This window comes from Candidatus Tisiphia endosymbiont of Myopa tessellatipennis (assembly GCF_964031105.1).
Classification (GTDB): Bacteria; Pseudomonadota; Alphaproteobacteria; order Rickettsiales; family Rickettsiaceae; genus Tisiphia.
On record NZ_OZ035005.1, the window covers coordinates 634,386 to 692,056 of the forward strand.

The following is a 57,671-nucleotide window of genomic DNA, read 5'->3' on the forward strand; positions in this document are numbered from 1 at the left end:
ATTTGTTGGTAAATCTTTAGACTGCATAGCAATTGCTGGTAAAGTAAATGATATTAACGCTATAGCAATAGTAAGAAGACTTTTATACATAATACCTACCCCTAGAATAGTTTTGTTTTTTGAGATTATCCAAAACACTCCATCTTATTTCAAAAAATTGTATTAATAATATAACCAAAGCTAGGCATATTTTTAGCAAAATTTAACTTTTGCCCCTGATTTTGAATCCTCTCTTAATAGTGATATTTACATTGCACTATATAAATAGTGTTATCTTTAGTGGTATATACTAACCTATGCTCCTGATTTATTCTTCTTGACCAATATCCAAATAAACTAAATTTTAAAGGTTCAGGTTTGCCAATACCCGAGAAAGGTGAACGAGATATATCCTTGATTAACTGGTTAATTTTTTCTAAAATTTTTATATCATTTTTCTGAAAATAAAGATAATCCTCCCAAGCATCATTATGAAATAATACTTTCATTTATAGTGATATTTTTAAAATTAATATTTTCGTTAAGGTCATTAATTGCACGGTTGAGTCTTTCTAAATTTTTAGGACTCTTTAATAAGTAGCAAGTTTCTTCTAAAGCATTATAGTCATCAAGGGACATTATCACTACAGATTTTTGTTTTTGTCTAGTAATGATTAAAGAGTGATGATTTGTACAAACTTTATCCATAATGCTAGACAACTTATTACGTGCTTGTGTATAAGATATTGCTTCCATTATATTGACATATTTAAGTACATGTACATAATATTATTACATACTCTACGTTAGATCAATATTAAAAAGAAAAATTTTCAATAGATTTTGTCTTAACCTATTTTACTATAGTTTAACCATCGAATATGTTTATTATATAACATACTTTATTTATATAACATACTTTATAAGTATAACAAAGTTAATTGATATAATGCTCGTTTTTTTAATAACATAAATTCAAATCAAATAATATTGATGTTCTGTATCAGATATGATATTGTAAATTTACAGAAATTCTAGGTTTTGTATGCCTGCTAAACGATTATTGGTATCTTTAGATGAAGAATTTTTAATGAAATTACAAATCTTGCTAAAGTCAATAATAAATCATCATCTAATATAGCAAAAAACCTTATTATTGCTATGTTTAGAACTTCAAGAGGAAAAAATGTTTGCTAAATTAGCAGATATAAAGAATTAGTTTTTTCTTTATTATTATATTAATTTATAACTCATCAAAAAATACTTATGGTACTGCATCTTAAACACTATATACAAATAATCTTATTTTTAATTCTATTTATTTCTAATGCTAATGGCGAAGAAAATAATACTAAGGAGTACATTTCCCCTTTACAGTTAGCTATAAATGAAATGGGTCTAAATAGGAGTTTAGAATTGACAAACACTCTGATTAGTCAAAAACTATCAAGTGTTGAATCGCCTACATCTGTTATTATTACTATTGAACAGTCAGGTTTGCTGGATGACTCTATTGCGGCAATACAAACTGTATTTGTTTTTTCTTTAAATAATGATATATGGACATTAAGTAGTAAGACAACTAAACAAAGATGCCAACGAGGTAGAGGTCATAAGGGCTTCTCAACAAAACCGTGTCATTAGAGTTAAAGGATATTAGCAACATTTACGTAAAAATGTAGCATAAGGCTGTAAAGCAGTATTTTTTAATCCAAAACTGAGGTTTAAAGCAACTTTTGAAGTAGGGGGAATTATATGAAACATTATACATTATTAGAGCAAGAGTTAGAGCAAATTTTTCAAATTAATAACGTGATTAACATACTTTATTGGGATATCGCAGTAAATATTCCGCATGGATCAATTGATAGTAGAACAAACGAAATAGCACTACTATCTTCCATAGCCCACTCTAGGTTACAATCGAAAAAATTAGCTGAACTAATAGAATCTGTCTCTGAAAACGTGAACACTCTTGATGTTTGGCAGTTAGCTAATTTAAGAGAAACAAAAAGACGAATTACAGAATCTACATGTATAGATGATGATTTATGGAAAATGTATGTTACTGCTAGTGCAAAATGTGAGTTAATTTGGCGAGATGCTAGAAAAAATAATGATTATCTATCACTTAAACCTTACCTACAAACAGTATTAGATTGCGTACAAAAAATGGCTAAATCTAAAGCCAATGCACTAAACTGTTCTGTATACGATGCTTTACTTGACACATATGATCCTGAACGCACACTTGATGAAGTTAAAGTAGTGTTTAATAATCTAAAAAAAACTATACCAAAATTAATTAGTCAAATAGTAGAAAAACAAAGTAAAGAAAATGTTCTACCTATCACTAATAGTATTAGTGAAGCACAACAAAAATTAATTGCTAAAAGGCTTATGGAAATAATGGGTTTTAACCTCACTAAAGGTAGGTTAGATGAATCAACCCATCCATTTTGTAGGGGTACTCCTGATGATGTTAGGTTAACTAATAGATATAATGAGCATAATTTTATTTCAGGGATTATGGGGATTATGCATGAAACTGGTCATGGTTTATATGAACAGGGCTTGCCCAGCAAATATAAAAACCAACCAGTAGGTAAGGCGAAAGGTATGGCTGTCCATGAAAGTCAATCTTTATTTATGGAAATGCAAGTAGGTAGGTCAGAGGAATTTTGTCAATATCTATCAAAGCTACTTAAGGATGAATTTGGATTTAAAGGACTAGAATATTCTGCAGAAAATCTTTACAAATTAATGACAAGAGTCAAACTAGGTTTTATTAGAGTAGAAGCAGATGAAGTGACTTATCCAATGCATGTAATAGTTAGGTTTGAACTAGAAAGATTACTAATTAGCGGAGATTTATCTTTAGATGATCTACCACATTGTTGGAATAATAAGATGCAGGAATATTTAGGCATTACTCCACAGAACGATAAAGACGGATGCTTACAAGATATACATTGGCCAATGGGCAGTTTTGGTTATTTTCCATCCTATACTAATGGAGCAATTATTGCTTCAATGGTCATGAAAAAAGCACAGGAAGTTAATCACAATATAAAAAAGGAAATAACAAGAGGAGAATTCAATGGTGTAAACCAATTCTTAGATAATAATATTAGAAGCTATGGCTCATTAAAAAATACCAGTGAATTAATTAAAGACGCTACGGGTGAAGATCGCATTCAATCGGAAATATTTTTAAAATATCTCCAACAAAAATATTTATAACTTATTTAACCTCAAATATCTGTAACAAGTTAATATTAGGCTCAGTATTATCGCCACCCCTGCGGAAGCAGGGGTCTAAAAAAATAGCCAAGAAGACTATTCAACATTTTTAGACCCCGAATCCGTCATTCGCACCGAAGGCTCTCACTGGTCTAGGATGACATCACCGACTTAAACCGGACACCAACACACCTTCACGGGGATGACGACATTGTGAATAACTACAAATGTAGTACTAAGCTAAAGCTTTTACTTGGATAACCGTGAAAGTAATATCAATAAAAACTCTTAGGATCTATATCCACTTTCAAATGACAAAAAGAAGGGATTTTGATTAAACTTAACCATGTTTGTAAAAATTTTTGTAAATTAAATTTCTTATCCACTATGATTAGAATACGGTAGCGAAACTTTCCTGCTAATTTAAACATTAATGCACTAGATGGTCCGAGTATTCTAGCTGAACTTTTTGGTGCAATTGCAACTAGAGTTTTGGATATTTCAAGTACTTTATGCTCATTTTTCCCAGACAAAATTATTGATGCCATTTTGGTGAAAGGAGGCATATTCTCTGCTTGCCTTGTTTCAAGTTCATATTGTAAAAACTGATCTCCTCCATTTTTTATATAACTAAATATAGCATTATCTGGGTAATAAGTTTGCATTAATACTAGACCTTTTTTATCTTCTCTTCCTGCCCTACCTCCTACTTGGTGAAGTAGTTGATAATTGCGTTCACTTGACCGCAAGTCTCCACTACTAATAGCCCCAAGATCAGCATCAACAACACCTACTAAAGTAAGGTTGGGAAAGTGATAACCTTTAGTAATCATCTGAGTACCAATTAGAATATCAACCTCAGAATGCTCCATTTTATATAGTAATTCGCGGATCTTTTCAGGTTTTTGGGCATAATCTTTGCTAATTACCGCAATTTTACTATCGGGAAAAAGATGCCTAGTTTCTTCTTCAATTCTTTCAATCCCAGGACCACAAACAGTTAAAGACTCTTCTTCCCGACAATCAGGACAAAAAATGTGAATCCTACTTTGATAACCACAATGGTGACATTCAAGTTTTTTGCTAGATTTATGTACCACTAACCAAGCAGAGCAAGAATTACAAGTAAAACGATAACCACAAAGTTTACATAGCATCACAGGGGCATAACCCCTACGATTCAAAAATAATAACACCTGCTCTTTGCTTGCTAGCTTTTTACCAATTAATGCTATTAACTCCTTAGATAAATAAGAATTTTTTGATAATTTCTCCTTTTTCATATCAATTATTTGAATTTCTGGCAAAGTAGCCTCCTGATAACGATTTGACAATTCAATTAATTGATACTTATTGGTACTTACGTTATAAAGTGTTTCAATAGACGGAGTAGCCGAGCATAATACTACTTTTATTTTGGATAAGCTTCCCCGCAATACCGCCACATCGCGAGCATTATATAATATACCATCATCTTGCTTATAAGAACTATCATGCTCTTCATCAATAATAATTAATCCAAGATTACTATACGGTAGAAATAGACTACTTCTAGCACCAATTATAACTTTAATTTCATTGTTGAGCAAACCTCTTAAAATCATCTTTTTCTGAGCTTTAGTAACCGCAGAATTCCATATTACTGGCTGAAAGCCAAAGCGTGCTATAAAACGATTTATAATTTGCTGACTTAAAGCAATTTCTGGTAACATTATCAATATTTGGTTACCTTGCTTCAAATAATCAGCCAATAGATGAAAGTAAATTTCTGTTTTACCTGATCCGGTTACTCCCTTAATAATTGATGGTTTATCTGATTGACTTAATAGAGAAAGTGCTTCTTGTTGCTCTATTGAAAGAGTTGGCAAAATAAAATCTTTGTTTAATTCTTGATGCTTTATTTTTATAGGTTGCTGGGCAATATCGATCGGCAAAGCCAACTTAGCAACTGAACCAAGTGAAGTCATATAATAATTAGCAGCCCATTTAATTAAATTAAATATTTCCTGATTAAACCTAAATTCAAGTAGCACTTTCTGTTTAATAGATTTGATTTTAATAGTTCCCTTTGAAACTTCAGTATCTAATTGCCAAACTATACCCGTTAATTCTTTATTTCTAAATGGGACAACTACTAAATCTCCTATAGCTAATTTTAATTCATTTGGAATTAAATAATCCAACGGGAAAAGCTTAGCTAATGGTAATAATATTTTGGCAACTTGCATTGAAATTCATTTTCAGGTCATTTGAGTATACCATATACTATATACTAATTATCAGAAGCACTAATAGATAAACAACAACAAAATGCAAAAATATTGATCTTTTTCAAAAAAAATATAATAAATTCCTAGTAATATTCTAATTTTTAGTTTAACTTGTATAGTGATTTAAAATATTATAGTTTTTTATGGAAGATATTAACTATTGGGACAACTCAAAGTATGCACCTTGTCAATATGCTACTAGGTTACTGAACAAATTACGTAAGATAAATGAGGAAGTAAACCGGTCAATAGATATTGATGAGGTTAGAAAGGCTATTTATTACGCCAAAAAATATCACGGCAGCCAAATGAGGCAGTCTAGCGAACCCTATTACTCACATCCGATTGAAGTAGCGTATATGGTAGCGGAATATGCAGCATCAGAAATTCCAAGCTATTTCAGAACTGACATGATTGTTACCATTATACTGCATGATACTATCGAGGATACAAAACTGACAGAAAAGATGATTGAATATATTTTTGGAAGTATAGTAGCTAGTCAAGTGGAAGCTTTAACTAGGGTTAAGCCTTACGGCAAGATTAGCTCCAAAGAGATTTTAAATTTATTATATCAACAAAAAAAATATGATGTAGCATTTATTAAAATTTTCGACCGAATTCACAACTTACAAACTATAGGAATTAAATCACCTGAAAAAGCTAGGAAGATTATTGAGGAAACTATAGAAGAATTTATACGTCTAGCTATACACTTAGAAACAATTGGTTTAGAAAAAAAACTAATAGAGCTATGTTACCAATATTTACCTACTATATCATCTAAGCAATATTTGCTACAGAGTCTAGATAAGTTTTCTTTTCAGAAAGATTTCCAGCATCTTTCTCGAGTTTAATAAAATGTGATAATCCATATGCAAAACCTGCAATCGTTGGAATTATAATAATAAACAACCCCCAATGACCAAAATAATCTGTTAAATAAACAAGACTAACAGAAGTGATAGCATATATTAAAGCTCTTGATATAGCATATATCACACTAGCATAAGTAAAACGCTTAAAAACTGGAAAATATTTGAAGAATATTGCATTAGCCGGTGATGCATCACATGCAAAGAATAGTAATAAAGATTGAACTATCAGTATATCAAAGCCAGTTGTTGCTCCATTTAATAAAAATGGAGTCGCAAGTAAAGTAATAGAAGATAAAATTAATTTTATTTTTAAAATCATTAGTGGATATATTTTATTGCTTAAATATACCACTAGAGAAACATTAACCACCATCACAGCCGAAATAATGAAATTATTATTGATAATTTGCTCAGATGTGTAATTAAAAGAATATTTTAAAATATTAGCACCATGCATATAAGCCAAGTAAAACATCACTGGCCACATACAATCTACTAACAGTAAACTTATTGTTGTTTTCCAATTAATTTTTTCTTGAATATTGAGAGTATCTTGCATTACATGTTCAACGTCAATGTTAGATCCTATACCTTTCAACTGTTGGAAAGTTCTGTTTAATCGACGTTTAGCGTCGGCAAATTCAGGCGTTTCTCGCAGCGTTGCCCTAGCAATCATACCAACTAATGCCACACCTGCACCAAACCAAAAAGCCAGTCGCCAATTAACATTATAAGAAGTTACAATAAAGGCTATACCTAAAGCACCAAATGTACCTAAAGCAGCACAGAAATTCATCATAGCTACAGAAACATATCGTCTTGGTGGTTGTAGATACTCTGTTAGGTATAATTGGGCTCCTGTGATTTCCCCCATAGAAGTCATACCTTGCACAATACGACATATTGTCACCAGCCAAGCTGCAGTAATCCCTATTTGAGCAAAAGTTGGCAAATTAGCCATGACAAAACAAGATATTGCCATTAAAAAAGTTGTAATGACTACAGATGCTTTTCTTCCTACATTATCGCCTATCCAACCAAATATTAATGCACCAAATGGTCTAAGCAAGTAAGTAGAACAAAAAGCAGCGGCTGAAAGAAGAGTAGCCGTATGCGGGTCAGTTTTTGGAAAAAACAACTCATTAAGTAATACCGCCATATGCACATAAAGCATTAAGTCAAAATACTCGAGAAATGTCCCTATTGAAAGTAATCCAACAACCTCTTTTTGTTCTTTAGTTAAACTAGTCTGTTTTTGCATAATCTTATTATCTGCTTGGATAATTTTGCTCATATAGTTGTTTAAACTTCACTGTTATGTTATCTATAGTTAACTATAATAATTAACCTCATTTCGATGTAATACATTGGTTTAATAGCCTAGGGTGACATCACCCATAGGTTAATTACTTACTTCAATAATTGTTATATGCGTCACGATTAGAAATCAGTAATATAAATAATAAAGTAGAAAAATATATTAATCAAATGGTTTAACAATAACCATAACAACAGCCACTATCATCAACAGTGCTGGTACTTCATTAATGATACGATAAAATCTTTCAGAATGATTATTTTTGCCTTCAACAAAATTCTTCCTCCATCTAGCTAATAAACCATGAAAAATAGTGATACCTAGAACTGCTGTCATTTTTACGTAAAACCATGTTCCTAAAGCTACTAGCCCATATATGTAACTATTTATTATACCTAAAGTATAAGTGCTGATCATAGCCGGATTCATAATTATTCTAAGTAACCTTTTTTCCATTAATTGAAACATCTTGTCAGTTTCACTACCTACTACAACTTTAGTGTGGTAGACATATAATCTTGGTAGGTATAGTAAACCTATCATCCAAGAAATTGCTGATACAAGATGGAATGCTTTAAACCATAAATAATAACTAGCCATTAATTTTACCCCATTACTTAGTTTTTTAAATTACAAGGACACATAGTAAAATTATAAGGACATACTCTTTTATTAATTGAACTACATATCAAATTTTTTGTATCGAAACCATAATTAACTAAATTTGATACCATTTTAGTTATGCTATTGATGAACAATTTATTTATTCCAAGAGCAGGAGTCCTAATATATTCTATTTTGTACTTACCAGCAATCTTTCTATATTCAATGTCCAATTCTACCAGCGTTTCAACATGTTCTGATACAAATGCTATTGGGACTATTATAAGAGATTTATCTTCTTTGCCTGCTATCTCAATTTCATCCTCCGTATTAGGTTTAAGCCATTCCACTGGACCAACACGACTTTGATAAGTTATTTTATAATCTAAATTATCTATACTAAGCTTAGACACCAAACTTTCTACAGTCTTTTCAATCTGCCACTGATATGGATCTCCTGCTTTTATTATTTTTACAGGCAGACCATGAGCTGAAAATAATATACGAAAATTTTTTTTGTTTTTCAATTTTTTAAATGATTGCTTTATTAATGATAAATGAGCTTTAATAAATTCGTCATCGATAGGATAACAACAAATAGTTTTAATATTTTGGGAATATTCACTTTTATTTTTATAAAGAGAAGATATAAAATCTTTAATCGAAGATCCAGTAGTGGTGCTAGAAAAATGTGGGTATAATGGTAACAATATTATTTCTGAAGGGTTATACTCATTTATTTTTCTTACTGCTTCTTCGGAATCAGGATAAGAATAACGCATTGCTATAAAAATCCTAAAATCCTCTTTCAGAGTTTGTTTTAACTTCTCTGTAATAGCATCTTTTTGAGATTCTGTTTCTTGTAAAATAGGTGAATTATTACCTACTAGAGAATATATTTCCTGAGATTTTCTATTTCTAGTAATTGATATTATCTTAGCAAGAATAAACCTTAGGGGATTTGGTAGGTTAATAATTGCTTTATCATAAAATAAGTTAAATAGAAATCGTTTAACTGAGCTTAAGCTATTTGGTCCACCAAGATTAAAAAGTACGATGGCTATTTTTTTTTGAGATATTTTAGTATTTAAATTCTCTAACATAATTAACTAAAAACTCAACATTTTCAACTGGTGTATTTGGTAAAACACCATGTCCAAGATTAAATACAAAATTTTTTTCTTTAAAGTTTGCAATTATTTTACTTACTTTTTCTGCGATAATTTCTTTATTAGTAAGCAATATAAATGGGTCTAAATTACCTTGTACAACAATTTTCTCACTCCATAATTTCATGGCACTAGCTGGTACAAACTGATCTACTCCAATAGCATCCACTCCAGTATTACTAATATATTTTTCATATAAAATCCCAGAACCTCTTGGAAAACCTATAATCGGTAAATATGGAAACTGTTTTTTTAAAGCTACTACTATTTTTTTTGTTGGTTGCACTACAAACTGATCATATTCTGCTTCTTCTAATATCCCTGCCCATGAATCGAATAATTGTACTAAATCTGCCCCAGCTTTTATTTGTCCTATTAAATGAATAATAGTTTTTTCAGTAATAAAGTCTAGAAGTTCTTGTGCTAGGTTATTATTTTCATAAATAAATTTTTTACTTGTTTCAAAACTTTGTTTGCCTCTTCCTTCAAGCATATAAGTCATTACCGTCCATGGACTACCGGCAAAACCTATCAATGCAGTATCAACTGGCAAATTTTCTTTAGTTTTATCGATTATTTCATAAATTACATTTAGTTTTCCATTAGAATTTCCTTCAAGATATTTAAAATCTTCTTTTGATTGAAATTTACGTAATATTGGTCCTATATTTTCTTCAAATTTTACATCCCAGCCAAGTGCATCAGGTAAAACCAAAATGTCAGAAAAAATTATAGCAGCATCAAAGCCATACCTCCTTATTGGTTGTAAAGTCACCTCTACAGCCTTATCAACATTATAGCATATATCTAAGAAACCACTAACAGTTTTTCTTATTTTTTGATATTCAGGTAAATATCTACCAGCTTGACGCATTAACCAAATAGGTACAAGATTATTTTTTTTCTTAAAAGTTTGTAAAAGCTGATTCATGAAATAATCCATAATAATCTATATTATATATAATATTTTTTTAGTTGATATAAACATTGTTAATATGTAGATTAATTATATATACACATAATTATACACATTTTTTTATTGCTAAATTACTAGTAAGGTTTATTGATTATAATTATTACTCACATTATTCATAGGATTATTTTTTTAGTGGATAATTCATAGTGGTTTATGTGTGTAGAATGAGAAAACGTGAAGGACATTAGATATCTAGCATTTTACACACAAAATTATCCACAAAATTATTCTTTAAATTATAGAGGTTATTAACCTCTATATACGGGATATATATGAGTAGTTATTGATTACTTTTAATATAGAGATTAAAATATGAATAAAAAATTATCCACAAAGACTAATAAACTATGAGTAAGCTGATTATTCACTTAGTTTCAGATTCTTCAGTGCAAACAGTTAAACATGCAGCTAATAGTGCTTTGTCACAATTTAGCAAAATTGAGTCAAAATTGTATCATTGGCCAATGTTAAGAAATGCAGAATCATTAAATGAGGTTTTGAAAAAGATCAAGATGAAACCAAGCATTGTATTATACACTATCTTAAATTATGAACTAAGAAGAAATTTAACTAAATTTTGTTATGATTTAAAAATTCCTTGTATCTCTGTTGTAGGTAGAATTGTAAAAGAAATTTCAGTTTTTTTAGGTGTGGAAACAGAAGAAAGTTTAGTTTATGATTATAAATTTGATGAAGGTTATTTTGATAAGATTCATGCTATTGATTATACTCTTAGACATGATGATGGTCAGATGACTAGTGAATTAGACGAAGCTGATATTATTCTGATTGGTCCTTCTAGGACATCAAAAACTCCAACTTCCGTATATCTAGCATATAATGGATTTAAAACAGCAAATGTGCCTTATATTCATGGTTATCCGTTTTTAGACTTGTTAGGTAGCATTACAAAACAGCTTGTAATTGGTTTGATTATTAACCCAACTCGGCTAATTGAAATAAGAAAAACTAGAATGCATTCACTACAGATGAGCGATAATACTAATTATACAGATTTTAAAATAGTCCAAGAAGAATGTATGCAAGTAAAACAAATTTGCGAGCAACAAGGATGGTCAATAATTGATGTTTCAAGAAGATCTGTAGAAGAAACCGCTGCTGTAGCTATGAAACTTTATTATGATCGTAAGAAATATGTTCTTAACAATTTTAGATACTAACATTTTTAAGTAAACTTAAAGCAGTCATTTACAATAAGAATTTTACTTAGTATGATTATATAGTTAACCCGAGAAGGTTTTGGCTAAAAACGATGTCCATAACTGTTGAAAGTTAAAAAAACCGTCTATTAGCGAAGTGCTGTTGTAAGGGTTAAACCGTCATTGCGAGGAGGCTGTAAAGCCGACGAAGCAATCCAGTAACATCATTTATCTATAGATTGTTTCCTAGATTGCTTCGCTTACGCTCGCAATGACGGTTTAACCCTTACAACAAACTCAGGTTAATTGTTAAAACAAGATTAAAAATAAGAGATTATGGCAAGCAATATAACAGATGATTCTTTTAACAAAGAAGTTTTAGAGTCCACCACACCTGTATTAGTTGATTTTTGGGCTGGATGGTGCGGACCATGTAAAATGTTAACACCTATTATTGAAGAATTAAGTAAGGAATTAGTGGGCAAAATAAAAATCGTTAAAATGGACATAGATCAAAATCCCAATATACCTTCAAGTTTAGGTATTCGTAGTATACCTACAATGATTTTGTTTAAAGATGGGAAACAACTAGCTACTAAGACTGGAGTATTCCCCAAAAATATTATTGAAGAATGGATTAACTCTTCAGTAAAAATATAACTCATATTTTTAATGTATGACGTCTAAACTAGTATTTATAGAGATATCTGATGGTTGTGTAGAAGGAATCAATAACCAACAAAGAGTAGAAAGTTTAAGACACTTTTTTATTAAAGGAGGTAAACTTTTTCCTTCGTCAATTCCTATCTTAAATAATATAAATCTTTCCTGTCAAAGAGGCGAAAAAATTGCCTTTATTGGTAGCAATGGTTCAGGTAAGAGTTCTTTGCTTAAAGTAATTGCTGGAATTTACCCATTAAAGTTTGGAAAAATTAAAGTTCATGGTAACTTTGCCGCCATTATTGAGATGGGAGTAGGTTTTGAATTAGAGCAAACTGGCAGAGAAAATATCAAAATGCTTATGATTTACAATAATATGTTAGGTAAGTACAGTAAAGAACTGGAACAAGAAATTATAGATTTTTCTGAGCTAGGGAGTAAAATAGATTTGCCAGTAAAAAATTATAGCTCTGGTATGTTATCAAGATTAGCTTTTTCTGTATCGGCTTTTCAAGATTCAGATATTCTTTTGTTAGATGAGGTGTTTGCTGCTGGTGATAGTCATTTTATTGAGAAGTCGACTAATTTTATGAAAAATAAGTTACAAAATATACCTATTTTAATATTAGTAAGTCATCAAGAAAATATTATTAAGGAGAATTGTAATAGATGTGTATTATTAAAAGAAGGTAGTATTATCGCAGACGGCAATCCAAATGAAATACTAAAAATTTATAATAGTGGGAATTATTAATGATAAAGTATTTTTTTTCCAAGAAATACTGGTTGTCAGTGGTATTATTAACCCAAGCTTCTATATCTCGTCAAAATAAAGATTCTTTTTTAGGTTCGTTATGGGGTTTAGTTCAGCCTTTTGTGCATATAATGATCATTTCATATTTTTTTGGATTTTTACTTAAGCTACCAAGAGAAGCAATGATTATGAACCTAGTCGGTGGTTTACCGTTATGGACATTTATTGTTAGCAGCTTAAATATGTCATCAAATTCATTAATTAATCGTAGTGGTATTATAAAAAAGGTAGTAATTTCTAGAACTATCTTTCCTATATCGGATAGTTTAACACAAGTTTATACCCTAATTTATTCGTTTACAGCTATGTATATAGCTTTTATCATTTTATACCCCGAAAGATTTAGTATATATATACTTTTTGTACCAATTCTTGTATTACCGTTGGTTATTTCTGTGATTAGTAGTTCTATCGCATTTGCATTTTTAACTCCTTATATACGTGATGTTCCACAGCTATTAAATTTGATTTTGAATGTTGCATATTGGACTATACCAATAGTGTACCCATATTCTATGGTACCAGAATCAAAGAAAATATTTTTTGAAATTAACCCCATTTTTCTTGTCATAAGACCAGTTCAATTCTTAGTAATAGAAGGAGTGTTGCCAGATGTATTTATGATTATAAAATCTTTTATTGTAGCCGTTATTGTTTCATTTTTCAGTTATCTTGGCTACAGATTTTTTTCTAAAAATGTCATATATTATATATAGCTAATCTAAAGAAGGTTTTAGCTATATGACACTTGCTTTTGGTTTAGATTTTATAGATTTAAATAAATTAGAAGGCTTAAAAAAATTAGATGAAATTTTTCTAAATTTTCTGCGTAGCCATAGTTATTCTCTTTATGAAATTATTTTATTGTTAAGGGTCAATCCCGATCAAGTTGATCAAAAATATTACTCAGATTTTTTATTAGAAATTTCGCCTGTTTTTGATGATTTTCTAGCTAAGTTATTTGGTATTGAACAAGAAATAGCCAATCTAAGATTTAGTCATAAAGAGTTTGATGTAATTTATGAGTGTAAGAGAAAATTCATCCAGCGTATTGCAGTAAAAAAATATCCTCCTGAAAAACTAAAAGAGATTGATTTTGATAGTGTATCAATTTTTTTAGAAAAACTTTTAGGAGAGGAGTTTACCCAAGACAAGTTTGCTCGTCAAGTAATAAAATGGCAATTAGATGATGAAAAATATGCTTTTGAGTTAGATATAGCAGCAAAATATGCTGCCTTTATGGTTTATAATAGACCTCTTGCAGGAGTAGATTTTCAAAGGAGATTTAATGAATCTGAAAATATATTATTTTCTTTACCAAATAAAATAGATAAAAATAATTTAATAGATTTTAATAAGGTAGCTAAATATAAAAAACATGTAAGAGTAGGGTTTGATGGTTTAAATCCGATATCTAATCTAGATACAGTCTTAAATGCTACTCACTATTGTATCTACTGTCATAAACAGGGAAAAGACTCGTGTTCTAAAGGGTTATACTCGAATGATTCTGCAAATATACTACCGATTACGCCATCAAAGTCGGGCTGTCCGCTGAAGCAGAAAATCTCTGAGATGAATTATGTAAAGTCCAAGGGATTTAATTTAGCTGCTCTTGCTATTATTGTCATTGATAATCCAATGGTAGCTGCTACCGGTCATAGGATTTGTAATGATTGTTCCAATGCTTGCATTTATCAAAAGCAAGAACCTGTAGATATTCCTCTTGTTGAATCTAATATTTTGGAAACTACTTTGCTTCTACCTTACGGGGTGGAAATATATTTATTACTTACCAATTGGAATCCACTTAACATTTTTGCTCTGATGCCGAAGCCTCCAACTAATTACAAAGTTTTAGTAGTGGGTCAAGGACCAGCTGGGTTTAGTTTAAGCCATTATTTATTACGAGACGGACATACTGTAGTAGCTATAGATGGCTTAAAAATCATCCCATTACCTTTTGATATTAACAAGCCTATTAAATATTGGTCTGATTATAAAAAAAACTTATCAGAAAAAATACCTGAAGGTTTTGGAGGAGTAGCCGAGTATGGTATTACTGCAAGGTGGGATAAAAATAATTTAACTATATTACGTCTGATACTGGAGAGAAACAGTCATTTTAAGCTTTTTGGTGGTGTAAGTTTAGATAGTAATATAACTATGGAGCAGGTATTTCATTTAGGATTTGACCATGTTGCCTTGTGTGTTGGAGCTGGTAAGCCTAAAATCGCCCAAATGAAAAATTTTCTTGCAAAAGGTGTAAAAACAGCCTCCGACTTTCTAATGACCTTACAATCAGGAGGAGCTTTTTTAGAACAATCTAATACTAATTTGCTTATTAGGATGCCTATTATTATCATTGGTGGGGGACTGACCTCTATTGATGCAGCAACTGAGAGTTTAAATTATTATAAGTTACAAGTAGAAAAATTTCTAAAAAAGTATGAATTGTCAGTTGAAGAGAATGGGAAAAATCATACAGAACAAAATTGGACAGATGAGGACAGATTAATAGCCGAAGAATTTATCTTGCATGCAAAATTATTTAGGCAAGCACAAAATAAAGAATCTATAAAGAAAATCTTAGATGAACTAGGTGGAGTAACAATTTGTTATAGAGGAAAATTAAAGGATTCTCCTGCCTACAAGTTAAATCCTGAGGAAGTTATGTATGCTATGGCTGCAGGTGTAAATTTTGCTGAAGATATGATACCTTTAGGCATTGATGTTGATCAGTATACTTACGCTGAATCAATAGAATTTGATAATTTAGGTATAAGGAAAAAATTTAAGGTAAGGACTGTACTTATGGCAATAGGTACGCATAAATATAATAGTTATTTGGAAAATCATTCGAGTATAACAGACTTCCTAGATAAGTCAAAAATAGTTGAGGAATTTTCAGGAGAAACGAAGCCGAGCACCGTAGCGTACACAGGCGTACGTGAGGAGCACAGGCGAGTTTCGACTACAAAATTACCAACTAGATTGACTTATGCAGGAAGTCTAACATATTTTGGTGATTGTAATCCTCAGTACTCTGGAAGTGTGGTTAAAGCCTTAGCAAGTAGTAAAGAGGGGTACAAGTTTATTGGAAAAAAACTTATCAAAAATAAACCAAGTTTTTTTGGTAATAATCTAGATTTCTTCGCTAAACTAGATTATTTGCTAACTAGCCGTATCAAACGGATTGATATTTTATCTTATAAGATAGTAGAGCTGGTAATACATTCTCCTCTCGCTGCTCAAAATTTTCAACCGGGACAATTTTTCCGTTTACAAAATTATTCTAGTGATATTTCAAAAATTATCGAACCATTGGCTGTCACTGGAGGTTATGTTGATTCAGAAAAAGGGTTAATTCATTTGATAATTTGGCAAAATGGTAAATCAAGTAAATTATGTAGATATTTATCGCAAAATGAACTAGTAGTACTAATGGGACCTAGTGGTAAGCCAACTGAGATATTAAAGGATAGCAATGTAGTGCTTGTTGGTGGAGGAGTTGGAAATACAGTTTTATGCTCAATAGCTAAGGCTCTTAAAAATAATAATTGTAAAATTATATATTTTGCTGGTTATAAAAATTTACAAGATAGGTTCTATCAAGAAAGAATAGAAGAAGCAGCAGATATAGTAGTTTGGTGTTGTGAAGAAGGTATTTTATCAAAAAATAGGGCGGAAGATATTAGTGTTAAGGGCGATTTGGTGTATGCTATAATGGGGCATTGTTACCTTTGGAAAAATTTTAGCATAGATAGGATAATAGCTGCGGGTAGTACAGAAATGATGGAAGCTATAAGCGATATAAAAGATAATTCTTTTGGTAACAAAACTCAACTAATAGTAAGTCTTAATTCTCCTATGCAGTGTATGATGAAAGGTATTTGCGGACAATGCATTCAGAAAGTTACAGATGAAAGGAAATATATTTTTACTTGTTCCTGCCAAGATCAAGATGCAAAAATAGTTGACTTCACAGGGTGTAAAAGTCGTTTAGAACAAAACTCTCTCCAAGAAAAAAATTAAAATGACAAAAATATATAGATATATAGACTTACCAATTGCTCTAATATACTCAAATGATTTGAATATATTATTGGTATCAGACGGGGATTTTTTAACAGGTTTATATTTTGTAGGGCAAAAACATATGCCAATTTTAGATAGTAGCTATCATGAACAGCAAAATTGCAGTATATTCGATCAAACTTACCAAGAGCTAACAGAATACATAAATGGTACTAGAAAAGAATTTACCGTACCTTACCGTTTCACGGGGACTAATTTTCAGGAGAAAGTATGGTCTACCATCTCTGCCATCCCATATGCTAGAGTGATGAGTTACAAAGATATTGCAAATTTAATATTTGCTCCTAAATCTGTACGTGTAGTAGCAAACACTGTGGCACGCAACACTTTGTCAATTATAGTGCCATGTCATAGGGTTATAGGTACTGATGGTAGACTAACTGGTTACGCTGGAGGGCTTGAACTCAAGAAAAAACTTTTAGAATTAGAAGAAGGCTATAAGGATATGTACATTATACTTTGACCTTTATCGATAAAAATGATAAAATAGACCTAGGTATGAATAACCAGCTTAAACAAATATACAAAAGAATTATTTTAGATAAGTGATAATAATATGAAAATTTCAGCAAATGCTATTAGGGCTGGTAACATTATAGTGTATAATAATGATTTATGGGTTGTGAGCAAAACACCTGAACATACCAAACCTGGTAAAGGTGGGGCTTATGTGCAAGTAGAGATGAAAAATTTAAAAACTGGTACAAAACTTAATGAGCGTTTTAATTCATCCGATTACGTTGAAAAAGCACAGCTTGAGAATAAGGATTTACAATTCCTATATTTTGAAGATGATAATCTCGTGTTAATGGATAATGAGACATTTGAGCAGATTTTAATTAATAAGGCAATTCTTGGCGAATGTTTGCCATTTCTTGAGGATAATATGGTACTCAAGGTACAGTTTTATGAAGAAAAAGCTTTAAATGCTGAATTACCGCAAACCGTTATTGCTGAAATTATGCAAACTGATCCTGTAATTAAAGGCTCTACGGTAACGTCTTCTTATAAACCAGCGATTTTAACCAATGGAGTAAAGGTAATGGTACCGCCTTATTTAGTTACCGGGGAGAAAATAGTTGTAAAAATTGAAGATATAAGCTTTGTTGAGAGAGCAAAGTAATATCTTATGCAACAACCTATAACTAACTTACTTATTACTGCATCATGTAAAGCTGTTAAGTTTTTGAAGAGAGATTTTTTAGAGCTGGAAATGCTTCAAAGATCTAATAAGGGAAACTATGATTTCTGCAATAAATCTTATATTAAAACACAAGATTTATTACGTAATGAGTTGCAAAAATATACAAGTTCTTTATTTTTTCCAGAGGATAAGTTTGAATTAGATAACGCTTCTGAGATGGTTTTCTTAATAAATCCGCTTGATAGTTTGAGTAATTTAGAAAAAAGTATACCATTTTTTGCTGTATCTATAACGTGTTTAAAAAAGATTAATAAAATTTTAACCACGGTTTGTACTGTGATAAACTTTCCAGCTCTTGATGAGATTTATTATGTTGAGAAGGGAAAAGGAGTATGGGTAGGAAATAATACCACTAATAATAGTGGTAGATTAAGGGTTTCTGCTTGTTCTAGTTTTGATAATTTTCTAATTTCTACTGACGATCTTAACATAAACCCAGTTTTTTTGAAAAATGCTAGGGTTCTTGGTTCTCATTGTTATGGAATGCTATTACTTGCAGCTGGTAAGATTGATGCTGTTTATTTTTCATCATTAAATTACACTTTAAAAGCTAGCTTTGATTTAATTGTCCGAGAATCAGGTGGAGCAATAATAAATAATGACAAAATGTTTGTTGCTACTAATTATGAACTTTCCGAGAAATTTAAACATCTATTACTTGAAAAAACGTCATTGAGTAGTTAATTTTTGTTGCCAAAATTTTTTACTTTTATTTTTTTGTTGTATCATATACAATTTTATTAGGGATAAGTTTTTTAGGATTAAATCTTGAAATCCCTAATATTATTCTAATAATTTAATGTTATGTTATGAAAAAGTTTAGTGTTAATTGTGATTTTGGTGGACAAATGGCACCGTTTACCATATATGTAGGGCAACCTGAGTCGGGGCATCATCCCCTGCATTTTCAGGATGACTGGTTATCAAAGCAACGTGGTGGGAAAATACCAGCTGAGGTCATGGATGCGATAACTAAACTGCAAGAACTGGCTAATAAGAATAATGTTCTGCTGGAAGAATTGTGTGTGTATGCTCTTGGTTCTGCGCAAGAAGAGGATGATAAATCTGAAAAAAGTGAAGAATCGGAAAGTGATAATGACGACCAAGATAGTAATAATGATGTTAACGGTGAGACTGCTAGTTAACCTGAGTTCGATGTAATACCATTTCCGAAAACTAATCATCACGTCGTCGTACTTCATGATCTCCGCTGCTCACGTACTAATGTACGCTACGCCGCTCAACTTTGCTACTGCCTAGCTCTTCTTGAAGTTATACTATCGTCTACCAACTCTCCATTTACGAGCAGTATATAACTTGTTATATCGAACTTCATAATTGGCACACAATAATAATTTTGATCAGGTGGTTGTGTCTATATCAGAAGATATTACATTAATAAAATTCAGTAATGTATCTAAACAATTTGGCAAAAAGTCACCTCTTAATAATATTAATTTTACCGTTAAAAAAGGTGAGGTTACGACTTTAATCGGTCCAAATGGTGCTGGAAAAACAACAATAGCTAGATTAATCTTGGGATTAGACAGTGCCTCATCTGGTAATATAACAATTCACCCCCATCTAAAAATTGGCTATGTACCGCAGAGACTAGATTTTGCTTCAGACTTACCAATTACAGCTGAAAATTTTTTGTATTTATTAGCCTCAAATGCTACTCGCAATGATTGGCAAGAATGGAGTAATTTTATTGATTTTGATAATTATAAACATCATGATATTTCAGAACTTTCTGGTGGTCAATTTCAGAAGCTAATTCTAACTGCTACCTTACTCAACAATCCTGATCTAATTATTTTAGATGAACCAACTCAATCATTAGATGTTACTAGTCAGCAAGAATTTTATCGGATTATTAATCAAATAAAAAAACGTCTAAATATTACAATTTTTATGATATCACATGACTTATTTACTGTGATGAAAAATTCTGACCAAGTTATATGTTTGAATGGACATATATGTTGTAGCGGTAAGCCTAACGATTTAGCACAGAACCAAGACTTTCTAAACACCTTGTCATCAATTGGCTTTTATATCCATCATCATGACCATAAACATTAGATGCTCGATGAAAATCAAGAATTGCGTTGTCGTCTTCAGGACACAACTGTTGAAAGTTTCAATAAACGTCATTGCGAGGAGACCGTAGGTCGACGAAGCAATCCATATGACAAGCTTCATGGATTGCCGCGCTCACGTATGTTCGCTCGCAACTCATCTTCGAGACGAAAAAGTGCTTGAAACGTCTAAAGAATCAGGTTCGCAGTGGTTTTGGCATGAAGTTTGTAGTCATGTAAACATCACTTTTCTACTTGACATACTAAAAATTAGTCAACATAATGCTTCTTATGTGTATTACCATTGTTTTGTTTCAAATAAAAACTCTTGTCATTAAAGTACACTTTTATCAGTATTTCTTTATTATAAAATTCCACAGGTGAAAAAATGTAGTCAGTAACGAGAATTTAATTCTACACTCCACTCGTCGCATAATACTCACGTTCTATAGCATAATTTCTGCTCATATTTATCTCGAAGATGAGTCGCAATGACGGTTTAGGGCTAACAACGCTCATCACAATGACGATTTTTTAACTTTTAACAGTTGTGGAGTATATACCTCATGACATGTTATACCCACCATTAATTGACAACGTTTCCCCAGTAATAAAACCAGCTTGCTCATCTGCTAGATAATCTACGGCTCTAGCAATTTCTTCCGGTCTACCCAACCTTTTCATTGGCACAGCTGCTATTATTTGCTCTAGTACATTAGCTGGTATCTTTTCAACCATTGCTGTTTTAATATACCCAGGAGCTATACAATTTACCGTTATATTTTTAGAAGCTGATTCCCTAGCTAACGCCTTAGTAAATCCTATAATTCCAGCTTTAGCAGCAGAATAATTAGTTTGCCCTATTTGTCCTGCCTGAGCATTAATCGAACTAATATTAATAATTCGTCCGTAATTTTGATTTCGCATTTGGTTAATTACTGCACGGCACATATTAAAGCATGAGCTAAGATTAACGTTAATCACTTCTTGCCACTCTTCCTCGATCATTTTATGCATCATCGCATCCCTAGTAATACCAGCATTATTTACCAAAACACTTACCGAACAACCAAATTCATTTTCAAGCTCCTCTATTGACCTAAAACATTCAGCATAATTTGCTGTATTCCATTGCTTAGTTTTAATAGAATAATTTTCATTAAAATCTTTAGCAGCTTGGTAATCACTATAGAAATTTGCTACAACGGTAAAGCCTCTATCCTTTAATGCTATAGCAATAGCCTTGCCTATCCCCCTTGTTCCCCCTGTAACTACTGCTAACCTTGACATAATATCTATAACTCATCTACAGCTTCAACAGATTCTACCTCGGGGATAAAATGTTTAAGCATTGATTCAATACCATTTTTTAAAGTAATAGCCGAACTAGGACAACCTTGGCAAGCTCCACGAAGTTCTAATTTTACCACTCCATTTTCAAATCCTCGATATATTATATCACCTCCATCCATGGCGACCGAAGGACGTACACGTGTTTCAATAATTTCTACAATCTGTTGTTCGATTTCAGACATCTCGTCAGAATTATTTATGGCAGATTGACCATTTTCCCCATCAAAGACAGTAAAACCAGCAGTAAAATGATCCATAATAACCATCAAAATTTCAGGTTTTAAAACTAGCCAATCACTTTCTTCTTCTTTAGTAATAGTAATAAAATCACTACCAAAAAATACAGATTTTACGTTATTTATACTAAATAATTGAACTACTAGCCTGCTTTTACCTTTTGCCTCATCAAGATTACTAAAATGAACCGGCTCGTTAGGGCTAACAGGTATGTTAGGGAAAAATTTTATCGCATTAGGATTAGGAGTAATTTCAGTTTGAATAAACATATACTTTTTCCTCGATAAAAAGAATGGTCTTGATAAAAATGAATGGTACCCGCGGCCAGACTTGAACTGGCAAGGGTTTGCACCCCACGGATTTTAAGTCCGTTATGTCTACCATTCCATCACGCGGGCAAGGTCAGGTTATTTTAGACTCTATGAAGATTGCACAGACTAATAAAAAAAACGTTAAAAAGCAAGTATTTTTACTATAAAAACTTCATTTCTTCTTGATTTTTATCGAGTATACATTGAATTAAGGTGAATATTAAACCTTAACTGGCATAATCACAAAAACATCTTTAGGATTCTGAAGAGTTTTCAATAACATTGGTGATGATGCATTTAAAAAGTGTAGCTCAACTTGGTTTGCTTTAGTAGCACTTAACACAGCACTTAGTGCATCAGTAAGATATTTAGGATTAAAACCTATAGACAGAGTATCTTCATGATCAAAAATGCATAAATTACTTTCATCTAGAGAACATGGTATGCATTCTTTAGCCACGCCTCTTGCTTCTCCAGAAGCGGTAATTTCAAGCAAGTCTTTTGATAAAATCAATTTTATTGCTTGAAATTTGTCTATAGTTATTGTCGCTACTCTATCTATAGCATCAGCTAGCAACTTGGTATTAATAGTAAGTTTATAGTTGTTCTCTGCTGGGATAAAAGCTTGATAATCCGGAAAAGTTCCATCAATTAGTTTTGATACCATTATAATATCATTACAAACAAATTTAATCCTATTAACACTTAGAAAAATTTCAGTTTCCAGTTGAATATTCTTAGGGTCTTTCAATATCTTAACAATTTCCTCAAGAGTCTTTTTAGGTAAAATAACTCCAAACTCGCTAGCATTATTGGCTATTTTTACTACTGACACTGATAATCTATGCCCATCGGTGCTAGCCATATAACATTCTTCATCTTTTACACAGAAATAAACACCATTAAGATTATAACGAGTTTCATCAACGGATACCGAAAACAAAGTACCGTCGATCATTTTAACAAAATCACTACAAGGTATTTTTAAAGTAGCTTCAACATTAATATCATCTAATGCAGGGAACTGGTTAGCATGTAGGGTTAGTAGGTTAAAAGCACAATTCTTTCCTAGAATTTCAAGTTGATCTGTTTCATTTGAGACACTGAGCGTTACATCATTATCAGATATCTTTCTTATTATGTCATTTAATGTTTTAGTAGATACCATTATTTCGCCTTCACTTATTACTTGAGCTGCTACTTTTTGGCTTAAATATATTTCCATGTTAGTAGTTATTAGCTCTAGCTTACCATCCTTAGATGATAATTTAACATGACTAAGCTCAGCAATTACGTTACGTTTTTCTACCACAGAATTGGCAAAAGCCAAAGCATGAGTTAATGTTTTTGTCTCAACTATTATTTTTAAGTTATTATTATTCATATTTATTTAGTATTTATCCTTTAATTACAATGGTGGATAATATGGTACGGTTATATAATTCTCCAGTATGGCAGGAACGTCGATAACTTGGATATTTCTCAGGGTTAGTATATGTATCTTCTAGCATCTTTGTTATATCTTTAATACCAGCTTCTTGCAGTTGAAGTTCTACATAAGCTGGTAAATCGAACATATAATGCTTTGTTCTCAAGGAGGCACTAAAAAACTTTGAGTTCTCAGCCCGCTGCTTTATAAAATTATCGTAAAATTCTTGGTCTACCTCATAAGAATATTGTTGAATACTAGGGCAAATAATAGCTTTAATATTTTTTGCTCCTTTCTCATGCATTAGTTTTACCAAATTATTAGTGATACCAGATTTAGCAGCACGCCAACCACAATGAGCTGCCCCTATAACCTTACCATCTTCGCTACTAAGTAGAATAGGAACGCAATCAGCAGTTTGTACTGTTAGTACTAGATTTTTTTTGGTAGTAACTGCTCCATCACCTTCGGGATCAGTCTTAACATCACTATCAGCATCAATAACTTTGTTACCATGCACTTGCTGTAGGATAACAATATTCTCGGCATCATAATATTTAACTACTGTTAGCCAATTATTCTCGACACTTTCTAAGATACTAGAATCACCCAACTTATTTTTTTTACTATAAATATGACTAGATTGCTTGAAGCTTCCATCAAAAATTTTATAATAAACTTTATTCTTTATAAACTCATCCACATGACCACCCTACAGCAATTTATCCATACACTATCAGATCATTTGCAAAAGAACAATGCTTTACAAAAAATCATTAAGAAATTTCAAACAGACTACTCGCTAATAGCTTGCATCGGAGTAGAAATAGAATTTTATTTAAGCAAAAATATTGATCCTCTCGAATTTCAGACTCTACTTGGAATAGCAGTTAAGAAAGAAAAAGGAGCTAATCAATTTGAGGTAGATTTGCCGCCTTCCACTAACATAATTGAGTATATAGAAAAAATTAGTAGCACTAAGTCTAAAATACAAATTATTGCAGAAAAATTACGGGGTAATGTAAATTTTTCTGCCAAACCATTTGCAAGCGATTATGGTAGTAGTATGCATTTTCATGTAAATTTTATATCCCCAAATGATTTGGAGAAGAGTATACTTAATATTGATCTAATAGGTCAAAGTATCTGTCATTATATGCTTGACACTTTCTTGATATTCATGCCAAATGAAGATGATTACCTTCGTTTGGATAAGAATTTTATGGCACCAACTAATGTATCTTTTGGTAATAATAATAGAACTGTTGCACTGCGTATCCCTGACCTCTTTCCTAAAAGACTAGAACATAGAATAGCAAATCCACTAACTGATCCTTATTTAGCAATTTTTACTATTTTAAACTCTATATTTCTAGGTTTAAAATTTCCTGATAAAATAAATAATATCAACAAAATATATGGCAATGCTTTTGATCAACAATATAATTTAGTGTCATTCCCCAAATCATTAACAGAAGCATTAAAGCTATTTAATTTGGAGTTTTTTATATACCTAAATGATAATAGACAAAGAGAACTAGCTACTCTAGAATCACTACTAGAAATAATGAAGAAATTATAGTGTTACAAACTTTAAAAAAAAGTACTTTAAAAATCGGTAAGTGCCAAGTTCAATTATTACCTTTATTACTTACTATATTAGCATTTGTAATTCTCTTATCACTTGGGTTTTGGCAAATTGCTAGATTACAGGAAAAAGAACTGTTTTTAAGTTCAATGAAAAATAATCTTAATAATCCGCCAATTGATATAAAAACACTTAGTGGAAATAAATTATATGCTAAAATAAGGGCGAACGGCTATTTTCTAGTGGGTAAGAATTTACATCTTTATGGACGCAGATCAATGTCCACTGAAAAAGATGGTTATTATTTAGTTACCCCATTTCAAACTGATGATAACAAGATAATCTTGGTTGTACTAGGGTGGTTTGCTGGGAGGCATAAAAAAAATATTGATAATATAATAGATAACTCTATGGAAATTACAGGTGTAATTCTTCCCGGTGAAAAAACAAAGCTGTTTGTACTGGATAATGATGTTAAAAACAATGTTTGGTTTACCTTGGATTTAACTCAAGCCTCTGATGTTCTTGGCTTAAAATTAGAAGATTTTTATTTAGTTATGGAGGGTAATAACAATCGATCTGATATTCTTAAAAGTTTGTCGATTGAAAATTTGTTGAATGTCAGAAATAATCATTTAGAATATGCTATAACTTGGTTTGCATTAGCGATTTCGTTAGCAGTAATTTTTATGATTTGTAATTTGTCTAAAAGAAATTAGTTAATAAAATAAATATAAAGGAGTAGTTATGACATTAAAAATAGGCGATATTGCACCAAATTTTACTATGCCAATAGGTGATAATAGTAAAATCAATTTGTCAGATTTAACAGGAAAGGTTGTTGTATTATATTTTTATCCTAAAGATGATACACCAGGTTGTACTATCGAGGCCGGTGACTTTAATAAATTAAAACTAGAATTTGAAAAAATGAATGCTGTCATTATTGGTGTATCAAAGGACGACTTAAATTCTCACGATAAATTCAAGAAAAAATATTGTTTGGATTTTGATCTTGCATCAGATTCTAATTCTGATATTTGTGAAAAATATGGAGTTTGGGTAGAAAAATCAATGTTTGGTAAAAAATATATGGGAGTTGATAGAGCTACTTTCTTAATAGATAAAAAAGGCAAGATAGCTTACATTTGGTCAAAAGTACAAGTAGCTGGACATGCTGAAGACGTATTAAATCAGGTAAAGAAAATAATATAAACATATCTATATTTTAACAGTCTATCTTCCAAGAGCATATACAAAAGTGAACAAAAACAACCATACTACATCGACAAAATGCCAGTACCAAGCTGCAAATTCAAAACCCAAATGACCATTACCTTTCACAAAGTCACCTCGCCGCACTCTATAATAACAAACACTTAGAAATATAGTGCCAATTATTACGTGAACTCCGTGAAAACCTGTTGCTAAGTAAAAATTAGAAGGATAGATTCCATCTTTAAAACCAAAAGCTGCATGATGATATTCATAAGCTTGCATTAAACTAAAAAATACACCAAGTATTATGGTAAAGCTAAGAGCGGTCATACAATCCTTTTGGTTATTTTCCTCAAGAGCATAATGTGCCCAAGTTACTGTTGTACCGGACAACAAAAGAATCAATGTGTTAATAAAAGGAATGTCAAAAGGATCAAATGTTTGAATACCAGCAGGAGGCCATACACCAGGCTTTACCACCCATACACCATCTAGCAGTCCTACAGGGAAAAGGTTTGCTTTAAAAAATGATCCAAAAAATACAGCAAAAAACATTATTTCTGACAAAATAAATAGTGCCATACCTATCCTTAAGCCGATTCTTACTGGCTGCGTATGATGTTTTCCAATTAATCCCTCTTTAATTACATCACTCCACCATGAATATAAACAAAAAATCACTGAAAGAATACCAGCTCCAAAAACATATTCACCAAATCTATATGCATGCATAAACATTATGCTACCGCTAGCTAAAAGCAATAAGGCAAATGAAGTCAGGATTGGCCAAGGACTCGGATCAACGAGATGAAATAGATGTTGTTTTTCTTCTAAAGAAACAACATCCTTGTTTTTAATAGATATATGTAACATAACAAACTCATAAGCAATTCACTGCTTGGTTATTTTATGCTATCTTCTGTAAATATCAAGGATATACTCAACAGACGCGAATTCGGGATAAGAATTAGTTAATTCTTATCCTGAATTGGGGTAATTACAATTAATACACTTCAGGAGGAGCGTGTGAAAAATCTGAGCCTCTTCCATCACACGGTACTTCTTGAGCTAAAGCTTCTTGACCACAAGTATTCGAAAGCGAAGCATAATCATTATCAGGTATAAACATCTTACTAAAAGAGCTAAGAAGCATATTTTGAGAATTAGTTAACTCAGGTATCTCATCTGTATGATTACCGTTGATGATTGAGCTAATCCGACCGGATAGAGCTTCAATTTGTGTATTATCTAATACTTGTAAGAACATTTCCAAAAGCTGAGATTCCCTAGGAGTTAAAGTACTCAAGCCTTTTTGTAGAGTTTCATATTGACTATCATTTAAATCTTTAATCAATAATTGTTGTTTATCACATTCATTCGATATTACACGATTACTAACAGTACTGGAAGCATTATTATCTTGTCCTTCATCATCAGTATTATCACTCGCTACTAACACACTAGAAACATTAGATTCGTCAATGTTTGCTGCTTTTAAGCTCTCTTCTCTATTGACACTCTCAACCAATGTTTTATAGAGATTCTCAAGTAATTCTTTGTTATTTTCTACATATTGCCTACCAATTTCTTTTAATTTAGCTATATTATCTGGCTCAACATTATCCAATTTCTTACATTCTTTTGGTATAGGAATTAATATCTCTGTAAATTGACCAGCTTTTGGTAAATCTTTTTTAACTTCATTTGTAGCACTACTTTCGGTAGCTTTAGTAATTTTGCTTACTATGTTGCCTTTAGTTCCCCAACCTATGCAACCATCCAATTTTTTTGATGGTATCTCCATTTCTTTATTAGTTTGTTCAAAATTGATAGCACAAATCGTCGTATGTTTTAACATTTCTACTTGTTTTTCAATAGTTAGCCCTTCTTTCAGTACTCCTAGAGCTGATGCTGCCGGACGATTAGCACTTAAGCCTCCATCGACAAAAGCATAAGGTACTCCAGCATCATAGCCAAAACCACCTACACCCTCTTTACTAACAACAGGTTTAAAATAAGTAGGAGCTGCCGTAGTAGCAAGAACTACCTCTTTTTTTAGTGGGCTGTTAGGGGCATGACTATCAAAAACTTTATTAGGATCATTTTTGCCACCTACGTCAAAAACAGGTATAATAACGCGACTTATAGCCTCATCCAATGTACTATTATCCAAATATTTTTCTAACATTGCTTTAAGAGGTTTTTGACTATATTTATGGCTGAATATCCTACCGATTGGTCCATTAAAATACCATTTTTGTGGAAAAATATCAGCAGCAGTATTTTCACATAGCTCTAAAGCTTGTTTTGCTGAAAAAAGCGGTTCTGTTGATCCCTCTTCTTTAGGGATGGTCAATAAAGTTGCAATTAATCCCCCAACGCTAGTGCCAGCAATAATATTGAATAATTTAGATATAGGTTTGCCTGTATATTCCTCAATCGCTGCAAGTACAACCAACTCAGCAACCCCCTTAATTCCACCACCTGAGATAGAGAGAATCCTATTTTCTTGTATTTTATCTATTTTACCTAATTTTGTTCCACCTATGTCGCCCATAATTATAACTCATTAAAGTTAATAAAAAATATTTATACAACATACATAGTGGAAGAGCTTGTCAAAAAGATCAAGCTATAGATGATATAAACTACTAATTATTATCTACCTGTATTGTATAATAATCACTATATATTAAATAATAATTAACTTTCCTGTAATATATATAGCTTGTTGCAAAAAATAAAATTATTTTACACTTTATAAGTTGGTTAAGTAGTCTATAATCCGATTTAATTAAATTTGATTGATAAGATATAGATGAGCAAACCTAAATCCGTTTTTTTATCAGCAATTTCAGGCAATATACTGGAATATTACGATTTCACAGTATATTCAGTATTTTCATTAGTAATTGGTCATACATTTTTTCCTTCAAGCTCAAAATTTTTACAAATATTGTTGGCTCTCGGGGTATTTGCACTAGGATTCATTACTAGACCAATTGGTGGTATATTTTTTGGTTATGTTGGCGATAAATATGGAAGGCGTATAGCCTTAATTATTTCCATGCTTGGTATGACTATACCAACATTTACTATGGGACTAATTCCTTCTTATCATGACATAGGAGTTTATGCACCGATAATATTAATCATAATGCGTCTTTTTCAAGGCTTATGTATTAGTGGTGAAGGGGCTGGAGCTGCTATTTTTATTCTAGAACATCATCAAAATTTACGACCAGGTTTTACTGCTGGTTTAGTACATGGCTCAAATATGGCTGGTACGTTAATAGCCACCCTTGTAGGAATTATTATTGAACAATATTTTTATCATTTTGATTTTGCTTGGCGTTTTGCATTTTTACTAGGTGGAGCTATGGGGCTTGTCGGTTTCTATTTGCGTCTTCGTGTATCAGAGACTCCAATTTTCAAAATGTTAGCTGAACAAAAGAAAACTTTAAAAGCACCTTTTATCAACGTAGTTAAGACAGCTTGGAAAGCGATGTTTTTAACCTTTTGTACAGGTGCAGTTGCTAGTAGCGTCGTCTATTTAGTAAAAACCTATATCATTGTGTATTACCATGATGTTATGCACCTTGATAATACAATTGCTCTTACTTATATGTTATATGCAAATTTTATATCGATGGTATCTATGCCATTATTTGGTGGATTAACTGATATTATTGGAAAATTTAAGACTTTAGCTTTAGTAAGCTTAGCAATCTTGATATTAGCTTTACCTATTTTGTTATCTATGTCATTACTGTTCATGTGGCAACAAATTCTAGCACTAACTATCTTAGGTATTCTTAGTGGGGCAATAGCTGGGGCAGCCTATAGCTTTATTATATCTTTATTTACTCCTGAACAAAAATTTTCAGGGGTATCCTTTAGTTATAATTTGGGTATTACTATATTTGGTGGTACTTCTCCTCTTATTTCTCGTTGGCTTGTTGAAAAAACAGGCTTGTTTTATGCCCCTGCCTTTTATATTATGACTACTTCTAGTATATTTTTAGTTATCATTTATTTTATGAGAAATGAAATAAGATGTTTACTTAGCAGGAATTCTTTCAAAACTAGAAAGAGATAATAAGTTGTTTTAACACTCCCACTATAGTGATGGTATAAATTACTATGACCAGCAACAAAGAAAAAGCAATAACATGGTTTACAAATTTACGTGATCAAGTATGTACTGAATTCGAGAAAATTGAACTTGAATATAGTAAGGCGAAAGGTTTAGCTCCTACGAGATTCATACGATCACCATGGGACAGAAAAAATGGTGGTGGTGGCGTAATGTCTGTAATGCGTGGTAACTTATTTGAAAAAGTTGGTGTTAATATTTCTACAGTTTTTGGGGAATTATCTCTAGAATTTAGTAAAAATATACCGGGTACGGAAAATAGTAGGCAATTCTTTGCTACTGGTATTTCTATCGTGGCTCACCTTACTTCTCCATTGATACCAGCGGTACATTTCAACACCCGCTATATTGAAACTGCTAATCATTGGTTTGGCGGTGGTGGAGACCTAACGCCATTTTACCCTAATGAAAATGAGACAACAAAATTTCATAATGCTTTTAAACATGCTTGTGATAAACATGATCCAAATTATTATCCTAAATTTACAAAACAATGTGATGAGTATTTTTACTTAAAACATAGAAATGAGCCAAGGGGAGTAGGCGGTATATTTTATGATTATTTAAATACTGGAAATTTTAATAATGATTTTTCTTTTACTAAGGACGTAGGACAAGCATTTTTAACAGTATATCCTGAAATTGTTAGAACAAAGATGCTACTGCCTTGGACTAATGAACAAAAGGATTATCAATTGGTGCGTCGTGGTAGATATGTTGAATTTAACTTATTATATGATCGTGGGACAATGTTTGGCTTAATGACAGATGGCAACGTTGAAGCAATATTAATGTCTCTGCCCCCAGAAGTACGCTGGTAGCCTTGTAATCCCTAGATTTTAAGTAATTGGTGCATTCGATTGGATTCGAACCAACGACCTCTGCCTTCGGAGGGCAACGCTCTATCCAGCTGAGCTACGAATGCTTAATTTATTGCTGCTTCTCAAACATGAAAATACAATAGATCTTTTTCGCTAATAGCAACTACTGATCGTGACTTTTAAATTACCCTATGGCTTTATCTGAGAGAAGAATTTTTAACCTAACGAATATGGGGCGAATGACGGGACTTGAACCCGCGACCCTCAGATCCACAATCTGATGCTCTAACCAACTGAGCTACATCCGCCATGTAACCTGCGTTAAAGTAAATTATTATTACCCGTAAGTCAAGTATATTCGAGCCAAATTACCATGACTTAATACATTTATTTTTAGAATTTTTGCTGTCATAATTATATGATATTATTTTACTAATTCATCTAACTTACCTTCTTCTTCAAGTTTATGAAGAGCGTCACAGCCACCAATATGCTTATCATTAATAAATATTTGTGGTAATGTACGTTGTCCATTAGCTTTAGCTTGCAACTCTAATCTTTGCTTGTCATTATAATTGTCTACGATTATTTCTTTGTAAGATATATTTTTTCGATTAAGTAGTTTTTTTGCCTTAGTGCAATAAGGACAATATGTTAATGTATAAATTATGACAGTGTATAGAATCATTTTGTGCATAATTGTTATCCTATTTTTATAGTTATAAGACTATTATCCACATATAATAAACTTTTAGCAAGTTACAAGTTAATGATAAATAAGTTTTCAATAGTATCTAAATATAGTCCAGCTGGCGATCAGCCAAAAGCAATTAATGAAATCGTTAAAGGTCTTGAATCTAGAATGCGTTCACAAATACTCTTTGGTATTACTGGTTCTGGTAAAACCTTCACTATGGCAAATATTATTGAGAGAACCGGTAGACCATCACTTATTATGGTACATAATAAAACATTAGCTGCCCAAATTTATTCAGAAATGAAGGCAATTTTTCCCAATAATGCCGTTGAATATTTTGTATCATATTATGATTATTTCCAACCTGAAGCATATATTGCAAGAACCGATACTTATATAGAAAAAGATTCTTCGATAAATGAACAAATAGATTTATTAAGACACTCTGCCACTAGGTCACTGCTGGAACGTCGGGATGTAATTGTTGTATCCTCAGTTTCTTGTATTTATGGTCTTGGTTCACCAAATCTTTATTATCAGATGACAATAAGCCTTAAGTCTAGGGAAATTTATGCTAGAGATAAATTGCTTAATGACTTAGTAAATTTACAATATGAGCGTAATGATGTGGGGTTTGAACGTGGTACGTTTAGGGTAAAAGGTGATAATATTGACATATTTCCAGTACATTATAACGATAAAGCTTGGCGATTGTCATTTTTTGGCAATGAACTTGAATATATAAGCGAATTTGATCCGCTTACAGGTGAAAAATTAGCTAAATTGGATCAAGCTGTGATTTATGCTAAGTCCCACTTTGTAACACCTAAAGAAGTAGTACAAAATGCTATATCGCAAATTGAGGAAGAATTACAACGACGCTTAGAATTTCTTAAAGCACATGATAAATTAGTAGAGGCTCAAAGATTAAATCAGCGTACCCAATATGATATGGAAATGATGATAGAAACTGGCAGCTGTAAAGGCATTGAGAATTACTCTCGATTCCTAACTGGTAAAGCAAATGGGCAGCCTCCGCCAACCTTATTTGAATATTTGCCCAAAGATGCTTTACTATTTGTCGATGAAAGTCACGTATCTGTCCCGCAAATTAGAGCAATGTATAATGGCGATAGGGCAAGGAAAGAAGTATTAGTAGAACACGGGTTTCGCCTTCCATCAGCCTTAGATAACAGACCATTAAAATTTGAAGAATGGCAAGATTTTAGACCTCAGACGGTTTTTGTCTCAGCAACACCTGGGTCTTTTGAATTGGAAGAAACAGCAGGGATTATGGTCGAGCAAATTATCAGACCAACGGGACTACTAGACCCAGAATGTATTATAAAACCAGCGACTAACCAAGTTGAAGATTTGATAAGCGAGATTCAATATACGATAAATAAAGGATTCCGCGTTTTAGTGACAACATTAACTAAAAAAATGTCAGAAGATTTAACAAATTATCTACAAGAATTAGGGTATAAAGTATCATATTTGCACTCTAATGTTCATACTCTTGAACGTATGGAAATCATAAGAGATTTACGCCAAGGTACTATAGATATTATTGTTGGTATTAATTTATTGCGGGAAGGTTTAGATATTCCAGAATGTGGACTTGTTGCAATACTCGATGCTGATAAAGAAGGTTTTTTGCGTTCTGAAGTCTCATTAATTCAAACTATCGGCAGGGCTGCAAGGAATAGTCAAGGAAGGGTAATACTCTATGCAGATCGCAACACCAAGTCTATTGATAAGGCAGTAAGTGAGACATATAGGAGAAGGAAAATTCAGGAGGAATATAATGAGCAACATGGTATAGTACCGCAGACAATTAATCACCATATCCATGCACTAATCGAATTAGACAAATTGGATAGTAAGTTAGATAATAAAAAACAAACTCATATATTATTAGACAATCCAGTGAAATTGAAAGCTCATATCGATAGATTAAAGAAGGAAATGTATGAAAAGGCTAGTAATTTAGAATTTGAACAGGCGGCAAAAATACGAGATCAAATTAATGTACTAGAAGAAGCAGCCTTAGAGCTAACTTAATTTAAAGTACTTTCTGTTCCAATTAACCATTAGTTTGGGATAAGAATAAGCCTTTTAAAGAATGAGTAATAGTAATGTACTGGTTAGGGGATGAAAAAAATAAGCAATACCGCAAAAATAATGAAAACAGCTATTAGTGGATCATAAAAATCTGTTATATTTATAGATATAACCGAATTTGGAATAACTTGTTATACCGCATTCAGGTTATTTATTACCGTGTATCATCACAACACTCGCAAAAATACGTTGATGAGTTCTGTTTTAGATATAATAACAGAGATAATTACGATATGTTTAATTTGTTGGTAAAACAAGCTGTTTTGTAAAATTGGAATATTCTATATGTATACTAAAAGATTAGAAGCATCTGTAATGCATGATATCTTAGTCCAACTTGATAATCTTGGTTGGATTGTCGATGAGAAAGACCCAAAATGTAACGTCTTTCAGCAAAGAGTGAAACTTACAAAGCAAAAAGAATTACTTAACGGTAAAATACCTGACTTTGTACTATACAAGGAAGGAAGTAACGAACCAATAATAATAATTGAGGCAAAAAAACCGAATGAAAGTATACAATTAGCAATGAACCAAGCATTGAATTTGTATGCTAAACCACTAAATACGCCACTTATATTTGCTTATAATGGTAGTTATATTGAAACACAATATTTGTATAATGGACGTAATCTTAAAATTGATGGGGAAGATGTAAGGCAATTTATAAATCACCATACGGCACTCAGATTTGTTAATGAGGGTTCTGAAATACTATCTGCGGTAAACTTTATTCAGCATTCAAGAGACGAACTTATTAAGGTATTTAAAAGTGCAGCTAATTTACTAAGAGAGGATGGATTACAAGCTGGTCTTGATAGATTTGGGGCATTTTCTGATATTTTGTTTTTAAAAATTCTTGATGAAATTTCTGTTCTAAAGATGTGTGGAAGTGAAGAGAATACATTAGATGAGTATCTTAGATGGAGTTCATTTACTAAGAGAAAAGGAAAAGAATTGTATCAATATGTAAAAGATGTTGTTTGGATTAAGATTAACAAGAAATATGGTGATATTTTTAACGAAGCATTTCCTATTAGTTCACCTGATATTTTTGAAGAAATTATTTGTGAGCTTTCAAAACTTAACCTTACAGCTTCAAATAGTGATGTGAATGGTGATGCTTTTGAGTATTTTTTAAAAAATGCTTACCAAGGCATCAAAATTAAAGATTTAGGCGAATATTTTACACCTAGAAACATTGTAAGAACAATGATAAGTATGGTTAATCCTAAAATTGGCGAAACCATTTATGACCCTTTTTGTGGTACAGGAGGGTTTTTAATTGAAGCGTTTAGATATTTAAAAATCAGAACTTCGTTTAACGATGAGATGCAAAATATTCTAAGAAAAAAAACAATTTATGGTTCTGAGATTACTGTAAATGCAAGAATTGCAAAAATGAATATGATTTTGTTCGGAGACGGACATAGTAATATCAAAAAACAAGACACCATTTCTGATTATGTAAATCAAAAATATGATATTGTAATTACAAATCCACCATATTCGCAACAAACAAGGTTTGGGTATTTGTATCCCATTCAATCAAATAATGGGGACGCTATTTGTGCTTTGCATTGCTTTGAAGCTTTAAAACTAGGTGGTAGAGGTTGTTTACTTGTAAAAGAAAATTTTCTTTCAGATGGGGGCGATGTTGGAAAGGTAAGAGAGTATATTTTTAATAACTCATCAAATGTTTCTATTGTTTCATTGCCAAGAAAGCTTTTTGAACCTTACACACCAACAAAAACAAGCATTGTATATTTCGAGAAAAACAGAAAGATATCAAACACATTCTTTTTTGCAGTTAATGCGGTCGGTCATGAACTTGGTTCAAGAAAGAAGCCAATTAAGGACAATGATTTGCCAGCTGCACTTGATGCTTTCAATAATAAAAAGACTGTTTCGGAAATTGAGTCTGCTATAATAGCATCAACTGAAATCGCCAAAAATGGTTATAGTTTATGGATTTATGATTATTTTGATATTTTTGCTAATTTAAAAGGCGAGATTATAAAACTTGGTAATTATATTGAGGAGATAACAGAAAAAACAGAGCCGTCTTTACAGCCAATTACAGATTTTAGAATTTTAGGTGTAAGTAATAGTATTGGTGTTTTTGACAATGAAATTTTAAAAGGTGAGGACATAAACCAAAAATACAAGCAGGTTCAAGCTGGAGATTTGGTATATAATCCGCATAGGATTAATGTTGGTTCTTTAGGTTTAGTCTTTGAGGATTTAAGCGGTGGTTATGTAAGTGGTATTTATATTGTCTTTAGAGTTTTAAAAAAATTCCAAGATACTCTACCATCCGAATATTTATTACATATTTTAAAGTCAAAATATTATTTAGCCATTATTGGCAAATACGATACAAAATATGGAGCTGTTAGAGCAAACTTAACTTATGAACAGCTTTGTAATATACACATACCATTACTTAAAAAAAATGAAATGAAAGAATTTTTAGAAAAAATAAGTAAACTAAATAATATCACGGAAGAATTTCAGAAAATTAAAAATAATCTTAAAGAATCTATACATAAAATTTTACCTCATTTATGAATTAAATATAATTTTATGTTAGTCAGGGAATGATGGCGAAAAGTTTTAAGTGTAAAAAGACAAATATACTATTTGAAGAATATAAGTATGATAAGAAATTCTTTGAAATATCCCAAAAAGCTCTTATTAAGTTTGCAATGATTGATGCAGCAAATATCTTAGACGATTTGATTATACCCACTGCAAATAGATTAGAGAAATTGCAAGGTGACAAGGCTAATAAATATAAATGATAAATGGAGAATATGCTTTGCTTGGAACAATGGTGATGCTTACGAAGTAGAAATAATTGATTATCATAAATAAAATGTAACTTACATGCATAAGATTAATCCTATACATTCTAGGGAAATACTTAAGACTGAATTCTTAGAACCTTTCGGTATTGCAGCTTATAGATTAGCTAAAGATATTGAAGTACCCATTAATAGAATAACAGATATCCTCAATAAACAAAGAAATATTAGCACTGAAACCGCTCTATTACTAGCAAAATATTTTGGTTTATCAGATAGTTTTTGGATTAGAGTGCAAGCAAGATATGATGAGGCAATAACTAATACCATTTCTCAAAACTAAATTGCTACTCGGAGTACGAGTGTCGAGTATCGGAGCGTACAACTAATCACACTACTGGACAAAAGAGATGGGGTGGTTGCAAGAGCTAGTAAATAGAGTATTTTAGATTGAACACAAAAAAATCTGTGGTACTCTATGTTACTAGCCGAATTACTATATAATCATTTTGAGATGAAAGATTCAAGACTAAATACGTTCAAGAGATGGGATATCGAAGCTGCCTTTAAAGGGTGCAAAAGTAATGGTTTTAGAATGGAAGATGCGCATATAAAGAGTAAAGTGCGATTAGAGAATTTTATAAAATGTTTATTTATAGCATATGCAATGGCAATAAAAATAGGAGCAATTGGAGAGCAAGAGCAACCGATAAAAATGAAGAAAACGCTAGGATGTAGGAGTTATTCTGTACTACAGTTAGGTATAAGATCAATTAAACAAGCTTATAGTCGTTCTAAGCAATTTTTTGATTCCTTAATCATAAAATTGTTTAAGTTACACTTTGTGCAACCAACCTAACCTTTTTGTCCAGTAGTGTGACAACTAATACGTGAGGAGCGGAGATTATGAAGTACGACGACGTGATGATTAGTTTTCAGAAATGGTATAAGGAGAGAATATTTGACCACCTTGCTTCTATTCATCCTTTAGCTGCCATGGGGAAAAGACATAATGTTAATAATAATAAAGATTCAGATTATTTGACATAAAGTAACACTCGATAATCAAGTTTTTTAAAATTGTTAAAAAAATTATATTTTGCAGAGGAAAAAACCTATACTTTAGTGCTGTTAATACTACTTATAAAATAAATTTTATAACCTTATTAACCTAAGAGTTTCAGTATTATAAAAACTAACACAAAAATTTGCCTTGCAATAAGCCAATTGTTATGACTTAGAAAAAACTTGATTATCGAGTAACAAATTACATACTATACCGCAACTAAATATGTCTTTGGAGAAAACATGCAATCAAATCGGTTATATTTATTTAGAGATACGCGTTTTTTGCCTATCTTCATAGTACAATGTTGTGGTTGTCTAAATGACAGTCTACTAAAAAATGCGTTAATTATATTAATTACCTATAAACTATCTAGTCAATTGGTAGAATCAACCCAATTGCTTGTGCTAGCGGCTAATACCGTTTTTGTATTACCTTTTGTAATATTTGCAAGTATTGCAGGGCAAGTGGCTGATAGGTACGAGCGATCAACTTTAGTTAAAATCATTAAATTATTTGAACTATCCATAGTGCTTTTTGCTACTTATGGATTTTTTGATAATAGTTTAGTAATACTTTTTTTATCTATATTTCTTATGGGTATACATTCGACATTTTTTGGACCAATCAAGTATAGTGTTCTACCAGACCATTTATACCGAAATGAGTTATTGGGAGCTAATGGATTCGTTGAGGCAGGAACATTTATTTCTATTTTAGTTGGTACTATTATTGGAGGATACTACACCATAAGTGGCAATTTAATAATCACTATTCTGATAATAATTGCTATAGTTGGCGTTATTGCTAGTTATTTTATGCCAAAATCGAATAACTCTAACTGTGAAATTAAAATAAATTTAAATTTATTTCGTGAAAGTATAGAAATGATTAAATATGCCCAAGCTAAAAAGCAAGTATATTTGGCAATTCTCGGTATATCTTGGTTTTGGTTTATCAGTGCAGCAATACTTGCTCAAATTCCATCTCTTGCTAAAAATACTTTTGGAGCAGATGAAAATGTTGCTAATTTATTCCTTGCAACATTTTCAATTGGAGTAGGGGTTGGCTCTTTTTGGTGTAGTAAGATTTTTGGCAATGAGATTACCACGAAATATGTTTTTGTCTCAGCGATTGGTATCAGTATATTTGGGATTGATTTATTTTTTGCCAGTCGAATTAGTGCAGTGCATTATGAACCGGAACAATTAAAGAGTATATTTGTCTTTTTATCTAAAAAGCATAATTGGCGGATTATTATAGACTTATTTTTTATATCTGCCATTGCGGGGTTATATATTGTTCCACTTTTTGCAGTATTACAATATTTTAGCTCCTCAGCTCATCGCAGTAGAATAATTGCTATAAATAATTTTGTTAATGCTTTATTTATGGCTGGGTCTACTGTAATACTTTCTTTATTATTCTATTGGGAATATTCGATACCATCCGTTATACTATTTATTAGCCTGCTTAACATAGTGGTAGCTTATTATATTTATCAATTAATTCCTGAAGTAAAAATAGTACCTTTTGCTGTTAACCGAGCTATTTTAAAATTTCTTTTTGATTGTATGTACAGAGTGGAAGTTAAAGGCATTGAAAATTTTTATAAAGCTGGCAAAAGATCAGTAATTATAGCTAATCATATTTCATATATTGATCCTGCCTTACTTGCAACTTATCTACCTGAAGAAATGACTTTTGCCATTAATACAACTATAGCTAAAGCATTGTGGGTAAGACCATTTCTAAAAATGGCAAAAACACTGCCGGTTGATCCCACTAATGCAATGGCTATAAAAACTTTGATTAGAGAGGTGCAAAAAGATAAAAAAATTGCTATATTTCCCGAAGGAAGAATAAGTATTACTGGTTCCTTAATGAAGATATATGAAGGACCTAGCATGATTGCTGAGAAATCTGATGCGACAATTCTACCTGTAAGAATAGATGGTACACAATTTACTCATTTTTCCAAACTTAAAAATATACTAAAAACACGGATATTTCCTAAGATTACTATCACTATTCTACCACCAGTAAAATTTCCTTCTAAGCCAAATATAGATAATAGGGAAAAGCGTAAATATATAGGTCAGGCTCTTTATGATATCATGGCTGATATGATGTTTGAAAGCTCTGATTATCAAAATACTATATTTCAGTCTCTAATTGAGACAGCAAAAGCTTACGGTTTTAACAAAAAAATAATACAAGATATTGATGATAAATCTGTTACCTATCGCCAATTAATATTGGGATCTTTTACTTTAGCAAATTTAATAAAACAGGATACGGAAGTGGCTGACTATGTAGGTCTTATGCTACCTAATATGGTTGAAACTATGGTTACTTTTTATGCTATGCAAGCCTGCTGCCGTCGACCAGTTATGATTGACTATATGAGTGAGGTGAGCAATATAGTGGCTTCATGTAAAACAACGTCAGTTAAAATGGTATATACTTCAAAACAGTTTGTTGAAAAAGCTGGATTACAGGAAGTGGTGGCAAAAATCTTAGTAGACAATATAAAAATTATTTACCTTGAAGATTTAACACAAAGAATTGGTTTATATTTAAAAATTAAGGCTATTATTGCCAGCTTCTTCCCACAAAGTTATTACAACAACATATGTAGCAGTTATGATGATAATGATCCATCAGTTGTAGTATTTACTTCGGGTATTTCAGCAACAGCTAAAGCTGTAGTATTATCACATAGGAACTTGCAGGCTAATAGATGCCAACTTCTAGCTAAGGTACATTTTAGTCCTGATGATTTTGCCTTTATGGCTTTACCGCTTTTTCACTGTTTTGGTTTATCTGGAACAATAATGATGACACTCAATGCTATACCAGTGTTTCTTTACTCGTCTTCTCTGCATTATAGGAGTATTCCTGAGGTAATATACGATATCGGAGCGACAATTATGTTTGGTACGGATATATTTTTGTATGGTTATGCTGTCTATGCTCATCCTTACGATTTTTATTCTATAAGATACGTATTTGCCAGTAGTGAGAAACTGAGAAAAGACACAAGGGAATTATGGCTTGATAAGTTTGGTATAAGAATTTTTGAAGGATATGGTACGTCAGAAACATCTCCAATAATATCTTGTAATACCTCAATGCATTATCGTGCTGGAAGTGTAGGGCGTTTGATGCCTAAAATAGAATATTATATTAGACCAATTCACAATAGACCTATTGCAGAATTTGCTTTTGCTGAGGAATTTAAAGAAACCACGGAGCTTCGAGCCGTAGCGTACTCAAATGTATTTGAAGAGCAGAGTACCGATAGTACGGATAAATTACCAGCAGAAGTAGAGTTTCAAAAGAGATCTAATAGGTCTATTGGAATAGAGGGGATAGGACAACTATTCATCAAAGGACCAAATATTATGCTTGGCTATATGCACTCTAATAATCCTGGAATTATCCACCCTACATCATCAGAGGATTTGGGTTTGGGATGGTATGATACTGGAGATATAGTAAAAATTGATGAAGATGGATATCTTACCTTATTAGGTCATATTCAGCAATTTGTTACAATAGAAGAAGTAATGTCACTGATATTAATAGAGGATTTAGCTAATATGATCGATGTTGATAGTAAGCATGTTGCTATTTGCCCTGATGATGATAATAAAGACAAACAGATTTTTCTATTGACCACAAGTCAGACCATAAATAGTGAAAAATTCATAGAAATAATGCATAAAAATTCAATAGACTCAAACCAAAAGAATATACCAGTTATTATCCCTGTTAAAGAAATACCAATTCTACCAATAGGTAAAGTAAATTATCGGCAAATAACTAAAATGCTTGAAAATTATAGAAAAGTAACTAAAATGCTGAAATAAGGTACATGAGTGTCATATATGGACGCCAATATAGTAGACTTCCTGCATAATTCTACTTTTGCTGGTAATTTGTGCGTCGATCCGGTACTCGAATCCTCACGTACATTTGAGTACGCTGCGGGTCGAGGTTCCGTGTCTCCTACAAATTCCTCAGCAAAAGCGAATTCTGCAGGAAGTCTACTATATAACTTGGACTAATAAACCATTTATAACAAACTAATCTATTTAATAGAAAAATATTATGCATAATGTTGTTGGTAAAGTATTATTAATTATTGTTGTTGTTCTTCTAGCATTATTTGCTTATAAAACTATGAAGACTCCTAGTGCTTCTACTACGGTTTCGATTAACACTCTTGATCAGCAAGTGTTAGACAAAAAAGAAGAAGTGGAAAAAACTGAACAAATTATAAAAGAATATTTGTTAAATAATCCCGAAATAATCATTCAGGCAATAGAAGGTCTTCAGCAGCGTAAAATGCAAGAAATGGAAATAAAAACTGGCGAATATATAAAAGATAATAAATCTGAAATAGAAGATTCTCTTACATCTCCTGTACTTGGTAACCCGAATGGAGATGTAGTCATCGCTACTTTTTATGATTATAACTGTAGTTATTGTAGAAAAGGTCATAACTTTATTAACCAGTTAATCAAATTAGATACGGGGGTTAAAGTCGTTTTAAAACCATTCCCGATTCTTGGTGATGCATCTAATTATGCTGCAACTATTGCTTTAGCTGTTTATAAAACCACTCCGAGTAAGTTTCAAGATATTCATGATGGTTTAATGGACTTAAAATCTATTACCAAAGAATCTGTAGAAAAATTGTTACTAGTAAATGATCTAAATCCTGAAGTAATTGCGGAAGAAATCAATAAAGATGAAATAAAAAATCTCATCGACAAAAATGTTAAGTTAGCAAAGGGTTTAAAAATACAGGGAGTACCTGCTTATATTATTAATGGTAAATTAATAGCAGGAATGGTAGATCTAGACCAATTGCAGACGATAGTTGCTGATATACGAAGTCAAAATAAGTAGTTTCGTTGTTATCCGAGCTACGGTGCATGGAGACTTTGCCTAAAAATGCCAATGTAAGTAATGGTACTACAAGACCAAAAACGATGTTGACAACGCAATTCTTCAAAGTAGTACCAAACAAAATGCTAAGCATTATGTAAAAACAAACTATTAGAAGCAGTTTGTTAGGAGCTGACACTTGATATAGTGCTATCAAGTTCATAATGGAAGAAGCAAAAATGCTCGAAAATCAATATGTTAGATAGTTATTTCTTAGAAACCGTTTGGCAGTTCATATTTAGGTTGATAACCGCATAATATAAAGTTATAATGTTCATTACAACATTCACACAAATTAAAGAAAATTTATGTCTAGATTAAGCTTAGATGTTTCGGATGAATTCCACCTTAAGCTAAAGATGCTTACCACTTGGAAGGGCATTAGTATAAAGGATTTTGTAATACAAACATTAAACAAACAAATTGAATTAGAGTATAAGCCTTATGTATCCAAAAATGTATTGAATGATGAAACAATAAAAACTATAGAAGAATCACATCAAGGTATTAATTTAAACTCTTATGATTCGAAGGAAGAATTTTTTGGACATCTTGATAGATTACAAGAAGAAGTAGAACAAGAGGTAGCTAAAGAGAATAAGAAGGCAAATAGTGACCTTTAGAATACTTTCTACCAATAAGTTTGACAAAGAATTTAAGTTAATGCTTAAACGGGGTAAAGATAGAAAAAAATTAGATAAGTTTATTGATTTAATAGAGAAAGGGCTTAATCAAGATGTTGAATATCATCTATTGTTGCCAAATAAATACCGTTTGCATAAGTTATCTAACAATTATTCAGCCCTTTGGGAATGTCATTTAGAGCCTGATTGGCTATTAGTTTTTGAGTTAAATAATAAAACCTTAATATTAGAAAATACAGGTAGTCATAGCGATTTATTTAAGAGCTAACACTTAATATCAAACGATCAAGTTCATAATGGAAGAAACAAAAAAGTAAAAATGCTTGAAAATCAATATGTTAGCTAGTTGTTTCCTAGAAGAGTATATACCTAATAACTCAAAATCAACATATCTCGATCTATTCTGAAACCTTTGAAACGCTCTAATAACGACATGCCGAGTAACGATACGTCAAGACCGCCAGTACCTATGTGAGCTTCAACATTTCTAAAAAAAGCTCCTCTACCAATCTCAACACTATTTAATCTCACTGGAGCAGCCCTACTCGTACCATTAGCTGTAGAGTAAGTTCTAGTGTAATTTAGTTTTGATAAGTCAAATCCTAGCATTTTAGCATCACTAATAGTAAGAGCAACATCACTTCTCATCTTCGAGATAAATATGAGCAGAAATTATGCTATAGAACGTGAGTATTATGCGACGAGTGGAGTGTAGAATTAAATTCTCGTTACTGACTACATTTTTTCACCTGTGGAATTTTATAATAAAGAAATACTGATAAAAGTGTACTTTAATGACAAGAGTTTTTATTTGAAACAAAACAATGGTAATACACATAAGAAGCATTATGTTGACTAATTTTTAGTATGTCAAGTAGAAAAGTGATGTTTACATGACTACAAACTTCATGCCAAAACCACTGCGAACCTGATTCTTTAGACGTTTCAAGCACTTTTTCGTCTCGAAGATGAGTCACTTGCTCCGGTATCAATCATAAATTTAATTTTTATTCCGTTTACCACGGCGTTAACGTAGAAATGCCCATCGTTACTACGACTAATTACTAATTCTCCTTGTTTATTGACCCAATTATATGATGGTATTAGTACGGATATGACTCTTTGAGCGGCGTAATTTAACTCAAACTTGAAAGCATAACCAGTAATTATAATTAAGAAAATTCCACCCCAAGTTAATAATTGAATAGAGAGTATCCTTATACCTTTTTGACTAAAGGAATTATAAACTATACTGATAATCACCAAAATCATTATAAAACAAGTTATACTTTTTTGGTTATCCCAAGAAAAAGCAGCAAATTGTGCAGCTACTAGTTTACGTACACAGAAAGTAATGACAATACTAATGCAGAGAATAATTATTAACTTTATAAGACTTTTATTACTCACATTAAATCACCTATATTCTCTAAAAATAATCTTGCTCTATGAGATTTGGGTTTTTTAAAAAACTCTACTGCCGGCTGATCAGCTAAAACTTGTCCGTGATCCATAAAAATTATCCTATCGGCTATGGCTTTGGCAAATTTAATATGATGAGTAACTACAATCATGGTTATTTGACTTTTAAATAAAGATATAATTTCAATAATATCTTTAATATTTTCAGGATCTAAAGCTGAAGTAGGCTCGTCAAATAACATTATTTCTGGATTCATCATCAAGGCTCGGCAAATCGCCACTCTTTGTTTTTGTCCCCCAGATAAATTGACAGGAAAGGCGGTAATTCTTTGTCTTAAACCAAATTGTTCTAATAATTTCTCTGCCTTAGCAATGGCAGCCATTTGCTTCATTCCTAAAATATTAACAGGAGCATATATTAAATTATCTTGGACATTTAAGTGCGGGAAAAGATTAAAAGCTTGAAAAACCATGCCAATTTTAAGACAAAGCTTCCTTTTATTTTTTTGCGTCAATTTTTTGTCATCGATTAACACATGCCCACTGGTAGGAACTTCTAAAGCATTAATAATTCGCAATAAAGTAGATTTACCACTACCAGAAGATCCTATAATCGCTATAGTTTCTTTTTTCTTGAATTCAAGACTAATATCTTTAATAGCATAGGTTTTGCCATAGTTTCTTGAAACCTTATCGAGTATTATCATATACTCCTAATAATTTGAAAAGTTGATAGACCTACGTGAATTCGGGATAAGAATTATCCCGAATTGGGGTAACTCAGGTTTGCTAAACTATAAATTTGTAACCATCATATAGAGGTTTTATATTACTTGGCAATATTTTTGATATCTCATGGTAATCAATAAAATGATTCATATTCGTTAATAATATTTGTTGGGGTTTATATTCATCGTTCCACTGTAAAATTTTATCTAATCCTGCATGGCAATCATTAGATTCATACGCCATACAGTCTAATATCCAAACATTGATATTTTTCAAGAATGGTTTAGATTCTGCCGGAAAAGCTAGCACATCACTAGAATATACAAAATCATCCATTCTAATACCTAAACTATCTATGGAACCATGATGTTGTCTGAAAAATTGTACATCTATGGTATTAATTTTAAATTTTGCAAAAAAATCTACCGGTCTTGCAATCAGTTTGTCTAGAGCAAATAAATGTTGGTGACGATTCTCAGTTTTCAATGCTGTGCTACTGTCAGAAAAAATTTCTAGTGGTGTCTTTTGGAAAAATGGAAATATACGTAAATCATCAATACCGTTAACATGATCTGCATGATAATGGGTTAATATAGCACCGTCCAATTTTTTAATCTTTTCTCGCATTAGTTGATTTTTGATGTCAAAACCAAAATCAACAAGAATTTGACTATTACCATCATCGATGTATATTGATGATCTAGTTCTTTTATTGTAACTTGAAGTAGAAGTGCATATATTGCAATCACAATTAATTATCGGCATACCAAGTGATGAGCCACATCCTAGCACTGTTATTTGTAGCATATACTAAACCAAACAAAATTGAAATTGAAAATGTTTGAACTTTTATATAATTTCCATGGTCTTAATCAAGAGATATTCTTGTGGATCAATAGAATTACTAACCATTTTAGCATAATAGCTTATATTCTACAAATTATCTCTTATTGTTTTAATATTACCAACTTTGCTATCGTTTATTTTATATATTGTGGATATTTCTATATCCAGTTAAAAAAGATTCAAGATTTTAATCAGCGTCAGATCAAATTTTGGTCTATATATAATAAAATGGTAATGATTGGTATAATTTATGCTATATTTGGTTGTACTTATGCTCTATTTAAGTTTTCAGTTAATATACCTAGACCATTTTGCTCATTGCCTCTTAATAGTTTTGTAACAATTGCTAATGTTGAAGTTGAAAGATGTTTATCCAGCTTTCCAAGCAGTCACTTCGGATTAGCATTAATGGTATCCTACTGTATTTGGCCATATATAACAATGGGGCAAAAAATTATAGCCTTTTTGATTGTTTTATTAGTGGCAGTCTCACGTATTACTCTTGCTATGCATTACCCAGCTGATATTATTTATAGTTTCTTTATCACCATAGTGATTATAATAGTTAGTAAAATGATTTTTAAAATTTTTACCAACAATTTAATAAAATGGTTTGGTGAAAGGATTCTTTCTCTATTATATCATTATTTTCTAGACCACTAATATAATTAATGATTTTTATTTTGAATAAATTTCACTTATGTTTTATAGTAGTAAGATACTAAAAAAACTCTTATTATAGCTTCAAATTTATGCAAAATATGGAAATTATTGAGACTATCTCTACATCCGTATCATGTTTTGGCAAAGAACCACCTTTTGATCATCCGAGAATTTATTTGGAGATTGATTCAACCAAAGGATCTATTGTGTGTCCTTATTGTAGTAAAACATTTGTGTTAGTAAGTAATGAAGATAAAACTCCTGTCAGATAGTACTATAAACCGCATCGCTGCTGGGGAAGTAATTGAACGACCAGCTTCGGTGGTAAAAGAACTAGTTGAGAATGCTATTGATGCAGCTAGCACTAAGATAGATATAAGCTTACAGCAAGCAGGGAAAAATCTTATTATTATTTCTGATGACGGAATAGGCATGTCTGAGGAAGATCTAAAAATTGCCGTAGAACGTCATACTACTTCTAAACTTGATGAGTCAGATTTACAAAATATTCACACTTTTGGCTTTCGCGGAGAGGCATTACCTTCAATATGTTCTGTAAGTAAGATGTTGATTACTTCAAAGGCACGTGGGGCTGATAGGGCTTATCATATACAATCTAGTGGTGGGCATAATAAAGAGATTAAACCTACCATTCATAACGAGGGTACTAAGATTGAAATACGTGATTTATTCTTTGCCACCCCTGCAAGACTAAAGTTCTTAAGATCTGATAAAACTGAATTGGCAGCTTCGGTTGATGTAATCAAGAAAATTGCATTAGCTCATCCTAAAATCAGTATTAATTTATCTCATGATGGCAAAAATATCATAAAAGTAAAAGGTCAAGATGGAAATTTTGATGATCTGTTAAAGCAAAGAATAATTGATATATTGGGTTATGATTTTATTGAAAATTCTGTCCATATTAATCTACAAAGACCAGAAATATCAGTATATGGCTTTACCAGCCTTCCTACCTTTAATAGAGCTTCTGCTGAGGATCAGTTTTTATTTGTTAATAATAGACCCGTTAAGGATAAATTACTACAAATCGCTCTAAGACTAGCTTATCAGGATTATTTAGCTCGGGATAGACATCCAGTTTCAGTTTTGTTTCTACAGATAGATCCCCACATGGTTGACGTTAATGTACATCCTGCCAAAACAGAAGTAAGGTTTCATGATCCAAGTACCATACGGGGATTACTGATAAGCTCTATCAAAGATGCCCTTGCTACTAGAAGTCATATGGTGTCAACAAATATTGCCACAACTGCCTTAGGTCTTTTTCGAAATACTACTACTAATAATAATTTTGTTAAAACAAATAAGGCATTTCAAAAGAACCCTACCTCTTCTTCTAACAAAGTATACTCAAATGATTTGGAGAATTGGAACGTAAAACAAGGGGTGAGCGAACGGAGCGTACATGAAGTACGTGAGTACGCGAATACCCCGCAGTTTTGCGAAACCAATTCTCCAAATCATTTGAGTATATATCCAAATAGTTTGAGTATATCTGATAATATCAGTACTTATAAGTCTCAAAATTTAACCATTCCTAGGCACAATGATAGTTCTAATGTTCAGCAACAATTAATAAAGACAGACCCACATGCTAAAGTAGAAGTGTTAGAGGATGATATCCTAGACCTAGATTGTAATAATAAACCTCTTGCAAAATTCACTTCTACTAGGGAATCTGCAGGAGGATTGAAACCTCACCCTTCAAGCAGTACGGCAAATTTCGTTACGGATTCGAGTCTAGCACCATTGCCTAAATTACCAGCAGAAGTAGAGTTATGCAAAAAGTCTAATGTTGCACTCGGAGCAGCAAAAGCTCAAATGCACGGCACTTATATAATATCACAAACAGCAGATAGTATTATTATCGTAGATCAACATGCAGCACATGAGCGTTTGGGATACGAGAAAATTAAGCAAATGATAAGTAACAATGGCTTAATTAAGCAAAGATTACTCATGCCTGAGATAGTAGAATTACCAGATGTCAAAAGAGCTGATTTATTGTATAATAAAAAGGATGATCTTTCTAAATTAGGTTTAAGCCTAGAAAAATTTGGCGAGCGGTCCATCATTGTATCAGAGACTCCAAGCTTACTTGGAAATACCGATATAAACCAGCTTACCCAAGACTTGGCAGATAATTTATCTGATCTTGGTGAAAATATTTCCTTGATTCAATTGATTGAACATGTTACAGAAACCTATGCATGTCATTATGCTATCAGAGCAGGTCGTAAATTATCTTCTGAAGAAATGAATGAATTATTAAGACAAATGGAAAAAACCCCATTTTCTGGTCAGTGTAATCATGGTAGACCAACTTACATCGAACTCAAACTCAAAGATATTGAGCGATTATTTGGACGTAGGTAACCTGAGGTTACGCGAATTTGGGATAAGAATTTGTCAATTCTTATCCCAAATTCGCGTAGGTTAGGTAACTTGAATTCGGTGTAACAAGTTACATCGAATTCAGTATTATATATAGAAACAATCAGGTTTGAAGCGGCTGCCCACCTGATTGTTAAAATATAATACTCCATTCAATATGTGATTTTAATAATTAAAATCACATATTGAATGATGAAAAAAGTTAAAATGCACCCGCGTCAGCCGCTTCAAGAGTGCATTTTTCCTTATAGCAAAGCAAGTATCGATATAAGAATTAATAATTCTTATATCGAACTGAGGTTAGGTAAGTTTTAAACTGTATAAAAAAATAATGTAATGTCTAACTATAATAATATATTCGATCACCATATAACTAGAATTAAACAAGAAGGAAGATATCGTGAATTTGTTCCTGTTCAAAGACAGGCAAATAACTTTCCATCTGCTTGGTATGGTAATAAAGAAATTGTAATGTGGTGTATTAATGATTATCTTGGTATGAGTAAGCATCCAGATGTTACCAAAGCTGCGTTAGATGCTATATCCAAATATGGAATTGGTTCTGGTGGTACAAGAAATATAGGTGGCAATAATAGCAGCATAATAGAATTAGAGAAGGAACTAGCAATCCTACATAATAAAGAATTAGCTCTAGTTTTCACTTCCGGTTATGTTGCCAATGATACTAGCCTTGCAACACTGGCAAAAATAATGCCTAATATAGTTTTTTTCTCAGATGAGTTAAATCACGCTTCTATTATTTCTGGTATCTGTAATTCAAAAGCTGAAAAACATATTTATCGGCACATTGATGTTCAGCATCTTGAAGAATTACTCAAAACAGTGGATATTAATAGACCAAAAATTATTGTTTTTGAATCAGCTTATTCTATGGACGGATTATTTCCACCAATAGAAAAAATAGTGAATTTAGCTAAAAAATATAATGCTTTAACCTTTATTGATGAAGTACATACAGTTGGTCTGTACGGCAAACATGGTGCTGGCGTTGCCGATCTTCAGGGTTGTGCTGATAAAATTGATATGATTCAAGGAACGCTTGGTAAGGCTTATGGCACTATTGGTGGTTATGTTGTAGCCAATCGTCAAATTATCGATTCTATAAGGCTTACTGCACCAGGTTTTATATTCACCACCTCTCTACCTCCAGTTATTGCTTCAGCAGCAACTGCCAGTATTCGTCATTTAAAAAATTCTAATATGGAGAGGGAAACTTACCAAAAGGTAATAGCCAAGGTAAAAAAATCTTTTGATAAAGCTAAAGTAAATTATTTAAAAAATGATAGTCATATTATACCAATAATTATTGGTGATCCAATTAAAGCCAAACAAGCCTCTGAAATGTTGTTGGATAAATATAATATTTATGTTCAGCATATTAACTTCCCAACAGTACCACGTGGCACAGAACGTTTAAGAATCATCCCAACACCTAACCATACCGACCAAATGATTCATGACCTCACCACAGCCCTTGTTGAAATTCTTAGTACCCTCGATATATCACCATCAATCAATTCTTACTCTATAATAAAATTACCTTTACACCCTGCAGCGTAGCATAATTGCAATCAGTAGTTAATGTACATAGTAGCATTAACTACCAAAGATGCCATCACTATGTCATCAACTATGATTTTAATAGCAGGTGTAGCAATAATAATTCTTCTTACTAATACATTTTCTTCAATCGATTTCTAGGTTGTGTGAACATTTCTATCTAATGGTCAATTTCGTCGTTATTTTCGTTCTCGCCTCATCTTCGAGACGAAAAAGTGCTTGAAACGTCTAAAGAATCAGGTTCGCAGTGGTTTTGGCATGAAGTTTGTAGTCATGTAAACATCACTTTTCTACTTGACATACTAAAAATTAGTCAACATAATGCTTCTTATGTGTATTACCATTGTTTTGTTTCAAATAAAAACTCTTGTCATTAAAGTACACTTTTATCAGTATTTCTTTATTATAAAATTCCACAGGTGAAAAAATGTAGTCAGTAACGAGAATTTAATTCTACACTCCACTCGTCGCATAATACTCACGTTCTATAGCATAATTTCTGCTCATATTTATCTCGAAGATGAGTCTCGAATCCTCACGTACATTTAGTACGCTGCGGTTCTGCGAGCGAAAATGCCTATAAATTTACTCATTACATAGAAATGTTCACACAACCTAAAGAAAATAATGTATAATGAAAATTATTAAGAAATGAACTAACATGACCACATTTACTAGTATAAAGACTCCTCGCTGGCTATATCGTTTTGATACTTTTAAACGTGCTTTTGCTCTGCTACGTGAGGCTATGTACATAATGCGAGAACGCAAGATAAGTCAGTTAGAGATGGAAGGAGTAGTACAGCGTTTTGAATATACGTGGGAATTGACATGGAACGTACTTAAAGACTATCTAGAATATAAGGGGGTGATACTATCAACCATTACCCCAGCTACCGTACTTAAGGCAGCTATTGCCGCTAATTTAATTAAGAATGGTGAAGTATGGATGAATGCTTTAGATTCCCGTAATAAGATGTCACATACCTACGATTTCAAACAGTTTGAACAGATTATTATAAATATTGAAAAGGATTATTATCCTGAATTGGAGATCATGTATTTTAAGATGTATTTGGTGATGCTGAAATTTACAGAAGAAGAGATGGTAGATGAAAGTAAATATATCTAATCATGGATTAAGTAAGGAACAGTTAAACATACTGCGTAATATTTTGTTTCCCTTCTCAAAACAAATTGAGAGTGTTGGTTTGTTTGGTTCGCGTGCTACTGGTTCTTATCGTCCTAATTCTGATATTGATATAGTTATTTATGGTTCGCTTGATGAAAAAAACCTTGATCGTATATTTACTTTACTTAATGACAGTAACTTACCGGTTAAAGTAGATGTACAATCTTATGATCTGATCACCTATCCACCTCTCAAAGAACATATCGATGCTAACATGCTACTATTGTTTACGCATGACCAATTTGAAGAGGTCTAATAAAGGGGTTGGAAGTAGTGATATAGTCAATTCAGGAGGATTGGGTAGCAGGAGCGATGGAGCGACGCCTATATGTAATAGGCGAGCGAACGAAGGCGACGCTACCGACTTCTCATCAATTGACTGTAGTAAAAGATGAGCTTAAGTAATAGACTTCTTTCGAAACTCTACTTCTGCTGGTGATTTGTACGTCGATGCGGTACTCGAATCCTCACGTACATTAGAGTACGCTGCGGTTCTGCGTTCCGCGTCTCCTTCAAATCCCTCAGCATAAGCGAGTTTCGAAAGAAGTCTAATGTTCAAATAAGCATAAACATGAAAAATCCTTTATCGATATATATACACTGGCCGTTTTGCTTGTCAAAATGTCCATATTGTGATTTTAATTCTCATGTTGTAGATAAAGTAGATCATGATACATGGTTGAAATGTTATGAACTAGAGCTTGATCATTTCAAGGATATTATAGGTCATAAATATATAAAATCTATTTTCTTTGGAGGTGGAACTCCATCTTTAATGAAGCCATTTGTTGTTGAAGGAATAATTAAAAAAATAGCAAATTTAGCAATAATAGATGAGCAAACAGAAATTACTTTAGAAGCAAATCCCACTTCATTTGAGACTGAAAAATTTAGGGACTTTAGATCAGCTGGAATAAACCGCGTGTCAATTGGCGTCCAGTCTCTAGTGGAAGATGACTTAAAGAGTTTAGGACGACAACATGATGTAGGGCAAGCAATCAAAGCTATTGAAACAGCTCGCCATCTTTTCCCTAGAATATCTTTTGACCTAATTTATGCAAGAAGTAACCAAACTCTAGAAAGTTGGCAAGATGAACTTACCAATGCCATGAAACTTGCCTCAGGTCATATCTCACTGTATCAACTGGTAATCGAAAAGGGCACGTTATTTTATAAATTGTTTAACGAGGGAAATCTGACTATACCAAACTCAGATCAAGCAGCTGACCATTATGAGTGGACTAACTGCTATTTAAAGTCTCAAGGATATCTTAGATATGAAATATCAAATTATGCTATATTAGGTCATGAATGTAAGCATAACTTGACATATTGGCAATATGACAATTATTTAGGTATAGGTCCGGGTAGCCACAGCAGAGTTAACATGTGTGATAGTAATTTTACATCTAATCTCTATAGTATCATGATGTGGCATAAACCAGAAAAATGGTTACAAGCTGTAGATAGTTTAGGATGTGGTATTCAGCAGATTAATAAACTTTCTATGCAAGAAATAATTGAAGAAATGTTGATGATGGGACTACGTCTTGAAAAGGGTATAACTATTGATAGTATACAGAAAAGAACTGGTAAACAATTATTTGAGATTTTAGATATGGGAAAGGCAACATACTATAAAGAGCTAGGTTTACTTAGGTGGGATGAGGGATTAGGTGATAAAGGTCATATTAATCTTACAAACAAAGGTCTAATGTTACATAGCTATATAGTACCAAGGTTATTTAAAACCTCAGTTTTGGATTAAAATTTTTAATTTTAATCCAAAACTGGCTAGAATAATTTAAGTTCTTCAGAAAAATGCATTCTTGAATCGATTCTACGAATGCATTTTAATCTATTATCGCTAATAATCTTATTTTTATACCAATAAAAATAAGATTATTAGCAAATGAAATATTTAACAATCAGGCGTGATAGCCGCTTTAAGCCTGATTGTTTATTTTCTCATTCCAATTTCGGATTAATGAAATTAATCCGAAATTGAGGTTTAAATAGACTTCTTTGTATTAATGTATATGTTGGAACAAAAAGAGTTAGATAAGATACAGAAAAGGATTAAGACACTTAAAGCAAATAATCAAACAAATAATCATTTTCACCCTAAACTTAATCCAAAAAAAGAAATTGATGCGTTGGCTATAGCGTTAGATTTGTTTTCTAGTGTGATGCTGGGGTTTATTGTTGGTTTTACATTAGATAAATTGTTTAATTCTAAACCATTTTGTATTATAATATTTTTGTTGATAGGTATGCTTGCAGGTTTTAAAATAATTTGGCAAAAACTAAATAAGAAATAATGTCCCATAGTCCCTTAGATCAATTTGCAATAAAGAAACTAGTAGAAATTAATTTATTTGGTTTCGATATTAGTTTTACTAACTCTAGTTTGTTTATGTTACTTGCTGGAGTTGTAAGCCTCTCCTATTTTTATTTAGCCTTAAAAGGTAAAAAAATTATACCATCTAGATTACAGCTTAGTGCTGAAATAATTTATGATATAATTACAGTGATGCTCAATCAAAATGTTGGAGAAAAGGGGCGTAAGTTTATACCGTTCATTTTCACTTTGTTTATGTTTATTTTGTTATGTAACTTGCTCGGCATGCTTCCTTACGGATTCACTGTTACTAGCCATATTATAGTAACATTTGCCTTAGCAATTATGATATTTTTTATGGTTACAATTATCGGTTTTATTAATCACGGTATACATTTTTTATCAATATTTTTGCCTAAAGGTACGCCATCTTGGCTAGCTCCGCTTATGATTTTGATAGAATTATTTGCCTATCTAGCAAGACCTATAAGCTTATCTTTAAGGTTAGCTGCTAATATGGTAGCAGGACATATATTACTAAAGGTGATGGCAGGATTTATAGTTTCATTAATGATTTTCTTTAAATTTTTGCCAATTCCACTAATTGTGATCCTTATTGGATTTGAAATTTTTATAGCAATACTTCAAGCTTATATATTTACAATTCTTTCTTGTGTATACTTGAATGATGCTGTAAATTCACATTAGGTTTTGCGAAGGCTTCATTTTTATGGTCTTATAGATAAAAATGAAGTCATACGCAAGAACCTAGAATTTTTTATATTTAGGAGCTTATATATGGACGGAACATCTCTAAAATTTATTGGTGTAGGATTAATGGCTATTGGTATGTCAGGTGCTGCTATTGGCGTAGGTAGTATATTCAGTGCATTGCTGTCTTCAATTGCCCGTAACCCTTCAGCTACTGATCAATTACAAAGAATGGCATTCATTGGAGCTGGACTTACGGAAGCTATGGGCTTATTCTCGTTCGTAATTGCAATTTTATTAATATTTTCTTAAATAACTATGCCTCAATTTGATGTTACCTTTTATTGTTCACAAATCTTTTGGCTGGGGGTTGTTTTTAGTACCTTATACCTTCTAGTTCATAAGTTCATTGCACCACTAACTGAAAAGATTCTTGAGAACAGGCAAGCTTATATAGATAGCAATATTGCTAGTGCAGAAAGTCTTGGGGAAAAAGCTGATAGCTTGCACAAGCAATATACAAGTACGCTAGCAGAGATATCAAATATAGTGGAAAATATTAAAAAAGAAGCTAGGGATGCAATGGAAGCATCTCTGCTATCAAAAAAAATTCAACTCCATAATGAGTTGAAAGCACAAATTGCCAATAATCGTCATGATATAGAAACAACTAATAAATTATTTTGGATTGATGAAAATGACTCATGCATCGATTTAGCAAAATTGTTAATTCAAAAAATTACTAATCAAGAAGTTGATTTAGAATTACTAAAAGAATCTTACAAAAAGATAAAATAATGCAATTGTTTGACGAAAAATTTTGGCTAGCCATCTGTTTCCTAATTTTTGTGTATTTAGTCTATAGACCGATAAAAAATATAATTTTAAAATTGTTAGATGACAAAATTACAGCTATCAAAGACCAAGTCTTAGAAGCCCAAAAACTTAACAAAGATATGACGTTGTTATTTGAAAATGCTGCAGTCCAAATACAACAGATTGAAGTTTTAAGAGAAAAAATGATCAAAGATGGCAAAGAAACTACCAATAATATAATTAAGCAGCAAAACGAAGAATTTGATAAGTTTCTAGAAAGCAAAAAACTTGAGACTATAGATTTAATGAATAGGCAAAAGCTAGAAGCTTCTCAAATGCTACAATCTGAGTTTTGTGATAAAATGCTAGAATTAGTAGCTATATATATGCAATCTACAAAAAACGATTCCATATCAGATAGTGAGATAGCTAAGAGACTCATGGAAAATCCAGTATCTAAAAAATTTATATAATGTACCTAAATTCGATGTAAGACATCTGTTTAATAGTCCATCCTTGCCTTCGAATGTCACACCTGTGCGTAGGCAGAGGTCTAAAAAATAGCATAAAAGGTATGTTATATGGTTTTATATCCCAGCTTTCGTTTGGATGACATAATGGCGAGTAGGAGTGACATAATGACAAAGGTGCCCCCTAATGGCGATGATTACTTAAGCCTACTATTAATTTATTACATTGATACTTGAGGTTAAGTAGACTCCAATTCTTTAAAGTAGCAGAATATATAAGCTCATTTTAACATTAAAGGAGAAAAATAAATGATAAAGTATCCGCATGAACAGAGAAGTCTAACTAGAGAACAGAAAGAAGCAGTGGGCTTACTTTCAATTGGTACATTTTTAGAATATTTTGACTTGATGTTATATGTTCATATGGCAGCATTTCTTAATGAGTTGTTTTTTGAACCTGCTGATTCTCACTTCACTTCTTTAATGATGTCTTTTGCCTTTTGTACTACCTTTGTTTTTCGGCCGGTTGGTGCCTTAATATTTGGTTGGTTGGGTGATAATATAGGACGCAAATCTACTGTTATAATTACAACTTTTATGATGGCTGTATCATGTTTTG

Annotated in this window: 63 protein-coding genes, 3 tRNA genes and 1 pseudogene (2 of these 67 cut by a window edge); 43 read left to right on the forward strand and 24 right to left on the reverse strand. The window is 31.9% G+C overall.

The genetic code is table 11. From position 1 onward, the window contains the following. The 3 genes from AAHN03_RS03215 to AAHN03_RS03225 form a co-directional block, all read right to left on the reverse strand. Window positions 1-90 carry the 5' portion of a hypothetical protein gene (locus AAHN03_RS03215; protein ID WP_342279078.1) on the reverse strand. It extends 114 nt beyond the left edge of the window, so only the first 90 of its 204 coding nucleotides appear in the window; it begins with the start codon at window positions 88-90; its stop codon lies beyond the left edge, outside the window. 143 nt (window positions 91-233) lie between these two features. Beyond that, on the reverse strand, window positions 234-488 hold the full coding sequence (locus AAHN03_RS03220) for a Txe/YoeB family addiction module toxin (RefSeq protein WP_341761710.1): 255 nt from the start codon (window positions 486-488) through the stop codon (window positions 234-236). Beyond that, complete coding sequence (locus AAHN03_RS03225) at window positions 469-735, reverse strand: type II toxin-antitoxin system prevent-host-death family antitoxin (RefSeq protein ID WP_342279079.1); 267 nt, start codon at window positions 733-735, stop codon at window positions 469-471. The genes AAHN03_RS03220 and AAHN03_RS03225 overlap by 20 nt, the downstream gene beginning before the upstream one ends. Before the next feature lie 510 nt (window positions 736-1,245). On the opposite strand from AAHN03_RS03225, the gene AAHN03_RS03230 reads away from it, so the two are divergent. Together AAHN03_RS03230 and AAHN03_RS03235 are read left to right on the forward strand one after the other, a co-directional pair. Further along, on the forward strand, window positions 1,246-1,623 hold the full coding sequence (locus AAHN03_RS03230) for a hypothetical protein (RefSeq protein WP_341761712.1): 378 nt from the start codon (window positions 1,246-1,248) through the stop codon (window positions 1,621-1,623). Between the two features lie 111 nt (window positions 1,624-1,734). Continuing rightward, a complete protein-coding gene (locus AAHN03_RS03235; protein ID WP_342279080.1) occupies window positions 1,735-3,222 on the forward strand; it encodes a carboxypeptidase M32 in 1,488 nt (495 codons plus the stop codon). A gap of 275 nt (window positions 3,223-3,497) precedes the next feature. Here the strand turns inward: AAHN03_RS03235 and AAHN03_RS03240 are convergent, their stop codons facing one another. Continuing rightward, a complete protein-coding gene (locus tag AAHN03_RS03240; RefSeq protein ID WP_342279081.1) occupies window positions 3,498-5,450 on the reverse strand; it encodes a primosomal protein N' in 1,953 nt (650 codons plus the stop codon). A gap of 185 nt (window positions 5,451-5,635) precedes the next feature. Between AAHN03_RS03240 and AAHN03_RS03245 the strand changes: the two genes are divergently transcribed. Then, entirely contained in the window at window positions 5,636-6,349 is a 714-nt protein-coding gene (locus AAHN03_RS03245) for an HD domain-containing protein (protein WP_342279082.1), read from the forward strand. Here AAHN03_RS03245 and AAHN03_RS03250 read toward each other — a convergent pair. From AAHN03_RS03250 to hemE, 4 genes are all read right to left on the reverse strand, one after another. Continuing rightward, a complete protein-coding gene (locus AAHN03_RS03250) occupies window positions 6,276-7,664 on the reverse strand; it encodes an MFS transporter (RefSeq protein WP_342279083.1) in 1,389 nt (462 codons plus the stop codon). The two genes, AAHN03_RS03245 and AAHN03_RS03250, sit on opposite strands and share 74 nt — an antisense overlap. A 186-nt stretch (window positions 7,665-7,850) precedes the next feature. Beyond that, on the reverse strand, window positions 7,851-8,288 hold the full coding sequence (gene hemJ / locus AAHN03_RS03255) for a protoporphyrinogen oxidase HemJ (protein ID WP_341761717.1): 438 nt from the start codon (window positions 8,286-8,288) through the stop codon (window positions 7,851-7,853). Between the two features lie 17 nt (window positions 8,289-8,305). Continuing rightward, on the reverse strand, window positions 8,306-9,394 hold the full coding sequence (hemH, locus tag AAHN03_RS03260; protein ID WP_342279084.1) for a ferrochelatase: 1,089 nt from the start codon (window positions 9,392-9,394) through the stop codon (window positions 8,306-8,308). After that, window positions 9,372-10,391 (reverse strand): uroporphyrinogen decarboxylase, encoded by a 1,020-nt coding sequence (hemE, locus tag AAHN03_RS03265; protein WP_342279085.1) that lies wholly within the window; start codon window positions 10,389-10,391, stop codon window positions 9,372-9,374. Before hemE ends, hemH begins: the two co-directional genes overlap by 23 nt. A 392-nt stretch (window positions 10,392-10,783) precedes the next feature. Between hemE and AAHN03_RS03270 the strand changes: the two genes are divergently transcribed. From AAHN03_RS03270 to AAHN03_RS03320, 11 genes are all read left to right on the forward strand, one after another. Continuing rightward, window positions 10,784-11,617 (forward strand): pyruvate, water dikinase regulatory protein, encoded by an 834-nt coding sequence (locus AAHN03_RS03270; RefSeq protein WP_342279086.1) that lies wholly within the window; start codon window positions 10,784-10,786, stop codon window positions 11,615-11,617. Window positions 11,618-11,932: 315 nt separating this feature from the next. After that, window positions 11,933-12,256 (forward strand): thioredoxin, encoded by a 324-nt coding sequence (trxA, locus tag AAHN03_RS03275; protein ID WP_342279087.1) that lies wholly within the window; start codon window positions 11,933-11,935, stop codon window positions 12,254-12,256. 16 nt (window positions 12,257-12,272) lie between these two features. Then, window positions 12,273-13,010 (forward strand): ABC transporter ATP-binding protein, encoded by a 738-nt coding sequence (locus AAHN03_RS03280; protein ID WP_342279088.1) that lies wholly within the window; start codon window positions 12,273-12,275, stop codon window positions 13,008-13,010. Beyond that, window positions 13,010-13,786, forward strand: coding sequence for an ABC transporter permease (locus tag AAHN03_RS03285; RefSeq protein WP_342279089.1), 777 nt, complete (start codon window positions 13,010-13,012; stop codon window positions 13,784-13,786). Before AAHN03_RS03280 ends, AAHN03_RS03285 begins: the two co-directional genes overlap by 1 nt. Window positions 13,787-13,811: 25 nt before the next feature. Next, entirely contained in the window at window positions 13,812-17,105 is a 3,294-nt protein-coding gene (locus tag AAHN03_RS03290) for an FAD-dependent oxidoreductase (RefSeq protein WP_410521348.1), read from the forward strand. A 1-nt stretch (window position 17,106) separates the two neighbouring features. Next, window positions 17,107-17,631, forward strand: a complete 525-nt coding sequence (locus AAHN03_RS03295; RefSeq protein ID WP_342279090.1) for a methylated-DNA--[protein]-cysteine S-methyltransferase — start codon at window positions 17,107-17,109, stop codon at window positions 17,629-17,631. A 93-nt stretch (window positions 17,632-17,724) separates the two neighbouring features. Then, window positions 17,725-18,291 (forward strand): elongation factor P, encoded by a 567-nt coding sequence (gene efp / locus AAHN03_RS03300; RefSeq protein WP_341761725.1) that lies wholly within the window; start codon window positions 17,725-17,727, stop codon window positions 18,289-18,291. A gap of 6 nt (window positions 18,292-18,297) precedes the next feature. Then, entirely contained in the window at window positions 18,298-19,056 is a 759-nt protein-coding gene (locus AAHN03_RS03305) for an inositol monophosphatase family protein (RefSeq protein ID WP_342279091.1), read from the forward strand. A 125-nt stretch (window positions 19,057-19,181) separates the two neighbouring features. Beyond that, a complete protein-coding gene (locus AAHN03_RS03310; protein WP_342279092.1) occupies window positions 19,182-19,517 on the forward strand; it encodes a DUF2610 domain-containing protein in 336 nt (111 codons plus the stop codon). A 244-nt stretch (window positions 19,518-19,761) separates the two neighbouring features. Further along, entirely contained in the window at window positions 19,762-20,457 is a 696-nt protein-coding gene (locus AAHN03_RS03315) for a metal ABC transporter ATP-binding protein (RefSeq protein ID WP_342279168.1), read from the forward strand. Window positions 20,458-20,629: 172 nt separating this feature from the next. Continuing rightward, window positions 20,630-20,791 (forward strand): hypothetical protein, encoded by a 162-nt coding sequence (locus tag AAHN03_RS03320; protein ID WP_341761540.1) that lies wholly within the window; start codon window positions 20,630-20,632, stop codon window positions 20,789-20,791. Between the two features lie 226 nt (window positions 20,792-21,017). Here the strand turns inward: AAHN03_RS03320 and AAHN03_RS03325 are convergent, their stop codons facing one another. The 5 genes from AAHN03_RS03325 to pgeF form a co-directional block, all read right to left on the reverse strand. Continuing rightward, window positions 21,018-21,743: an SDR family oxidoreductase gene (locus tag AAHN03_RS03325; RefSeq protein ID WP_342279093.1), complete on the reverse strand. Its 726-nt coding sequence runs from the start codon at window positions 21,741-21,743 to the stop codon at window positions 21,018-21,020. A gap of 5 nt (window positions 21,744-21,748) precedes the next feature. Further along, on the reverse strand, window positions 21,749-22,312 hold the full coding sequence (locus tag AAHN03_RS03330; RefSeq protein ID WP_342279094.1) for a NifU family protein: 564 nt from the start codon (window positions 22,310-22,312) through the stop codon (window positions 21,749-21,751). Between the two features lie 43 nt (window positions 22,313-22,355). Next, window positions 22,356-22,441 (reverse strand) — tRNA-Leu (locus AAHN03_RS03335). A gap of 133 nt (window positions 22,442-22,574) precedes the next feature. Continuing rightward, window positions 22,575-23,738, reverse strand: coding sequence for a DNA polymerase III subunit beta (dnaN, locus tag AAHN03_RS03340; protein ID WP_341762782.1), 1,164 nt, complete (start codon window positions 23,736-23,738; stop codon window positions 22,575-22,577). 13 nt (window positions 23,739-23,751) lie between these two features. Continuing rightward, the gene (gene pgeF, locus AAHN03_RS03345) at window positions 23,752-24,486 is read right to left on the reverse strand and encodes a peptidoglycan editing factor PgeF (RefSeq protein WP_342279095.1); all 735 of its coding nucleotides are present in this window, start codon (window positions 24,484-24,486) and stop codon (window positions 23,752-23,754) included. Here pgeF and AAHN03_RS03350 point away from each other — a divergent pair, their 5' ends adjacent. Genes AAHN03_RS03350 through bcp form a run of 3 tightly spaced genes read left to right on the forward strand, consistent with a single transcriptional unit; the run spans window position 24,487 to window position 26,586 of the window. Beyond that, window positions 24,487-25,365, forward strand: a complete 879-nt coding sequence (locus AAHN03_RS03350; protein ID WP_342279096.1) for a glutamine synthetase — start codon at window positions 24,487-24,489, stop codon at window positions 25,363-25,365. Continuing rightward, window positions 25,365-26,090, forward strand: a complete 726-nt coding sequence (locus AAHN03_RS03355) for an SURF1 family protein (RefSeq protein ID WP_342279097.1) — start codon at window positions 25,365-25,367, stop codon at window positions 26,088-26,090. The genes AAHN03_RS03350 and AAHN03_RS03355 overlap by 1 nt, the downstream gene beginning before the upstream one ends. A gap of 28 nt (window positions 26,091-26,118) precedes the next feature. Next, complete coding sequence (bcp, locus tag AAHN03_RS03360; protein WP_342279098.1) at window positions 26,119-26,586, forward strand: thioredoxin-dependent thiol peroxidase; 468 nt, start codon at window positions 26,119-26,121, stop codon at window positions 26,584-26,586. Window positions 26,587-26,607: 21 nt separating this feature from the next. Here bcp and AAHN03_RS03365 read toward each other — a convergent pair whose 3' ends face one another. Continuing rightward, the gene (locus AAHN03_RS03365) at window positions 26,608-27,462 is read right to left on the reverse strand and encodes a cytochrome c oxidase subunit 3 (RefSeq protein WP_342279099.1); all 855 of its coding nucleotides are present in this window, start codon (window positions 27,460-27,462) and stop codon (window positions 26,608-26,610) included. 130 nt (window positions 27,463-27,592) lie between these two features. Continuing rightward, window positions 27,593-29,146 (reverse strand): patatin-like phospholipase family protein, encoded by a 1,554-nt coding sequence (locus tag AAHN03_RS03370; RefSeq protein ID WP_342279100.1) that lies wholly within the window; start codon window positions 29,144-29,146, stop codon window positions 27,593-27,595. A gap of 261 nt (window positions 29,147-29,407) precedes the next feature. Here AAHN03_RS03370 and AAHN03_RS03375 point away from each other — a divergent pair, with 261 nt between their 5' ends. Then, window positions 29,408-30,688, forward strand: coding sequence for an MFS transporter (locus AAHN03_RS03375; RefSeq protein ID WP_342279101.1), 1,281 nt, complete (start codon window positions 29,408-29,410; stop codon window positions 30,686-30,688). A 44-nt stretch (window positions 30,689-30,732) separates the two neighbouring features. Next, window positions 30,733-31,566, forward strand: a complete 834-nt coding sequence (hemF, locus tag AAHN03_RS03380) for an oxygen-dependent coproporphyrinogen oxidase (RefSeq protein WP_342279102.1) — start codon at window positions 30,733-30,735, stop codon at window positions 31,564-31,566. Window positions 31,567-31,593: 27 nt separating this feature from the next. On the opposite strand, the gene AAHN03_RS03385 is transcribed toward hemF, so the two are convergent. The 3 genes from AAHN03_RS03385 to grxC form a co-directional block, all read right to left on the reverse strand. After that, window positions 31,594-31,670: transfer RNA gene (locus tag AAHN03_RS03385), tRNA-Arg, on the reverse strand. Window positions 31,671-31,797: 127 nt separating this feature from the next. After that, window positions 31,798-31,874: transfer RNA gene (locus AAHN03_RS03390), tRNA-His, on the reverse strand. A gap of 116 nt (window positions 31,875-31,990) precedes the next feature. Beyond that, the gene (gene grxC, locus AAHN03_RS03395) at window positions 31,991-32,263 is read right to left on the reverse strand and encodes a glutaredoxin 3 (protein ID WP_341762791.1); all 273 of its coding nucleotides are present in this window, start codon (window positions 32,261-32,263) and stop codon (window positions 31,991-31,993) included. Window positions 32,264-32,338: 75 nt separating this feature from the next. On the opposite strand from grxC, the gene uvrB reads away from it, so the two are divergent. The 10 genes from uvrB (at window position 32,339) to AAHN03_RS03445 (ending at window position 44,131) form a co-directional block, all read left to right on the forward strand. Then, window positions 32,339-34,327 (forward strand): excinuclease ABC subunit UvrB, encoded by a 1,989-nt coding sequence (gene uvrB / locus AAHN03_RS03400; protein WP_342279169.1) that lies wholly within the window; start codon window positions 32,339-32,341, stop codon window positions 34,325-34,327. Between the two features lie 345 nt (window positions 34,328-34,672). Beyond that, the gene (locus AAHN03_RS03405) at window positions 34,673-36,958 is read left to right on the forward strand and encodes an N-6 DNA methylase (RefSeq protein ID WP_342279103.1); all 2,286 of its coding nucleotides are present in this window, start codon (window positions 34,673-34,675) and stop codon (window positions 36,956-36,958) included. A 32-nt stretch (window positions 36,959-36,990) separates the two neighbouring features. Beyond that, window positions 36,991-37,191, forward strand: a complete 201-nt coding sequence (locus AAHN03_RS03410) for a hypothetical protein (RefSeq protein ID WP_342279104.1) — start codon at window positions 36,991-36,993, stop codon at window positions 37,189-37,191. 85 nt (window positions 37,192-37,276) lie between these two features. Further along, complete coding sequence (locus AAHN03_RS03415; RefSeq protein WP_342279105.1) at window positions 37,277-37,537, forward strand: HigA family addiction module antitoxin; 261 nt, start codon at window positions 37,277-37,279, stop codon at window positions 37,535-37,537. A 324-nt stretch (window positions 37,538-37,861) separates the two neighbouring features. Further along, on the forward strand, window positions 37,862-38,053 hold the full coding sequence (locus tag AAHN03_RS03420) for a hypothetical protein (protein WP_342267438.1): 192 nt from the start codon (window positions 37,862-37,864) through the stop codon (window positions 38,051-38,053). Between the two features lie 47 nt (window positions 38,054-38,100). Continuing rightward, the gene (locus tag AAHN03_RS03425) at window positions 38,101-38,244 is read left to right on the forward strand and encodes a hypothetical protein (protein WP_342279106.1); all 144 of its coding nucleotides are present in this window, start codon (window positions 38,101-38,103) and stop codon (window positions 38,242-38,244) included. Between the two features lie 258 nt (window positions 38,245-38,502). After that, window positions 38,503-42,135, forward strand: coding sequence for an acyl-[ACP]--phospholipid O-acyltransferase (locus AAHN03_RS03430; RefSeq protein WP_410521349.1), 3,633 nt, complete (start codon window positions 38,503-38,505; stop codon window positions 42,133-42,135). A 241-nt stretch (window positions 42,136-42,376) separates the two neighbouring features. Then, entirely contained in the window at window positions 42,377-43,180 is an 804-nt protein-coding gene (locus tag AAHN03_RS03435) for a DsbA family protein (RefSeq protein WP_341761741.1), read from the forward strand. 347 nt (window positions 43,181-43,527) lie between these two features. Further along, window positions 43,528-43,842: a hypothetical protein gene (locus tag AAHN03_RS03440; RefSeq protein ID WP_341761742.1), complete on the forward strand. Its 315-nt coding sequence runs from the start codon at window positions 43,528-43,530 to the stop codon at window positions 43,840-43,842. Then, on the forward strand, window positions 43,832-44,131 hold the full coding sequence (locus AAHN03_RS03445; protein WP_342279107.1) for a type II toxin-antitoxin system YafQ family toxin: 300 nt from the start codon (window positions 43,832-43,834) through the stop codon (window positions 44,129-44,131). The genes AAHN03_RS03440 and AAHN03_RS03445 overlap by 11 nt, the downstream gene beginning before the upstream one ends. Before the next feature lie 101 nt (window positions 44,132-44,232). Here AAHN03_RS03445 and AAHN03_RS03450 read toward each other — a convergent pair. The 5 genes and pseudogenes from AAHN03_RS03450 to AAHN03_RS03470 all read right to left on the reverse strand — a co-directional run. Further along, a pseudogene (locus AAHN03_RS03450) lies at window positions 44,233-44,505 on the reverse strand (TIGR02281 family clan AA aspartic protease); the annotation flags it as partial. A gap of 149 nt (window positions 44,506-44,654) precedes the next feature. Then, window positions 44,655-44,816 (reverse strand): hypothetical protein, encoded by a 162-nt coding sequence (locus AAHN03_RS03455; RefSeq protein ID WP_341761540.1) that lies wholly within the window; start codon window positions 44,814-44,816, stop codon window positions 44,655-44,657. Continuing rightward, window positions 44,809-45,273: a hypothetical protein gene (locus AAHN03_RS03460; protein WP_342279108.1), complete on the reverse strand. Its 465-nt coding sequence runs from the start codon at window positions 45,271-45,273 to the stop codon at window positions 44,809-44,811. Before AAHN03_RS03460 ends, AAHN03_RS03455 begins: the two co-directional genes overlap by 8 nt. Beyond that, on the reverse strand, window positions 45,270-45,992 hold the full coding sequence (locus tag AAHN03_RS03465) for an amino acid ABC transporter ATP-binding protein (protein WP_341761745.1): 723 nt from the start codon (window positions 45,990-45,992) through the stop codon (window positions 45,270-45,272). Before AAHN03_RS03465 ends, AAHN03_RS03460 begins: the two co-directional genes overlap by 4 nt. A gap of 82 nt (window positions 45,993-46,074) precedes the next feature. Further along, the gene (locus tag AAHN03_RS03470) at window positions 46,075-46,821 is read right to left on the reverse strand and encodes an MBL fold metallo-hydrolase (protein ID WP_342279109.1); all 747 of its coding nucleotides are present in this window, start codon (window positions 46,819-46,821) and stop codon (window positions 46,075-46,077) included. A 30-nt stretch (window positions 46,822-46,851) separates the two neighbouring features. On the opposite strand from AAHN03_RS03470, the gene AAHN03_RS03475 reads away from it, so the two are divergent. The 7 genes from AAHN03_RS03475 (at window position 46,852) to AAHN03_RS03505 (ending at window position 52,970) form a co-directional block, all read left to right on the forward strand. After that, window positions 46,852-47,523, forward strand: a complete 672-nt coding sequence (locus tag AAHN03_RS03475; RefSeq protein ID WP_342279110.1) for a phosphatase PAP2 family protein — start codon at window positions 46,852-46,854, stop codon at window positions 47,521-47,523. Window positions 47,524-47,621: 98 nt separating this feature from the next. After that, window positions 47,622-47,795 (forward strand): zinc-finger domain-containing protein, encoded by a 174-nt coding sequence (locus AAHN03_RS03480; RefSeq protein WP_341748418.1) that lies wholly within the window; start codon window positions 47,622-47,624, stop codon window positions 47,793-47,795. Then, complete coding sequence (gene mutL, locus AAHN03_RS03485; RefSeq protein WP_342279111.1) at window positions 47,770-49,923, forward strand: DNA mismatch repair endonuclease MutL; 2,154 nt, start codon at window positions 47,770-47,772, stop codon at window positions 49,921-49,923. The genes AAHN03_RS03480 and mutL overlap by 26 nt, the downstream gene beginning before the upstream one ends. A 354-nt stretch (window positions 49,924-50,277) precedes the next feature. Continuing rightward, on the forward strand, window positions 50,278-51,522 hold the full coding sequence (hemA, locus tag AAHN03_RS03490) for a 5-aminolevulinate synthase (RefSeq protein WP_342279112.1): 1,245 nt from the start codon (window positions 50,278-50,280) through the stop codon (window positions 51,520-51,522). A gap of 215 nt (window positions 51,523-51,737) precedes the next feature. After that, the gene (locus tag AAHN03_RS03495; protein ID WP_341761540.1) at window positions 51,738-51,899 is read left to right on the forward strand and encodes a hypothetical protein; all 162 of its coding nucleotides are present in this window, start codon (window positions 51,738-51,740) and stop codon (window positions 51,897-51,899) included. Between the two features lie 284 nt (window positions 51,900-52,183). Next, window positions 52,184-52,654 carry a nucleotidyltransferase substrate binding protein gene (locus tag AAHN03_RS03500; protein WP_342279113.1) on the forward strand — a complete coding sequence of 157 codons (471 nt, stop codon included), beginning with the start codon at window positions 52,184-52,186 and terminating at the stop codon, window positions 52,652-52,654. Further along, window positions 52,635-52,970: a nucleotidyltransferase domain-containing protein gene (locus AAHN03_RS03505; RefSeq protein WP_342279114.1), complete on the forward strand. Its 336-nt coding sequence runs from the start codon at window positions 52,635-52,637 to the stop codon at window positions 52,968-52,970. Before AAHN03_RS03500 ends, AAHN03_RS03505 begins: the two co-directional genes overlap by 20 nt. Window positions 52,971-53,111: 141 nt before the next feature. Here the strand turns inward: AAHN03_RS03505 and AAHN03_RS03510 are convergent, their stop codons facing one another. Next, a complete protein-coding gene (locus tag AAHN03_RS03510; RefSeq protein ID WP_342279115.1) occupies window positions 53,112-53,273 on the reverse strand; it encodes a palindromic element RPE1 domain-containing protein in 162 nt (53 codons plus the stop codon). A gap of 12 nt (window positions 53,274-53,285) precedes the next feature. On the opposite strand from AAHN03_RS03510, the gene hemW reads away from it, so the two are divergent. From hemW to AAHN03_RS03545, 7 genes are all read left to right on the forward strand, one after another. Continuing rightward, window positions 53,286-54,482, forward strand: a complete 1,197-nt coding sequence (gene hemW / locus AAHN03_RS03515) for a radical SAM family heme chaperone HemW (protein WP_342279116.1) — start codon at window positions 53,286-53,288, stop codon at window positions 54,480-54,482. 271 nt (window positions 54,483-54,753) lie between these two features. After that, window positions 54,754-55,035, forward strand: coding sequence for an AtpZ/AtpI family protein (locus AAHN03_RS03520; protein WP_342279117.1), 282 nt, complete (start codon window positions 54,754-54,756; stop codon window positions 55,033-55,035). Further along, complete coding sequence (locus AAHN03_RS03525; protein WP_341761576.1) at window positions 55,035-55,763, forward strand: F0F1 ATP synthase subunit A; 729 nt, start codon at window positions 55,035-55,037, stop codon at window positions 55,761-55,763. Before AAHN03_RS03520 ends, AAHN03_RS03525 begins: the two co-directional genes overlap by 1 nt. Before the next feature lie 90 nt (window positions 55,764-55,853). Next, window positions 55,854-56,078 (forward strand): F0F1 ATP synthase subunit C, encoded by a 225-nt coding sequence (locus tag AAHN03_RS03530; protein ID WP_341748043.1) that lies wholly within the window; start codon window positions 55,854-55,856, stop codon window positions 56,076-56,078. A gap of 6 nt (window positions 56,079-56,084) precedes the next feature. Then, window positions 56,085-56,564: an ATP F0F1 synthase subunit B' gene (locus tag AAHN03_RS03535; protein WP_342279118.1), complete on the forward strand. Its 480-nt coding sequence runs from the start codon at window positions 56,085-56,087 to the stop codon at window positions 56,562-56,564. Next, a complete protein-coding gene (locus AAHN03_RS03540; protein WP_342279119.1) occupies window positions 56,564-57,055 on the forward strand; it encodes an ATP F0F1 synthase subunit B in 492 nt (163 codons plus the stop codon). Before AAHN03_RS03535 ends, AAHN03_RS03540 begins: the two co-directional genes overlap by 1 nt. A gap of 306 nt (window positions 57,056-57,361) precedes the next feature. Beyond that, window positions 57,362-57,671, forward strand: partial view of an MFS transporter gene (locus tag AAHN03_RS03545; RefSeq protein ID WP_341761579.1) — the 5' end (the start) only. The gene runs 1,016 nt beyond the window's last position; 310 of the gene's 1,326 nt are visible here — the first part of the coding sequence; the start codon lies at window positions 57,362-57,364; the stop codon falls past the right edge of the window.

Coding starts and splice junctions, on each gene's coding strand:
- hemE (WP_342279085.1), bottom strand. CDS start 10,391: ATGAATCAGCTTTTACAAACTTTTAAGAAAAAAAATAATCTTGTACCT.
- AAHN03_RS03270 (WP_342279086.1), top strand. CDS start 10,784: ATGAGTAAGCTGATTATTCACTTAGTTTCAGATTCTTCAGTGCAAACA.
- AAHN03_RS03325 (WP_342279093.1), bottom strand. CDS start 21,743: ATGTCAAGGTTAGCAGTAGTTACAGGGGGAACAAGGGGGATAGGCAAG.
- AAHN03_RS03410 (WP_342279104.1), top strand. CDS start 36,991: ATGGCGAAAAGTTTTAAGTGTAAAAAGACAAATATACTATTTGAAGAA.
- AAHN03_RS03280 (WP_342279088.1), top strand. CDS start 12,273: ATGACGTCTAAACTAGTATTTATAGAGATATCTGATGGTTGTGTAGAA.
- AAHN03_RS03540 (WP_342279119.1), top strand. CDS start 56,564: ATGCAATTGTTTGACGAAAAATTTTGGCTAGCCATCTGTTTCCTAATT.
- AAHN03_RS03225 (WP_342279079.1), bottom strand. CDS start 735: ATGGAAGCAATATCTTATACACAAGCACGTAATAAGTTGTCTAGCATT.
- AAHN03_RS03500 (WP_342279113.1), top strand. CDS start 52,184: ATGACCACATTTACTAGTATAAAGACTCCTCGCTGGCTATATCGTTTT.
- bcp (WP_342279098.1), top strand. CDS start 26,119: ATGACATTAAAAATAGGCGATATTGCACCAAATTTTACTATGCCAATA.
- AAHN03_RS03475 (WP_342279110.1), top strand. CDS start 46,852: ATGTTTGAACTTTTATATAATTTCCATGGTCTTAATCAAGAGATATTC.
- AAHN03_RS03525 (WP_341761576.1), top strand. CDS start 55,035: ATGTCCCATAGTCCCTTAGATCAATTTGCAATAAAGAAACTAGTAGAA.
- AAHN03_RS03350 (WP_342279096.1), top strand. CDS start 24,487: ATGACCACCCTACAGCAATTTATCCATACACTATCAGATCATTTGCAA.
- dnaN (WP_341762782.1), bottom strand. CDS start 23,738: ATGAATAATAATAACTTAAAAATAATAGTTGAGACAAAAACATTAACT.
- AAHN03_RS03285 (WP_342279089.1), top strand. CDS start 13,010: ATGATAAAGTATTTTTTTTCCAAGAAATACTGGTTGTCAGTGGTATTA.
- AAHN03_RS03375 (WP_342279101.1), top strand. CDS start 29,408: ATGAGCAAACCTAAATCCGTTTTTTTATCAGCAATTTCAGGCAATATA.
- AAHN03_RS03365 (WP_342279099.1), bottom strand. CDS start 27,462: ATGTTACATATATCTATTAAAAACAAGGATGTTGTTTCTTTAGAAGAA.
- AAHN03_RS03415 (WP_342279105.1), top strand. CDS start 37,277: ATGCATAAGATTAATCCTATACATTCTAGGGAAATACTTAAGACTGAA.
- AAHN03_RS03305 (WP_342279091.1), top strand. CDS start 18,298: ATGCAACAACCTATAACTAACTTACTTATTACTGCATCATGTAAAGCT.
- AAHN03_RS03480 (WP_341748418.1), top strand. CDS start 47,622: ATGGAAATTATTGAGACTATCTCTACATCCGTATCATGTTTTGGCAAA.
- AAHN03_RS03230 (WP_341761712.1), top strand. CDS start 1,246: ATGGTACTGCATCTTAAACACTATATACAAATAATCTTATTTTTAATT.
- AAHN03_RS03330 (WP_342279094.1), bottom strand. CDS start 22,312: ATGTTTATTCAAACTGAAATTACTCCTAATCCTAATGCGATAAAATTT.
- AAHN03_RS03505 (WP_342279114.1), top strand. CDS start 52,635: ATGAAAGTAAATATATCTAATCATGGATTAAGTAAGGAACAGTTAAAC.
- hemH (WP_342279084.1), bottom strand. CDS start 9,394: ATGTTAGAGAATTTAAATACTAAAATATCTCAAAAAAAAATAGCCATC.
- mutL (WP_342279111.1), top strand. CDS start 47,770: ATGAAGATAAAACTCCTGTCAGATAGTACTATAAACCGCATCGCTGCT.
- efp (WP_341761725.1), top strand. CDS start 17,725: ATGAAAATTTCAGCAAATGCTATTAGGGCTGGTAACATTATAGTGTAT.
- AAHN03_RS03370 (WP_342279100.1), bottom strand. CDS start 29,146: ATGGGCGACATAGGTGGAACAAAATTAGGTAAAATAGATAAAATACAA.
- AAHN03_RS03535 (WP_342279118.1), top strand. CDS start 56,085: ATGCCTCAATTTGATGTTACCTTTTATTGTTCACAAATCTTTTGGCTG.
- AAHN03_RS03435 (WP_341761741.1), top strand. CDS start 42,377: ATGCATAATGTTGTTGGTAAAGTATTATTAATTATTGTTGTTGTTCTT.
- AAHN03_RS03440 (WP_341761742.1), top strand. CDS start 43,528: ATGTCTAGATTAAGCTTAGATGTTTCGGATGAATTCCACCTTAAGCTA.
- AAHN03_RS03530 (WP_341748043.1), top strand. CDS start 55,854: ATGGACGGAACATCTCTAAAATTTATTGGTGTAGGATTAATGGCTATT.
- AAHN03_RS03405 (WP_342279103.1), top strand. CDS start 34,673: ATGTATACTAAAAGATTAGAAGCATCTGTAATGCATGATATCTTAGTC.
- AAHN03_RS03240 (WP_342279081.1), bottom strand. CDS start 5,450: ATGCAAGTTGCCAAAATATTATTACCATTAGCTAAGCTTTTCCCGTTG.
- hemJ (WP_341761717.1), bottom strand. CDS start 8,288: ATGGCTAGTTATTATTTATGGTTTAAAGCATTCCATCTTGTATCAGCA.
- AAHN03_RS03295 (WP_342279090.1), top strand. CDS start 17,107: ATGACAAAAATATATAGATATATAGACTTACCAATTGCTCTAATATAC.
- AAHN03_RS03420 (WP_342267438.1), top strand. CDS start 37,862: ATGGCAATAAAAATAGGAGCAATTGGAGAGCAAGAGCAACCGATAAAA.
- AAHN03_RS03520 (WP_342279117.1), top strand. CDS start 54,754: ATGTTGGAACAAAAAGAGTTAGATAAGATACAGAAAAGGATTAAGACA.
- AAHN03_RS03470 (WP_342279109.1), bottom strand. CDS start 46,821: ATGCTACAAATAACAGTGCTAGGATGTGGCTCATCACTTGGTATGCCG.
- AAHN03_RS03465 (WP_341761745.1), bottom strand. CDS start 45,992: ATGATAATACTCGATAAGGTTTCAAGAAACTATGGCAAAACCTATGCT.
- AAHN03_RS03235 (WP_342279080.1), top strand. CDS start 1,735: ATGAAACATTATACATTATTAGAGCAAGAGTTAGAGCAAATTTTTCAA.
- grxC (WP_341762791.1), bottom strand. CDS start 32,263: ATGCACAAAATGATTCTATACACTGTCATAATTTATACATTAACATAT.
- AAHN03_RS03290 (WP_410521348.1), top strand. CDS start 13,812: ATGACACTTGCTTTTGGTTTAGATTTTATAGATTTAAATAAATTAGAA.
- trxA (WP_342279087.1), top strand. CDS start 11,933: ATGGCAAGCAATATAACAGATGATTCTTTTAACAAAGAAGTTTTAGAG.
- AAHN03_RS03425 (WP_342279106.1), top strand. CDS start 38,101: ATGAAGTACGACGACGTGATGATTAGTTTTCAGAAATGGTATAAGGAG.
- AAHN03_RS03250 (WP_342279083.1), bottom strand. CDS start 7,664: ATGAGCAAAATTATCCAAGCAGATAATAAGATTATGCAAAAACAGACT.
- AAHN03_RS03310 (WP_342279092.1), top strand. CDS start 19,182: ATGAAAAAGTTTAGTGTTAATTGTGATTTTGGTGGACAAATGGCACCG.
- AAHN03_RS03430 (WP_410521349.1), top strand. CDS start 38,503: ATGCAATCAAATCGGTTATATTTATTTAGAGATACGCGTTTTTTGCCT.
- AAHN03_RS03245 (WP_342279082.1), top strand. CDS start 5,636: ATGGAAGATATTAACTATTGGGACAACTCAAAGTATGCACCTTGTCAA.
- AAHN03_RS03220 (WP_341761710.1), bottom strand. CDS start 488: ATGAAAGTATTATTTCATAATGATGCTTGGGAGGATTATCTTTATTTT.
- hemF (WP_342279102.1), top strand. CDS start 30,733: ATGACCAGCAACAAAGAAAAAGCAATAACATGGTTTACAAATTTACGT.
- hemW (WP_342279116.1), top strand. CDS start 53,286: ATGAAAAATCCTTTATCGATATATATACACTGGCCGTTTTGCTTGTCA.
- hemA (WP_342279112.1), top strand. CDS start 50,278: ATGTCTAACTATAATAATATATTCGATCACCATATAACTAGAATTAAA.